Origin of the sequence: Actinomadura sp. NPDC049382 (assembly GCF_040677125.1) — a bacterium.
Classification (GTDB): Bacteria; Actinomycetota; Actinomycetes; order Streptosporangiales; family Streptosporangiaceae; genus Spirillospora; species Spirillospora geliboluensis.
Genome location: NZ_JBFARO010000002.1, coordinates 1 through 53,391 on the forward strand (window position 1 = coordinate 1; position 53,391 = coordinate 53,391).

General features: G+C 71.3%; 61 protein-coding genes and 1 pseudogene (1 of these 62 only partly in view). 27 read left to right on the forward strand and 35 right to left on the reverse strand.

The genetic code is table 11. The annotated features are described in order from the left end of the window. Positions 1-520 precede the first annotated feature (520 nt). The 4 genes from AB0K34_RS01320 to AB0K34_RS01335 are packed head-to-tail and all read left to right on the forward strand — an operon-like array spanning position 521 to position 4,457. On the forward strand, positions 521-1,768 hold the full coding sequence (locus AB0K34_RS01320; RefSeq protein WP_138641750.1) for an extracellular solute-binding protein: 1,248 nt from the start codon (positions 521-523) through the stop codon (positions 1,766-1,768). Next, positions 1,769-2,713, forward strand: a complete 945-nt coding sequence (locus tag AB0K34_RS01325; protein WP_301175471.1) for a sugar ABC transporter permease — start codon at positions 1,769-1,771, stop codon at positions 2,711-2,713. Continuing rightward, positions 2,710-3,564 carry a carbohydrate ABC transporter permease gene (locus AB0K34_RS01330; protein ID WP_138638210.1) on the forward strand — a complete coding sequence of 285 codons (855 nt, stop codon included), beginning with the start codon at positions 2,710-2,712 and terminating at the stop codon, positions 3,562-3,564. Before AB0K34_RS01325 ends, AB0K34_RS01330 begins: the two co-directional genes overlap by 4 nt. After that, the gene (locus tag AB0K34_RS01335; RefSeq protein ID WP_364544462.1) at positions 3,561-4,457 is read left to right on the forward strand and encodes an ROK family protein; all 897 of its coding nucleotides are present in this window, start codon (positions 3,561-3,563) and stop codon (positions 4,455-4,457) included. The genes AB0K34_RS01330 and AB0K34_RS01335 overlap by 4 nt, the downstream gene beginning before the upstream one ends. Positions 4,458-4,491: 34 nt before the next feature. On the opposite strand, the gene AB0K34_RS01340 is transcribed toward AB0K34_RS01335, so the two are convergent. Continuing rightward, positions 4,492-4,878, reverse strand: a complete 387-nt coding sequence (locus tag AB0K34_RS01340; RefSeq protein WP_171069153.1) for an ATP-binding protein — start codon at positions 4,876-4,878, stop codon at positions 4,492-4,494. A 134-nt stretch (positions 4,879-5,012) separates the two neighbouring features. On the opposite strand from AB0K34_RS01340, the gene AB0K34_RS01345 reads away from it, so the two are divergent. The 3 genes from AB0K34_RS01345 (at position 5,013) to AB0K34_RS01355 (ending at position 6,826) form a co-directional block, all read left to right on the forward strand. Then, entirely contained in the window at positions 5,013-5,792 is a 780-nt protein-coding gene (locus AB0K34_RS01345) for a helix-turn-helix transcriptional regulator (protein ID WP_364544465.1), read from the forward strand. Continuing rightward, entirely contained in the window at positions 5,789-5,959 is a 171-nt protein-coding gene (locus tag AB0K34_RS01350) for a DUF397 domain-containing protein (RefSeq protein ID WP_364544802.1), read from the forward strand. Before AB0K34_RS01345 ends, AB0K34_RS01350 begins: the two co-directional genes overlap by 4 nt. Before the next feature lie 150 nt (positions 5,960-6,109). Further along, the gene (locus tag AB0K34_RS01355) at positions 6,110-6,826 is read left to right on the forward strand and encodes a hypothetical protein (RefSeq protein ID WP_364544468.1); all 717 of its coding nucleotides are present in this window, start codon (positions 6,110-6,112) and stop codon (positions 6,824-6,826) included. A 50-nt stretch (positions 6,827-6,876) separates the two neighbouring features. Here AB0K34_RS01355 and AB0K34_RS01360 read toward each other — a convergent pair whose 3' ends face one another. Then, complete coding sequence (locus AB0K34_RS01360) at positions 6,877-7,302, reverse strand: hypothetical protein (protein ID WP_364544470.1); 426 nt, start codon at positions 7,300-7,302, stop codon at positions 6,877-6,879. 67 nt (positions 7,303-7,369) lie between these two features. Between AB0K34_RS01360 and AB0K34_RS01365 the strand changes: the two genes are divergently transcribed. Both AB0K34_RS01365 and AB0K34_RS01370 read left to right on the forward strand, forming a co-directional pair. Then, on the forward strand, positions 7,370-7,993 hold the full coding sequence (locus tag AB0K34_RS01365) for a TetR/AcrR family transcriptional regulator (RefSeq protein WP_364544473.1): 624 nt from the start codon (positions 7,370-7,372) through the stop codon (positions 7,991-7,993). Positions 7,994-8,108: 115 nt separating this feature from the next. Further along, positions 8,109-8,909 (forward strand): hypothetical protein, encoded by an 801-nt coding sequence (locus tag AB0K34_RS01370; protein WP_364544476.1) that lies wholly within the window; start codon positions 8,109-8,111, stop codon positions 8,907-8,909. Here the strand turns inward: AB0K34_RS01370 and AB0K34_RS01375 are convergent. Both AB0K34_RS01375 and AB0K34_RS01380 read right to left on the reverse strand, forming a co-directional pair. Then, positions 8,906-10,165, reverse strand: a complete 1,260-nt coding sequence (locus AB0K34_RS01375) for a cytochrome P450 (RefSeq protein ID WP_301175470.1) — start codon at positions 10,163-10,165, stop codon at positions 8,906-8,908. The two genes, AB0K34_RS01370 and AB0K34_RS01375, sit on opposite strands and share 4 nt — an antisense overlap. Positions 10,166-10,206: 41 nt before the next feature. Continuing rightward, the gene (locus AB0K34_RS01380; protein ID WP_364544479.1) at positions 10,207-11,127 is read right to left on the reverse strand and encodes an NADP-dependent oxidoreductase; all 921 of its coding nucleotides are present in this window, start codon (positions 11,125-11,127) and stop codon (positions 10,207-10,209) included. Positions 11,128-11,238: 111 nt separating this feature from the next. On the opposite strand from AB0K34_RS01380, the gene AB0K34_RS01385 reads away from it, so the two are divergent. From AB0K34_RS01385 to AB0K34_RS01405, 5 genes are read left to right on the forward strand one after another with little or no spacing between them, the layout of a single operon-like run. Continuing rightward, on the forward strand, positions 11,239-11,595 hold the full coding sequence (locus AB0K34_RS01385) for a VOC family protein (protein ID WP_138638201.1): 357 nt from the start codon (positions 11,239-11,241) through the stop codon (positions 11,593-11,595). Beyond that, positions 11,592-11,903 carry a metalloregulator ArsR/SmtB family transcription factor gene (locus AB0K34_RS01390; protein WP_138638200.1) on the forward strand — a complete coding sequence of 104 codons (312 nt, stop codon included), beginning with the start codon at positions 11,592-11,594 and terminating at the stop codon, positions 11,901-11,903. Before AB0K34_RS01385 ends, AB0K34_RS01390 begins: the two co-directional genes overlap by 4 nt. Continuing rightward, positions 11,900-12,904 (forward strand): ATP-binding cassette domain-containing protein, encoded by a 1,005-nt coding sequence (locus AB0K34_RS01395; RefSeq protein ID WP_364544482.1) that lies wholly within the window; start codon positions 11,900-11,902, stop codon positions 12,902-12,904. The genes AB0K34_RS01390 and AB0K34_RS01395 overlap by 4 nt, the downstream gene beginning before the upstream one ends. A gap of 16 nt (positions 12,905-12,920) precedes the next feature. Further along, a complete protein-coding gene (locus AB0K34_RS01400) occupies positions 12,921-13,721 on the forward strand; it encodes an ABC transporter permease (protein ID WP_364544485.1) in 801 nt (266 codons plus the stop codon). A 55-nt stretch (positions 13,722-13,776) separates the two neighbouring features. Next, positions 13,777-14,211 (forward strand): SRPBCC domain-containing protein, encoded by a 435-nt coding sequence (locus tag AB0K34_RS01405; RefSeq protein ID WP_364544488.1) that lies wholly within the window; start codon positions 13,777-13,779, stop codon positions 14,209-14,211. Positions 14,212-14,382: 171 nt separating this feature from the next. Here AB0K34_RS01405 and AB0K34_RS01410 read toward each other — a convergent pair whose 3' ends face one another. After that, on the reverse strand, positions 14,383-14,586 hold the full coding sequence (locus tag AB0K34_RS01410) for a hypothetical protein (RefSeq protein ID WP_364544491.1): 204 nt from the start codon (positions 14,584-14,586) through the stop codon (positions 14,383-14,385). Positions 14,587-14,600: 14 nt separating this feature from the next. Between AB0K34_RS01410 and AB0K34_RS01415 the strand changes: the two genes are divergently transcribed. Continuing rightward, the gene (locus AB0K34_RS01415) at positions 14,601-15,896 is read left to right on the forward strand and encodes a transposase (protein WP_364544493.1); all 1,296 of its coding nucleotides are present in this window, start codon (positions 14,601-14,603) and stop codon (positions 15,894-15,896) included. A 24-nt stretch (positions 15,897-15,920) separates the two neighbouring features. Here the strand turns inward: AB0K34_RS01415 and AB0K34_RS01420 are convergent, their stop codons facing one another. Both AB0K34_RS01420 and AB0K34_RS01425 read right to left on the reverse strand, forming a co-directional pair. Further along, complete coding sequence (locus AB0K34_RS01420; protein ID WP_364544496.1) at positions 15,921-16,112, reverse strand: VOC family protein; 192 nt, start codon at positions 16,110-16,112, stop codon at positions 15,921-15,923. Positions 16,113-16,398: 286 nt separating this feature from the next. Further along, on the reverse strand, positions 16,399-18,273 hold the full coding sequence (locus tag AB0K34_RS01425; RefSeq protein ID WP_364544805.1) for an ABC transporter ATP-binding protein: 1,875 nt from the start codon (positions 18,271-18,273) through the stop codon (positions 16,399-16,401). Between the two features lie 132 nt (positions 18,274-18,405). Here AB0K34_RS01425 and AB0K34_RS01430 point away from each other — a divergent pair, with 132 nt between their 5' ends. Continuing rightward, positions 18,406-19,563: an aminotransferase class V-fold PLP-dependent enzyme gene (locus AB0K34_RS01430; protein WP_364544498.1), complete on the forward strand. Its 1,158-nt coding sequence runs from the start codon at positions 18,406-18,408 to the stop codon at positions 19,561-19,563. Between the two features lie 81 nt (positions 19,564-19,644). Here the strand turns inward: AB0K34_RS01430 and AB0K34_RS01435 are convergent, their stop codons facing one another. The 4 genes from AB0K34_RS01435 to AB0K34_RS01450 all read right to left on the reverse strand — a co-directional run bounded on the left by AB0K34_RS01435 (position 19,645) and on the right by AB0K34_RS01450 (position 23,420). Next, complete coding sequence (locus tag AB0K34_RS01435) at positions 19,645-20,064, reverse strand: CBS domain-containing protein (protein WP_138638194.1); 420 nt, start codon at positions 20,062-20,064, stop codon at positions 19,645-19,647. A 77-nt stretch (positions 20,065-20,141) separates the two neighbouring features. Then, the gene (locus tag AB0K34_RS01440) at positions 20,142-21,146 is read right to left on the reverse strand and encodes an LCP family protein (RefSeq protein WP_138638193.1); all 1,005 of its coding nucleotides are present in this window, start codon (positions 21,144-21,146) and stop codon (positions 20,142-20,144) included. Positions 21,147-21,148: 2 nt separating this feature from the next. Then, entirely contained in the window at positions 21,149-21,730 is a 582-nt protein-coding gene (locus tag AB0K34_RS01445) for an RNA polymerase sigma factor (RefSeq protein ID WP_364544503.1), read from the reverse strand. Between the two features lie 1,558 nt (positions 21,731-23,288). Beyond that, positions 23,289-23,420, reverse strand: coding sequence for a hypothetical protein (locus tag AB0K34_RS01450; protein WP_364544506.1), 132 nt, complete (start codon positions 23,418-23,420; stop codon positions 23,289-23,291). Positions 23,421-23,822: 402 nt separating this feature from the next. Between AB0K34_RS01450 and AB0K34_RS01455 the strand changes: the two genes are divergently transcribed. Next, on the forward strand, positions 23,823-25,184 hold the full coding sequence (locus tag AB0K34_RS01455) for a D-alanyl-D-alanine carboxypeptidase (RefSeq protein WP_364544508.1): 1,362 nt from the start codon (positions 23,823-23,825) through the stop codon (positions 25,182-25,184). On the opposite strand, the gene AB0K34_RS01460 is transcribed toward AB0K34_RS01455, so the two are convergent. The 6 genes from AB0K34_RS01460 to AB0K34_RS01485 form a co-directional block, all read right to left on the reverse strand. Beyond that, the gene (locus AB0K34_RS01460) at positions 25,181-26,605 is read right to left on the reverse strand and encodes an aspartate aminotransferase family protein (RefSeq protein WP_364544511.1); all 1,425 of its coding nucleotides are present in this window, start codon (positions 26,603-26,605) and stop codon (positions 25,181-25,183) included. The genes AB0K34_RS01455 and AB0K34_RS01460 overlap by 4 nt on opposite strands. Beyond that, a complete protein-coding gene (locus AB0K34_RS01465) occupies positions 26,595-27,989 on the reverse strand; it encodes an MFS transporter (RefSeq protein ID WP_364544514.1) in 1,395 nt (464 codons plus the stop codon). Before AB0K34_RS01465 ends, AB0K34_RS01460 begins: the two co-directional genes overlap by 11 nt. After that, a complete protein-coding gene (locus AB0K34_RS01470; protein WP_301175461.1) occupies positions 27,986-28,594 on the reverse strand; it encodes a TetR family transcriptional regulator in 609 nt (202 codons plus the stop codon). The genes AB0K34_RS01465 and AB0K34_RS01470 overlap by 4 nt, the downstream gene beginning before the upstream one ends. A gap of 32 nt (positions 28,595-28,626) precedes the next feature. Beyond that, positions 28,627-29,847 (reverse strand): helix-turn-helix domain-containing protein, encoded by a 1,221-nt coding sequence (locus AB0K34_RS01475; protein WP_240807593.1) that lies wholly within the window; start codon positions 29,845-29,847, stop codon positions 28,627-28,629. A gap of 112 nt (positions 29,848-29,959) precedes the next feature. Beyond that, positions 29,960-30,589 (reverse strand): LysE family translocator, encoded by a 630-nt coding sequence (locus AB0K34_RS01480; RefSeq protein WP_205719241.1) that lies wholly within the window; start codon positions 30,587-30,589, stop codon positions 29,960-29,962. A 67-nt stretch (positions 30,590-30,656) separates the two neighbouring features. After that, positions 30,657-31,268, reverse strand: coding sequence for a TetR/AcrR family transcriptional regulator (locus AB0K34_RS01485; protein ID WP_138636644.1), 612 nt, complete (start codon positions 31,266-31,268; stop codon positions 30,657-30,659). A 221-nt stretch (positions 31,269-31,489) separates the two neighbouring features. Here AB0K34_RS01485 and AB0K34_RS01490 point away from each other — a divergent pair, with 221 nt between their 5' ends. Beyond that, positions 31,490-32,653 carry a cytochrome P450 gene (locus AB0K34_RS01490; RefSeq protein ID WP_138636645.1) on the forward strand — a complete coding sequence of 388 codons (1,164 nt, stop codon included), beginning with the start codon at positions 31,490-31,492 and terminating at the stop codon, positions 32,651-32,653. A 14-nt stretch (positions 32,654-32,667) separates the two neighbouring features. Here the strand turns inward: AB0K34_RS01490 and AB0K34_RS01495 are convergent, their stop codons facing one another. Continuing rightward, positions 32,668-33,726 carry a hypothetical protein gene (locus AB0K34_RS01495; protein ID WP_138636646.1) on the reverse strand — a complete coding sequence of 353 codons (1,059 nt, stop codon included), beginning with the start codon at positions 33,724-33,726 and terminating at the stop codon, positions 32,668-32,670. A 473-nt stretch (positions 33,727-34,199) separates the two neighbouring features. Here AB0K34_RS01495 and AB0K34_RS01500 point away from each other — a divergent pair, with 473 nt between their 5' ends. Then, entirely contained in the window at positions 34,200-35,132 is a 933-nt protein-coding gene (locus tag AB0K34_RS01500) for an NAD(P)-dependent oxidoreductase (protein WP_138636647.1), read from the forward strand. Here the strand turns inward: AB0K34_RS01500 and AB0K34_RS01505 are convergent. The 6 genes and pseudogenes from AB0K34_RS01505 to AB0K34_RS01530 form a co-directional block, all read right to left on the reverse strand. Further along, complete coding sequence (locus AB0K34_RS01505) at positions 35,129-35,692, reverse strand: hypothetical protein (protein ID WP_138636648.1); 564 nt, start codon at positions 35,690-35,692, stop codon at positions 35,129-35,131. The genes AB0K34_RS01500 and AB0K34_RS01505 overlap by 4 nt on opposite strands. Continuing rightward, complete coding sequence (locus tag AB0K34_RS01510) at positions 35,689-36,285, reverse strand: ATP-binding protein (protein WP_138636649.1); 597 nt, start codon at positions 36,283-36,285, stop codon at positions 35,689-35,691. Before AB0K34_RS01510 ends, AB0K34_RS01505 begins: the two co-directional genes overlap by 4 nt. 151 nt (positions 36,286-36,436) lie before the next feature. Continuing rightward, positions 36,437-37,102: pseudogene (locus tag AB0K34_RS01515) on the reverse strand (hypothetical protein); the annotation flags it as partial. 119 nt (positions 37,103-37,221) lie between these two features. After that, the gene (locus tag AB0K34_RS01520; RefSeq protein WP_138636650.1) at positions 37,222-37,803 is read right to left on the reverse strand and encodes a dienelactone hydrolase family protein; all 582 of its coding nucleotides are present in this window, start codon (positions 37,801-37,803) and stop codon (positions 37,222-37,224) included. A 103-nt stretch (positions 37,804-37,906) separates the two neighbouring features. Beyond that, positions 37,907-38,167, reverse strand: coding sequence for a hypothetical protein (locus tag AB0K34_RS01525; RefSeq protein WP_138636651.1), 261 nt, complete (start codon positions 38,165-38,167; stop codon positions 37,907-37,909). Positions 38,168-38,181: 14 nt separating this feature from the next. Continuing rightward, complete coding sequence (locus AB0K34_RS01530; RefSeq protein ID WP_138636652.1) at positions 38,182-39,666, reverse strand: NAD(P)/FAD-dependent oxidoreductase; 1,485 nt, start codon at positions 39,664-39,666, stop codon at positions 38,182-38,184. 133 nt (positions 39,667-39,799) lie between these two features. Between AB0K34_RS01530 and AB0K34_RS01535 the strand changes: the two genes are divergently transcribed. Continuing rightward, entirely contained in the window at positions 39,800-40,396 is a 597-nt protein-coding gene (locus AB0K34_RS01535) for a TetR/AcrR family transcriptional regulator (RefSeq protein WP_138636653.1), read from the forward strand. Position 40,397: 1 nt separating this feature from the next. On the opposite strand, the gene AB0K34_RS01540 is transcribed toward AB0K34_RS01535, so the two are convergent. After that, a complete protein-coding gene (locus tag AB0K34_RS01540; RefSeq protein ID WP_138636654.1) occupies positions 40,398-40,748 on the reverse strand; it encodes a MerR family transcriptional regulator in 351 nt (116 codons plus the stop codon). An 84-nt stretch (positions 40,749-40,832) separates the two neighbouring features. Between AB0K34_RS01540 and AB0K34_RS01545 the strand changes: the two genes are divergently transcribed. After that, positions 40,833-41,633 (forward strand): aminotransferase class IV family protein, encoded by an 801-nt coding sequence (locus AB0K34_RS01545; RefSeq protein ID WP_138636655.1) that lies wholly within the window; start codon positions 40,833-40,835, stop codon positions 41,631-41,633. 118 nt (positions 41,634-41,751) lie between these two features. On the opposite strand, the gene AB0K34_RS01550 is transcribed toward AB0K34_RS01545, so the two are convergent. Beyond that, a complete protein-coding gene (locus tag AB0K34_RS01550; RefSeq protein ID WP_205719242.1) occupies positions 41,752-42,006 on the reverse strand; it encodes a hypothetical protein in 255 nt (84 codons plus the stop codon). 141 nt (positions 42,007-42,147) lie between these two features. Between AB0K34_RS01550 and AB0K34_RS01555 the strand changes: the two genes are divergently transcribed. Further along, positions 42,148-42,657, forward strand: a complete 510-nt coding sequence (locus AB0K34_RS01555; protein WP_138636656.1) for a hypothetical protein — start codon at positions 42,148-42,150, stop codon at positions 42,655-42,657. 56 nt (positions 42,658-42,713) lie between these two features. Here AB0K34_RS01555 and AB0K34_RS01560 read toward each other — a convergent pair whose 3' ends face one another. The 4 genes from AB0K34_RS01560 to AB0K34_RS01575 form a co-directional block, all read right to left on the reverse strand. Next, positions 42,714-43,133: a DUF2809 domain-containing protein gene (locus tag AB0K34_RS01560; RefSeq protein WP_138636657.1), complete on the reverse strand. Its 420-nt coding sequence runs from the start codon at positions 43,131-43,133 to the stop codon at positions 42,714-42,716. 64 nt (positions 43,134-43,197) lie between these two features. Beyond that, complete coding sequence (locus AB0K34_RS01565) at positions 43,198-43,389, reverse strand: DUF397 domain-containing protein (RefSeq protein WP_138636658.1); 192 nt, start codon at positions 43,387-43,389, stop codon at positions 43,198-43,200. Positions 43,390-43,413: 24 nt separating this feature from the next. Then, positions 43,414-43,605, reverse strand: coding sequence for a DUF397 domain-containing protein (locus AB0K34_RS01570; protein WP_138636659.1), 192 nt, complete (start codon positions 43,603-43,605; stop codon positions 43,414-43,416). Next, positions 43,596-44,402, reverse strand: a complete 807-nt coding sequence (locus AB0K34_RS01575; RefSeq protein ID WP_138636660.1) for a helix-turn-helix transcriptional regulator — start codon at positions 44,400-44,402, stop codon at positions 43,596-43,598. The genes AB0K34_RS01570 and AB0K34_RS01575 overlap by 10 nt, the downstream gene beginning before the upstream one ends. A 213-nt stretch (positions 44,403-44,615) precedes the next feature. On the opposite strand from AB0K34_RS01575, the gene AB0K34_RS01580 reads away from it, so the two are divergent. Both AB0K34_RS01580 and AB0K34_RS01585 read left to right on the forward strand, forming a co-directional pair. Continuing rightward, on the forward strand, positions 44,616-45,002 hold the full coding sequence (locus tag AB0K34_RS01580; RefSeq protein ID WP_138636661.1) for an ATP-binding protein: 387 nt from the start codon (positions 44,616-44,618) through the stop codon (positions 45,000-45,002). Continuing rightward, entirely contained in the window at positions 44,981-45,358 is a 378-nt protein-coding gene (locus AB0K34_RS01585) for a hypothetical protein (protein WP_138636662.1), read from the forward strand. Before AB0K34_RS01580 ends, AB0K34_RS01585 begins: the two co-directional genes overlap by 22 nt. Before the next feature lie 6 nt (positions 45,359-45,364). Here AB0K34_RS01585 and AB0K34_RS01590 read toward each other — a convergent pair whose 3' ends face one another. Beyond that, positions 45,365-45,688: a hypothetical protein gene (locus tag AB0K34_RS01590; RefSeq protein ID WP_138636663.1), complete on the reverse strand. Its 324-nt coding sequence runs from the start codon at positions 45,686-45,688 to the stop codon at positions 45,365-45,367. Continuing rightward, complete coding sequence (locus tag AB0K34_RS01595) at positions 45,688-46,053, reverse strand: hypothetical protein (protein ID WP_138636664.1); 366 nt, start codon at positions 46,051-46,053, stop codon at positions 45,688-45,690. Before AB0K34_RS01595 ends, AB0K34_RS01590 begins: the two co-directional genes overlap by 1 nt. A 117-nt stretch (positions 46,054-46,170) precedes the next feature. Here AB0K34_RS01595 and AB0K34_RS01600 point away from each other — a divergent pair, with 117 nt between their 5' ends. Beyond that, positions 46,171-47,901 carry a serine/threonine-protein kinase gene (locus AB0K34_RS01600; RefSeq protein WP_364544529.1) on the forward strand — a complete coding sequence of 577 codons (1,731 nt, stop codon included), beginning with the start codon at positions 46,171-46,173 and terminating at the stop codon, positions 47,899-47,901. A 312-nt stretch (positions 47,902-48,213) separates the two neighbouring features. On the opposite strand, the gene AB0K34_RS01605 is transcribed toward AB0K34_RS01600, so the two are convergent. From AB0K34_RS01605 to galE, 3 genes are all read right to left on the reverse strand, one after another. After that, complete coding sequence (locus AB0K34_RS01605; RefSeq protein ID WP_138636666.1) at positions 48,214-48,933, reverse strand: hypothetical protein; 720 nt, start codon at positions 48,931-48,933, stop codon at positions 48,214-48,216. 135 nt (positions 48,934-49,068) lie between these two features. After that, complete coding sequence (locus AB0K34_RS01610; RefSeq protein ID WP_364544532.1) at positions 49,069-50,157, reverse strand: hypothetical protein; 1,089 nt, start codon at positions 50,155-50,157, stop codon at positions 49,069-49,071. Positions 50,158-50,367: 210 nt separating this feature from the next. Continuing rightward, entirely contained in the window at positions 50,368-51,372 is a 1,005-nt protein-coding gene (galE, locus tag AB0K34_RS01615; protein WP_138636668.1) for a UDP-glucose 4-epimerase GalE, read from the reverse strand. A gap of 225 nt (positions 51,373-51,597) precedes the next feature. Here galE and AB0K34_RS01620 point away from each other — a divergent pair, with 225 nt between their 5' ends. Beyond that, positions 51,598-52,251: a response regulator transcription factor gene (locus AB0K34_RS01620; RefSeq protein WP_171069013.1), complete on the forward strand. Its 654-nt coding sequence runs from the start codon at positions 51,598-51,600 to the stop codon at positions 52,249-52,251. A gap of 103 nt (positions 52,252-52,354) precedes the next feature. Next, on the forward strand, positions 52,355-53,391 hold the 5' portion of the coding sequence (locus tag AB0K34_RS01625; protein WP_301175441.1) for a hypothetical protein. It continues 382 nt past the right edge of the window; only the first 1,037 of its 1,419 coding nucleotides appear in the window; the start codon lies at positions 52,355-52,357; the stop codon falls past the right edge of the window.

Consider the following 53,391-nt stretch of genomic DNA (forward strand, 5'->3'; position numbering starts at 1 on the left):
TCGAAGGCGGCACGCCCCTGCGTGATCTGCCGGTAGAGGTCGCTGGTGGTGGAGTCCTGCCACGTCTTCAGGCCGGACGCCGCCGCGACGCCGACGGCGGCGCCGGTGCCCGCGCCGCTCCGGGTCTTCACGTCGTGTCCACCTCGCCTCCACCTCGGATAGGCGCCGGGTTACCCGGTCAATACCGGGCAAAACAGACCGCAGGCCACGGGCAAGGACGACGGCTCCGGCCGCCCCCGCCGGAGGGGTGCGCCGATGGCCGCATCAGGACGGGCGGCGCTCCGCTCAGAGTGAACATCCCCGACGCTCATGGCGGCCCGCACAGACCACCCCAGCGTGAACACCAGACCAGAACGGCCTTAACCCGGCGCCGCGTAACGGTTAAGACTCGTGAGTAATACGCCTCTTGAACTGGTACGGACCAGTGTTTATCTTCGACCCCACCACGCGCGATTGTGCTCGGTGGGCCATCCCATCGAGCACTATTTTGCACGCGCGAAAGCCGGAGAGGCGGGGACAGATGAAACGGCACCTCATGGGCGTCGTCGCGGCGGGCCTGACCGTGGCGCTCGGCGTCAGCGGATGCGGCAAGGGCAGTTCGTCGGGCGGAGACTCCGACGGCAAGACCATCAAGTTCGTCGCCGCGATCTACGACGACAACACCAAGCCCTACTGGGACGCACTGATCAAGGACTTCGAGGCCAAGAACTCGGGCTACAAGGTCAACCTGGAGATGGTCGACTGGACCCAGATGGACGCCAAGGTCAAGACCTACGTCCAGACGAAGCAGGTCCCCGACGTCCTGAACTACAACGCGTTCTCCGACTTCGCCCGCGACGGCCTCATCTACAAGGCGTCCGAGGTGCTGTCTCCGGCGACGCTGAGCGACTTCACGCCCACCTTCGTCGAGCAGGCCCAGTACAACGGCACCCAGTACGGCCTGCCGTTCATCTCCAGCGCGCGCCTCCTGTTCTACAACAAGGAGCTGTTCAAGAAGGCCGGCGTCACCGACCCGCCCGCCACCTGGGACGAGGTGAAGAGCGCCGCGCAGAAGGTGAAGAAGACGGGCGCGATCGGCTACGGGCTGCCGCTCGGCCCCGAGGAGTCGCAGGCCGAGTTCTACTCGTGGGCGATGAACAACGGCGGCGGCTGGGTCGACGCGTCCGGGAAGTGGGCCATCAACCAGCAGGCCAACATCGACACCCTCACCTTCCTCAAGGACCTCAACAAGTCCGGGCTGACCCAGCCGAACCCGGAGACCACCGACCGCAAGACGGTGTTCAACCAGTTCGCGCAGGGCAAGGTCGGCATGGCCATCGGCGGGCCGTTCACCAAGGCCGGATTCATCGACCCGGTGAACAAGGACCTGGACTTCGGCGTCGCGCCGCTGCCGAGCAAGAGCGGCACCGAGCACAACACGCTCGGCGTCATGGACGTCCTCGCCGCGTTCAAGAAGGACGACGGCAAGAACAAGGAGGCCATCAAGAAGTTCCTCGACTTCTTCTACCAGAAGGAGAACACCTCGAAGTTCCTCACCACCGAGGGCTTCCTCCCGGTGACGAAGTCGGCCGGTGACGCGCTCAGCGCCGACCCGTACATGAAGCAGTTCGTGGACGCGCTGCCCACCTCCAAGTTCGCCCCGACGACCAACCCGGCGTGGTCCGCGGTCGCCGGCGCGGTGAAGCAGGACCTCGGCACCGCCGCCGCGAACGAGGACCCGAAGAAGGTCCTGGACAAGATCCAGGAAACCGCCGAGAAGGCCGGCTGAGTGCAGGACCTCAAGGCCAAGGAGCGGGGGGCCGTCACCTCCCCGGCCCCCCGCCCCTCCCTCGTCCGCCGGGCCGGCCGCGCGCTGACCCCGCTGCTGTGGCTCGGCCCGGCGCTCGTCCTCATCACGGTCGTCGTGCTCTGGCCGGTGATCGAGATGGTCCGGACGTCGCTGCAGAAGATCAGCTCGTCCGGCGTCACGCTCGGCTACCGGGGCGGCGCCAACTACACCGACCTGTTCGGCGAGGACGACCTCGTCCCCGTCGTGCTGCGGACGCTGCTGTGGGTCGGCGGCATCGTGATCGTCACGATGGTGCTGTCCCTCGCGCTCGGCCAGCTGCTGAACGCCCGCTTCCCCGGCCGCCGCGTCGTCCGCTGGGCCGTCATCGTCCCGTGGGCGGCGTCGGTGCTGATGACGGCGCTGATCTGGAAGTGGATGCTGGACAACTACTCCGGCATCGTCAACCGCGTCCTGCTCGACCTGCACCTGATCGACGAGCCGGTGAACTGGCTGGCCCACCCCACCCAGGCGATGTTCTGGATGATGTGGGTCGCGGTGTTCGTGTCGCTGCCGTTCACGTCCTTCGTCATCCTCGCCGGCCTGCAGACGATCCCCGGCGACGTGTACGAGGCCGCCCGCGTCGACGGCGCCGGCCACGTCCGCACCTACTTCGGCATCACCCTCCCCCTCCTGCGCCCGGCCATCCTCATCGCCTCGATCATCAACGTGATCAACGTGTTCAACAGCTTCCCGATCATCTGGGCGATGACCGGCGGCGGGCCCGGCCACAAGACCGACACCACCACCACGTACATGTACAAACTCGCGTTCTACGACCAGAACGTCGGCGAGTCCGGCGCGATGGCGGTCGTCAACTTCGTCCTGATCCTGGTGATGGTGCTGCTGTACCTGCGGGCCGCCCGCTGGCGTGAGGAGGTCCGATGACCGGCCGCTCGGCACCCGAGGGGGCGACCCCCCGGCGAACGCGAAAGATCGTCCTCGCCGGGATCGGCTGGCTGGTGGCGCTGGCCTTCCTGCTGCCCTACCTGCAGATGTTCTTCACCGCGCTCAAGCCCGAGCGCGAGCTGACGGAATCCCCCGGCACCTACCTGCCGTCCCAGTGGACGTGGTCGAACTTCGTCGACGTCTGGTCGGCGGCCCCCGTCTGGACGTACCTGCGGGTCTCCCTCACCGTGGCGGCCGCCGCCACCCTGGTGACCCTGGCCTGCGCCCTGCCCGCCGCCTACTACACGGCCCGGAACCGCTTCCGGGGCCGCGGCGCGTTCCTGCTGCTCGTCCTGGTCACGCAGATGTTCGCGCCGACCGCACTCGTCATCGGCATCTACCGGGAAATGGTCGCGCTGAACCTGACCGACACCCTGATGTCGCTCATCCTGGTGAACGCGGCGTTCAACCTGCCGTTCTGCGTCTGGATCCTGCACGGCTACTTCTCCAGCATCCCGAAGGAACTGGAAGAGGCCGCCTTCCTGGACGGCGCGGGCCGCATGGGCGCCCTCACCCGCGTCACCCTCCCCATTTCCATGCCCGGCGTGGTCACCGCGATCGTCTACACGTTCATCGCGGCGTGGAACGAGTACATCGTCGCCCTGACCGTCACCGCGTCCCCGGACCGCCGCCCGCTCACGGTCGGCATCCCGTCCTTCGTCACCCAGTACCAGGCGCACTGGCAGTACCTTTTCGCCGCGTCCCTGATCGCGATCATCCCGGTCGTCATCCTGTTCATCTTCGTCGAGCGCTACCTGATCGGCGGCCTGACCGCGGGCTCCATCAAATGAGCCTGATCGGCTTGGACGTGGGCGGCACCTCGATGAAGGCCGCGGTGACGCACGACTCCGAAGTACTCCTGACCGAGTCATGTCCCACGGACCGCGAAGACCCGGTGGGCGGCATTCTCGACTTCGCCGCCCACCTCGCGTCCCGCGCGGCCGCATTGGGCTCCCCCGCCCAGGCCGCCGGGATCGCCCTGCCCGGCATCGTGGACGAATCCACGGGCACGGCCGTCCATTCCGCGAACCTCGGCTGGCGCGACGTCCCCATGCTCCACCTGGCCCGCGAGCGCCTCGGAATCCCCGTCGCCGTCGGCCACGACGTCCGCACGGGCGGCCTGGCGGAAGCGGTATTGGGCGCCGGCCGTGACGCCGGCGACTTCGTCTTCATGGCCATAGGCACCGGAATAGCCGCCGCCCTGATTCTGAACGGCAGCCCCTATCCCGGCACGATCGGCTGGAGCGGCGAGATAGGCCACGTGGTCGTCCGCCCGAACGGCGAGGACTGCGCCTGCGGCAACAAGGGCTGCCTGGAGAGATACTCCTCGGCCGCCGCCATCTCCCGCCGCCACGGCGCCTCCGTCCCCGCGGAGGAAGTGATAGCCCGCGCCGGGCGGAACGACGAGAAGGCCACGCAGGTCTGGTCCGAAGCACTCGATTGCCTGGCGGACGGCCTGGCCGCCACGACACTCCTCCTGGACCCGTCCCTCCTCGTCATCGGCGGCGGCCTGGCCAAGGCCGGTGAGTCACTCCGAGCCCCCTTGGCCACCCGCCTGGCGGACCGCCTGACCTTCCGGGAGGCACCCCGCCTGACCCTCTCCGAACTGGATGACCAGGCAGCCGTAAAAGGCGCAACAATCCTCGCCGCCCGCCTCCTGCCCCCTCACAAGCCGAAGAAGTAACGCACCGCTCGGCGGATGGGGCCGAGATGACCGCTCATGCGGGCACCGGCTCGATCTCGGCCCAGACCACCTTGCCGCCCTCGCTCAGCGGCCGAGTCCCCCAGCGCCGGACGAGCGACTCCATGAGCATCAGCCCGCGCCCGCTCTCGGCGGCATGGTCGACGGGCCGCACGACCGGCGCCGCGTCCGACCGGTCCCACGCCTCGACGACCGCGAACCCGTCGTCCCGCAGATAGGCGCGCACGATCACCAGATCCCCGTCCCGGGACCCGTGCGTGACCGCGTTGGTCGCCAGCTCGCTGACCACCGTCCGGGCGACGTAGTCCGCAAGCCCCCAGCTCCCGAAGACCATCCCGACGAACTCTCGGGCCTCCCTGACGGCCTCCGCCGCCGCCTTGATCACGATCACTGACGGCTCCATCCGCTCACCTCCGCGTGTCGTATGTGACTTAACGCAAAGGATTAACCACATGGAGTAATATCAAGAGCAAAGCGCGACAGCGCAACGAGCCCGCTTGCACCTGCTTGCAAGTGCTTTCGAGAGGTGGCCCGCCCATGCCGTCACGAAAGCCCACCCGGCAGACCATCGCCTTCGGCATCGCCCTGGCCGGCCTGCGCGAAGATGTCGGACTTTCCCGACTCGAACTGGCCAACCGCATACCGGTCACCCGCAGCTACATCGGCCAGGTCGAGACCGGAACCACCCGCTGCACGAGAGAGTTCGCGGCCGAGCTCGACAAGGCCCTCGAATCCCAGACCGAAATGCAGGACGCCTGGGACGACCTGCTCAAATCCAGCCGGTACCCGCCCTGGTTCGCCGACTACCCCCTGGCCGAAGGCACCGCCTGCTTACTGCGCGCCTTCGAGACGATGTTCGTCTACGGCCTCTTCCAGACCCCGGCCTACATCCGCGCCCTTCTGCAGGAAGAGACCGCCGTCGAAGGACGACTGCGCCGCCAAGAGGTCCTGCAACGCGAGCCCCCGCCCATGCTCAGCATCGTCCTGCTGGAAAACGTCCTCTGGACGTGCATGGGCAACGCGGAGATCATGCGCGAACAATGCGAACACCTGCTCACCGTCTCCGAGTGGAGCAACGTCACCCTCCAAATCGCCCCCACCGGCTACTACCGGGGACTGGAGGGCCCCTTCAACCTCGCCACTCAGTCGAAGGGCAGCGAGCTGCTCCATATGCCTGCCGCCAGGGGCGGTCTCACAACCGACGACCAAGAGGATATCTTGCACATAGTCGGCGCTTTCTCGGCGCTGCAAGCTCGCGCTCTGAGCGTCGACGACTCCCGCGAGTTCCTACGGAAGGCGGTTGTCCGGTGGACGTGATCACGTGGCGGAAGGCGGGGAAGAGCGACGGCCAAGGTGGGGCGTGCGTGGAAGTGGCACGCTTTCCCGAGGCCGTGGCCGTCCGCGACTCCAAGGACCCCGACGGACCCAAACTCCTCCTCACCCCCCGCACCTTCCAAACCATCCTCAACAGCCTCAAGCAGTAGCCCCCATGCCCGGCCCCTCCTTGGGGCCGGGCACCCTGTCGACCTCTGCTTTCCTCAATAACCAGGCGGACCAGGGTGACGCCTGCTTCGACACAATCCTCAACGACCTCAAGCAGTAGCCAGCACGCCGGGTAACTCTGAGAGGCCACCATGAACGCGAGCGAAGACGAGACCGCAGGGAAGGACCGGCCGGAGACCGCACAGGCGTTCATGGCGCTACCGGCGCGAACCGGGGACTCACGGGAGTTGTTCCTGGAGTGCCTGGCCGACCTCGTCCGAGCGGTCGGACTCGACGTCCCGGCCGAGCCGGATCCAGATGATCGGCGGGGCTGGCGATTGCGGGTACGGGCGGCGCTTCGCAACGCCGGCAGCGAGGGCCTGCCCGCGTCCGATGCCGCCTTCGGCGCCCTCATGAAAGCGGCCGTCCACGATCCGGACCCGAGCTTCAATCGCCAGTTCGTCGAGCCGGCTCTGCACGTATTCGGACGCAGGCGTGTCCGCTCTGCGCTTCTCGAGTATCTGCGGACGGGCACCGATCTGGAGCGGGCCGGTGCCGCGCGTGCGTGGTACTGGACGGCTCTGCCGCTGCGCCTCCCCAACACGCGAGCCGGGAACGACCTCGGGGAGAGCCGGACGGACTCCGAGGACAGGTCCGTCCTGGTGAGGGTGTGGAACGAGGCCGCGCTCCAAGAATTCGTCAGCAATGAAAACCTGGACGTTCGACGCTGCATTCTCCCTGGGCTGCCTCTGTGGCCGTCCGCGTATCCGCCGGAACTCCACGCTCTCGTGGTGACGGCGGTGGAGATCGCTCGCTCCCACCCGGATGAGTACATCCGCCACCGCGTGGAAATCCAAGTGAGCGGTTGATCGCCCTCGGCCCCTCCCCGGCCTCGTCAGGCGTCCGGGTGCCGTGTTCGTCAGTGGGCGGGGTCTGTTGCGCTGGGTTGTGAGGACGTCCGGGATGGGGCGGCGGTCAGCAGGAGGGCGGCGAAGACGAGGGGCGCGGCGATCTGGTAGCCGATCCATACCTCGCCCCCGGCACCGCTGCTCCCCCACACGGGAAGAAGGGCGGCGAGGGTCGCCAGCCCCCAGCCGGCGTCGTAGCCGACCATGAGGCGGACGTAGGTGCGCGCCGGGCGGCCGCGCAGGTGCTTGATCTCGATCGCGCCGCAGATCAGCAGGGCCGCGCCCGAGGCGGCCATGAGCCATGTCGATACGCCGAACAGGCGGCCGAGTGGGGCCGCGGCGATCAGGAAGCCGGCGCCCAGGAGCGCCTTGACGGCGCTGTCGGCGATGATCCCGGTCCTCTGGCGTGCGTCCGGCGGAGCGTTGTTCTGGGGCATGGGGTCCTCCCGAGCTCGTCCAGGCTTGGTTCCGTAATCAAATTATCGTAATAATGAGACTATGCGTATGACGAGAGCGGAGGCCAAGGAGCGCAACCGCCGTGCCCTGCTGGACGCCGCGTTCGAGGTCGTCGCCCGGGACGGGTACCGGGCCAGGCTCGACGAGATCGCCGAGCGGGCCGGCCTGACCACCGGCGCCGTCTACTCCCTGTTCGGCAGCAAGAACGGCCTGGTGCTCGCGCTCGTCACGGACTACCTGCGGCCGCACTACGAGGAGATCGAGCAGGCCGTCCCGGCCGGACTCGACCTGCTCGGCGCGGTCGAGGTCTTCGCGCGGTACTACCGGCGCAGCTTCGATTCGCCGGATGCGCTGTCCGTCCTGTCGCTGCAGATCACCCTGCTGGACATGGCCTTGCACGACCGGGAACTCGGCGCTCAGCTCGCCGCGTCGATCCGGCGGCAGGAGCAGCAGCTGATCGCGGTGTTCTCCGGAAGGCCGCACAACGGGGGCACCGTGACGTCCGGCCAGGCGGAGCGCCTGGTCACGGCACTGCGAGCGCTGTTCGTCGGCCTCAACCAGGGTGTCATCCTCGGCCTCGCCCCCGGCGCGGACGAGCAGTTCTTCGTCGATGCCGCTCGGTCGCTCGCCACGGGGATGTCCCTCGCCGGTCACGATGCGGACGGTTCGTGACGGACGTTTTCGAGGGCATTCGGACGTCCGCCCCAGGTTGACGAGTGGCCGGGGCCGGTGGTGGCCTGTCCGGGCAGACCGGCGAGTTGCATCGGTACATCGCGGAAAGGGCGGTATGGCGGAGCCTTCGGTTGCGGCCGACCAGGCCGGCGGCGCGGACGGTGGTGGACGCGGTCCGCTGCGGCGTGCGGCACTGCTCGGCGGCGGTTTCGCCGTGTCCTACGGGCTCGTCCTCACGGTTCTGAGCGACACTTTCTTCTGGTTCGCGATCCCCGGAATGCTCGGGCTCGTCACCGTCGTGCTGCTGGCCATGCACCTGCTGCTGTATCGCCCGTTCAGAGGCGCAGTACCGTTCGCCGCGGACGGCACCGATCGCGAAGGCCCGGTGAAATACCACTACAGGATCCTGGTGGGACGTTACCTGCTGCTCATCGCGGTGCCCGGCATCGCGATGATCGCTTTGCCGCTCGCGCTGGGTCTCCGCTATCTCGGCCCGTTCGTCGCCGTGGGCATGATGGCGCTTTTGCTGGGGACGCGGTTCTGGCTGCCGCAGATCGGCTGGGTGCGGAAATGCGCCCGCGTGCTGAAGGTGTACGACTTCGAGTTCCGCTCACCCGTGCAGAAGTCGAGCCTGCAGAGCCAGGGCAGGCGTTCCTTGACGCTGGGCGACGGCGACTCCCCGCGAATGTCGGCGCGCGAACCGCTCTACTCCGGCCAGTGGCCCGCAGAGATCGACCGCGGGGCCTGGTTCGCCGGTGACGACGTCTTCGGGGGCGTGCTGCTCGCTCCCGGCACTGGCGAGTTGATGTTCATGCAGCCGGAGAACTGGGCCGTCCACGAGAATGCACGGCAGCGGGCGGAAGCGGAGCGCCGGAGCAAGGCCGAGCAGGCCGGGCTCACGCGCAGGTCGGTCTAGAGTTCCGCCACCCTGGCGATGACGAAACGGCTCTTCGGTAGGGCCGGGGCGCGCCACGGATGGATGCTCAGGTCCTGTGGCGGTACCTGGTAGGACATCCACCGGGTGAGGGCGGTCACCGACGTTTTCATCACGTCCTTGGTGACCCATTCTCCGGCGCAGCGGTGGCCCTCGAAATGGTCGCCGCCGCCCTGTGGAATGAGGCTGTAGGCGTCCGGTGTGCGGCCGATGAACCGTTCCGGTTTGAATTGTTCGGGACGGTCCCAAAGGCGCGGGTCGTGATCCGTCCCGTGCAGGTCGAGCAGGACGCGCCGTCCCTTCGGGAAATAGTGACCGCGCCATTCGAAGTCGCGGGCGGCGCGCGCCGCGACGAGCGGGAAGAACGGGTAGAACCGGCGCACTTCCTGGACGAACGCTTCGAGGAGTTCCGGGTCGTCGTCCGTCGCGAGCCGGCGTTGCCATTCGGGATGGTCGTGCAGCGCCATGGCGGCGAACACCACGAACCGCGCCACCGCCACAGTGGGCCGCAGGACGTTGAGCAGCTCCACTCCGGCCACGTCCGGCGGCAGGAGGCTCCCGTCCGTGTCGCGGTAGGCGGCGATCTCGTCCAGCGCCGTGCCGTCGCCTGGCGCTGCTCCGCGAGCCGACGAGGCATCCCGCCCGTGCCGTTCACGGGCGCGCGTGACGTGGGCGGCGGCCCAGCGGTCGGCGAGCCTGCGAGCGGTGCGTCCACGCAGATAGCGGGGGCCGACCGCCGCCGGGGCCTCGATCAGCGCGACGAGCATCCGGGAGATCTGCGGGACCTGCCGGGCGGCGAGCGGCACCCCCGCCCACGCGCACACCGCACTGCACAGCAGCTCGCTGACCTCATCGAACAGGACGACGCGCGGCTCGTTCCGCCACGCGCCGATGCGCTCCCGCCACGCCCGCCCGGTGAGATCGCGCAGTTCGTCCCGCGCCTCGGGCGTCATCAGAGACATGAACATCCGCTTGCGCGCGGCGTGCCGCCGCCCGTCCAGGCCCTGCACACCGTTCTCGCCGAACAGCGTGACGCGGAGCCGCCGGGGCGCGGCGCCCTCCCGGACGAAACGGTCCGGGTCGTAGAACACGCGCGCGGCGTCCGCCCCGGTCATGCAGGTGGTCTTCCGCAAGAGCAGCCGCATGTCGTAGACGTCGGTGTCCAGGCGGCGGGCCCGTGCGGACAGCAGCCCGTAAGGCCGCGACAGCAGCGGCAATGTGTCGTCCAGGACGGGCATGACGCTCCTTCGTTGGGGACCGGCTCTCCGCGGCGAGTTCGTCAGGGGACGATGACGAGCTTGCCGCGCGTGTGCCCGCTGCGGCTGGCGTCGAACGCGGCACCCGTCTCCTCCAGCGGGAACGTGTCCACGACCTCGACGGCGAGCGCGCCGCGGTCGGCGAGGCGGGCCAGCTCGGCGAGCTTCGCGCCGTCCGGGCGGACCCAGATCCAGTGGCCGCCGTGCTCGTCCACGGTGTTGTCGGCGATGGACACGTGCCGCCCGCCGCTGGCCAGCAGGGCGAGCGTGGCGTCCAGCTGCCCGCCCACGAAGTCGGCGACGGCGGTCACCCCGCCGGGCGCCAGTTCGCGGACGCGCTCCACCAGCCCGTCCCCGTAGGAGACCGGTTCCGCGCCGAGTCCCCGCAGGTAGTCGTGGTTCTTCTCGGACGCCGTGCCGATCACCCGGGCACCGCGGTCGCGGGCGATCTGGACCGCGAGGCCCCCGACCCCGCCGGACGCCGCGTGGATGAGCAGCACGTCGTCCTTGCCGACCGCCAGCCGGTCCAGGGAGCGCTGCGCGGTCATCCCGGCGAGCGGCAGGCCGCCCGCCTGGTTCCAGTCGAGCGCCTGGGGCTTGTGCGCGACGTGGTCGGCCGCGACCGCGACGTACTGCGCGAACGTCCCGGCGCCGACGACGTCCTTGCGCGCGTACGCCATGACCTCGTCGCCGACGGCGAACTCCGGCGTGTCGGGGCCGAGGCCGCGGACGACCCCGGCGACGTCCCAGCCGGGGATGACCGGGAAGACCGCGTCCATCATCCCGTCGAGGCCGCCGGCCATGACCTTCCAGTCGACCGGGTTGACCCCGGCGGCGCGGACCTCGACCAGCACCTGGCCGGGGCCGACCTTCGGATCCGGCGCGTCCCCGACCTTCAGCTTCGCGTTGTCGGACGCATACGAGTCATAGGTGACGGCACGCATTCCTCCAACCTGCCTCCGCACCCGCCCACTAAACCCGTCCGCCCGGCGCGCGATGCGTAGGAGATTTCCTACGCTTGACACGTAGGCAACTCCCTACCTATCGTCGCCCGCATGACCATCACCCATGTGCGCCTGCTGACCGTTCCCGTCTCCGACCTGGACACGGCCAAGGACTTCTACGCCGGCAAGCTCGGCTTCGACGTCGTCGCGGACCAGCAGAACGGCCCGATCCGCTGGCTGCAGCTCGCCCCCAAGGGAGCCGAGACGAGCGTCGTCCTCGCCGACCACACCCCGGCCGCGCCCGGAAGCCTGCAAGGGCTGATCCTGGCGACGGCCGACCTCGACGGCGACTGCGCGGCGCTGCGCGAGGCCGGCGTGGCCGTCGACGGCCCGCAGGACCTCCCCTGGGGCCGGCAGGCCGTGATCACCGACCCCGACGGCAACGGCCTCGTCCTGGCCGAGCAGTGACCGCCGACGTGTTCGCGGCGCTGGCCAGCCCCGTCCGGCGGGAGCTCACCGCGCTCCTGCTGGACGGCCCGCGCCCGGTCAACGACCTCGCCGCGCACTTCACGATGAGCCGCCCGAGCGTCTCCGAGCACCTCAGGGTGCTCCGGGAGGCCGGGCTCGTCACCGAGCAGCGCGACGGCCGCCGGCGCGTCTACCGGCTGGAGCCCGGACCGCTGCGCGAACTGTCCGAATGGCTGACCCCGTACGAGCGGTTCTGGCGCGAGAAGCTCTCCAACCTGCGCGAACTGCTGGACGAGGAGGACCTGTGACGCCCATCGTCGAGGCCGCCGGGCTGGTCAAGCGGTTCGGCGACGTGGAGGCCCTCGCCGGCCTCGACCTCGCCGTGTCGCCCGGCCGGGTGACGGCCCTGCTCGGGCCGAACGGCGCCGGCAAGACCACCTTCGTGCGCTGCGTCGCGACCCTCGTCCGTCCCGACGGCGGCACGCTGCTCGTGGACGGGATCGACGCCGCCCGCGACCCCGCCCGCGTCCGCCGCACCATCGGCCTGGCCGGCCAGTACGCGGCCGTCGAGGGTGCGCTGACCGGCCGCGAGAACCTGGAGATGATCGCCCGCCTGTTCGGCCGGAGCCGCCGGGACGCCCGCGCCGGCGCGTCCGACGTGCTCGAACGCCTGTCCCTCGGCGATGTCGCCGACCGCCTCGTCCGCACCTACTCGGGCGGGATGCGCCGCCGCCTCGACCTCGGCGCCAGCCTCGTCGGCGCGCCCCGCCTCCTGCTGCTGGACGAGCCCACCACCGGGCTCGACCCCCGCAGCCGCATCGAACTGTGGGACGCTATCGGCGACCTTGTGGCCGGTGGCACGAACGTCCTGCTGACCACCCAGTACCTGGACGAGGCCGACCGCCTGGCCGACCGTATAGCGATCATTGACCACGGCCGCGTCGTCGCCGAGGGCACGCCCCGCGAGCTGAAGGCCCGCACGGGCGGCGACCTGATCGAAGTCCATGTCCATGACCACACCTCTCTGACCTCGGCCGCCGGAGCCCTGGACGCCCTCGGCACCGTCCGCACCGACCCGCGCACCCTCCTCGTCACCGCGACCGCAGAGAACGGCCCGGACGACCTCACGAGAGCCGTCCGGTCCCTGGCCGACCACCAGATCCCGATAGCTGACATCACCCTCCGCCGCCCGACCCTCGACGAGGTCTTCCTCTCCCTGACCACCACCCCGGAACGAGGCTCCCGCCGACGGGACGAGGCTCCGGCCGACGCGACGAGGTTTTCCCCGACGGGGACGGGACCATCATGAGAAGGAGTGAGGCCGCATGGCGGTAATGCAGGCGCCCGGCGGGGCCGGTGTCGGAGCGGCGAGCTGGGTCATCGCCCGGCGCGGGATGCGGCGGACGTTCCGGACGCCGCAGATCATCGTGATGGGGCTCGTCCAGAGCGTCGCGTTCCTGCTGATCTTCCGGTACGTGTTCGGCGGGGCGATCGGCACGGGACGCGTCGACTACGTCGACTACATGATCCCCGGGCTGCTGACCGTGAGCGGGCTGTTCGCCGGCATGAGCGCGGCGGTCGCGGTCGCCGAGGACGTCGCGTCCGGCTACCTCGACCGGCTGAAGTCGCTGCCGATGCCGCGCACCGCCGTCATCTCCGGCCAGGTCGCGGCGGACACGGCACGCGTCACGCTGATCCTCGCGGTGAGCGCGGCGCTGGCCTTCGCCGTCGGCTTCCGCGTGCACGCGGGCTGGCCGTCCGCGCTGGCCGGATTCGGGTTGTGCGTCCTGTTCGGGTTCGCGTTCGTGTGGGTGTTCGTGGCGCTGGGGCTGCTCAGTGCGAACCCGCAGGCGGCGCAGGGCGCGGGGTTCCTGGCGCTGCCGCTGAGCTTCGTCTCCAGCGCCTACGTCCCGGTGGAGACGATGCCCGGATGGCTGCAGGGCTTCGCCGAGAATCAGCCGGTCACGGTCATGATGGACGCCGTCCGGGTGCTCACGCAGGGCGACGCGGCCGCCGCGCTGCTCGGCCACGGCGCCGCCTACTACGTGACGCGCTCGCTGGCGTGGACGGCCGGGATCATCGTGGTCTCCGGCGTCATCGCCGTCGCCCGCGTCCGCCGGACATGACATGGCGGCGACCGGACACGGGCGTGCCCCGGGCACGCGCCGTAAGGTGGACGGCGTGAGCGGTGAGCGCGCGTCGATCGAGGTGGACGAGTTCCTGCCGCATCCGCCGCGCAAGGTGTGGCGGGCGCTCACCGAGCCGGACCTGCTGGCCCGCTGGATGATGCCGAACGACTTCGAACCCGCCGTCGGGCACCGCTTCACCTTCGCCGCCACCCCGATCCCCAACATCGGGTTCGACGGCACGATCCGATGCCGGGTCCTCGACATCGAGGACGAGCGGCTGCTGCGCATCAGCTGGAACGGCGGCGGCCTCGACACCACGGTGACCTGGCGGCTCGTCCCCGAAGGCCACGGCACCCGGCTGTTCATCGAGCACGCCGGCTTCGACCTGGACGACCCCGTCAACGCCTACGCCTTCCGCGGCATGGGCAGCGGCTGGCGCTCCGGCATCCTCCGCGCCCTCCAGAAGACCCTCACCGACATCGCCTGACCGTCCCCGTCAGCCCCCAGAGCGGGAGCACCCGCCCAGCCGGCCCCGAGCCACTCCCCAACGGCGAGAACGATCACCTGCCCCCAGCCAGTCCTCAAGATCGGCCGCCGTCCCTCTCAGCCCGCTCCCGGTGGGGGCCGGATCGGCTGGCTCGCTCCCCGTTGGCCCGAGTCAGCTTTCTGGGGTGGCTGGTGGGTCGGCGTAGACGCCGTGCAGCATGCCGGTGGCCTGGCCGACCTCGATCAGGTAGTCGTCCGGGTCGCGCATGTAGCAGCGGATCTCGGCCTTACGGTCGATGGGCTCGGTCAAGAACCGGGCGCCCCGCTCCTTGGCGTACTTGTAGAACGCGGCGGTGTCGGCGACACGCACGTTCATCGGATACTTGCAGCGTGGAGACCCCGTCCTTCAGGGCGGGGAGGAAGCGCGGCACGATGCGGTGCTGTGGTCTCCTGGTTTTGTCGGTGGTGGTCGGTAGGTTGCAGAGCGTGTCCCGGTACCGGTTGTGTCCGACCCCTGCCCAGGAGGCGGGGCTGCTGGAGCATTGCTCGCACGCCCGGTATGTCTGGAACCTGGCCCTTGAACAGCACTCCTGGTGGACGCCGCAGCGCGGCCCGGCGCCGGGATATGTCGCGCAGGCCCGGCAGCTGACCGAGGCCCGCGCCGCGAATTCGTGGCTGGCGGCGGGGTCGCAGACAGTGCAGCAGCAGGCGCTCAGAGACTTCGCGCAGGCGATGGCGAACTTCTTCGCCGGTACGCATCGGCGTCCCACTTGGCGCAGGGCCGGTACGCATGAGGGGTTCCGGGTCGTCGGGGTGCGGGGCCGGGCGTGGGAGGTGCGGCGGTTGTCGCGCCGCATGGGTGTGGTGCGGGTGCCGAAGGCGGGGTGGGTGCGGTTCCGCTGGTCCCGGCCCGTCCCGCCCGGCGTGAAGTCGTTCCGGGTGACCCGCGACCGCGCCGGACGTTGGCATGTCGCATTCGCCGCCATCCCCGACCCCGTTCCCGCACCGGGCAATGGTGCGGCGGTCGGTGTCGATCGGGGTGTGGCGGTGTCGGCTGCGCTGTCCACCGGCGAGACCAGCAGCGTGCCGGGTTTGACGCCGGGTGAGGCCGAGCGGTTGAAGCGGTTGCTGCGCCGCCTGGCCCGCGCGAAGGCGGGGTCGAACCGGCGTGCCCGTGTCAAGGCCGCCGTCGCGCGGCTCAGGGCGCGTGAGGCCGATCGCCGCAAGGACTGGGTGGAGAAGACCTCGACGGATCTGGCGCGCCGCTTCGACGTCATCGCCGTCGAGGACCTCGGCGTGGCCGCCATGACCCGGTCCGCCAAGGGCACCATCGACGCCCCCGGCGCGGGTGTGCGGCAGAAGGCCGGGCTGAACCGCTCGATCCTGGCCAGCGGGTGGGGCCGGCTCGTGACCCGGTTGGAGCACAAGGCACCAGGACGGGTCGTCAAGGTCGATCCGGCGTACACGTCGCAGACCTGCAACGCGTGCGGGCATCGCGCCCGGGACAATCGCGAGAGCCAAGCGGTGTTCCGATGCGTGGCCTGCGGGCACCGGGCCAACGCCGACGTCAACGCCGCCTGCAACATCCGAGACACCGCCGTGGGACGCACGGTGGCCGCGCGGGGAGGCACGCCGTCGGGCGGGCCGGTGAACCGCGAACCTCAGCCCACTCTCCTCTCCACATAGGGACGGGGTTGGAATCCCCCGCCATCAGGCGGGGGAGGACGTCAAGATGATCCAGGTGTTGGCGACCTTCACGATGGCGGGGTTCTCCGCCAGGACGACCTCACCGCCGAAGACGTCCGCGTAGAACGCGCGCGAGCGCGCCACGTCGCGGACGGTGAGGAAATGCGTCAGCACGAGCCCCTCCACGGGCGCGGGCAACCGATCCCGTTCCGCCATGTCTCTGCCTCCCGATCATCAGGGTCGTCCCGGTCTGCGGTCGTCTCCCAATACCCGGAGGACGCCTCCCGACCCTCGAAACGCCTCCTCAACCCCCTGGTCATCTCCCTGGTTCCGGCCCGTCTCCCCTTGCCGAAGAACCTCACGATCTTGAACGTCGATCTTCCCGCCGGCCCGAGATCGTCCCGGCTCGTCCCGTCCACCGAAAGGTCCCGCCCCTGGCTCACCCCGGGACATGCCGGCGCACCCCCGGCCAAAGGCGGGCCGGGGGTGCGCGTACGGCGGGTCAGCTGACGGTTTCCAGGGGTGGGTCGTTGGCGAACTGGGTGTTGTAGAGGTCGGCGTAGCGGCCGCCTGCGGCGAGGAGGTCGTCGTGGGTTCCGCGTTCGACGATGCGGCCCTGCTCGATGACCAGGATCTGGTCGGCGGAGCGGATCGTGCTCAACCGGTGCGCGATGACGACGGCGGTGCGGCCGTCGAGGGCCTCGGCGAGGGCCTCCTGGACGGCGGCCTCGGAGGTCGAGTCGAGGTGGGCTGTGGCCTCGTCCAGGATCACGACCCGCTGGCGGGCCAGCAGGAGGCGGGCGATGGTGAGGCGCTGGCGCTCGCCGCCGGACAGGCGGTAGCCGCGCTCGCCGACGATGGTGTCGAGGCCGTCGGGCAGGCCCTCGATGAGGGTGTCGAGGCGGGCGCGGCGCAGGACGTCCCACAGGTCGTCCTCGGTGGCCTCGGGACGGGCCAGGAGGAGGTTCTCGCGGATCGACTCGTGGAACAGGTGGCCGTCCTGCGTGACCATGCCGAGGGTGTCGCGGATGGCCTGGAAGGACAGGTCGCGGACGTCCACGCCGCCGAGGCGGACGGCGCCGGAGTCGACGTCGTAGAGGCGCGGCAGGAGCTGCGCGATCGTCGACTTGCCCGCGCCGGACGAGCCGACCAGCGCGACCGTCTGCCCGGGTTCGGCGCGGAACGAGATGCCGTGCAGGACCTCGACGCCGCCGCGGGTGTCGAGGGTCGCGACCTCTTCGAGGGAGGCGAGGGAGACCTTGTCGGCGGACGGGTAGCCGAAGCGGACGTCGTCGAACTCGACGGTGACCGGGCCGTCCGGGACGGTGCGGGGCTCGGGCTTCTCGGCGACGAGGGGCTCCAGGTCGAGGATCTCGAAGACCCGCTCGAAGCTGACGAGGGCGCTCATCACCTCGACGCGGGAGCTGGCGAGGGCGGTCAGCGGCGCGTACAGGCGGGTCAGCAGGAGCGCGAGCGCGACGACGGCGCCGGCGTCGAGGTGGTCGCGCAGGGACAGGAAGCCGCCGAGGCCGTAGACGAGGGCGAGGGCCAGGGCGGAGACCATGGTGAGCGCGGTGATGAAGACGTGCTGCACCATCGCGGTGCGGACGCCGATGTCGCGGACGCGGCGGGCGCGGGCGGCGAACTCGGCCGACTCGCGGGCGGGGCGTCCGAACAGCTTCACCAGGGTCGCGCCCGGGGCCGAGAAGCGCTCGGTCATCTGCGTGCTCATCGCGGCGTCGTGCGCCGCGGCCTCGCGTTCGAGCCGCGCCAGGCGGGTGCCCATGCGGCGGGCCGGGAGGACGAAGACGGGCAGCAGAACCAGGGCGAGCAGCGTGATCTGCCAGGAGATGCGGACCATCACGGCGAAGGTGAGCAGCACCGTGACCAGGTTGCTGACGACGCCGGAGAGGGTGTCGCTGAAGGCGCGCTGGGCGCCGATCACGTCGTTGTTGAGGCGGCTGACCAGGGCGCCGGTGCGGGTGCGGGTGAAGAACGCGACGGGCATCCGCTGGACGTGGTCGAACACGGCGGTGCGCAGGTCGAGGATCAGCCCCTCGCCGATGCGGGCCGACAGCCACCGGTTGGCGAGCCCGAGGCCGCCTTCGGCCACCGCGAGGACGGCGATGACCACGGCCAGCCCGATGACGGTGGACGTCGCGTCGCGGTCGACGATCGCGTTGACGACCCAGCCGGCGAGGACGGGCGTCGCGACCGCGATGACCGCCATCACCACGCTGAGGATGAGGAAGGCGGCGAGCTGCCGCCGATGCGGGCGGGCGAAGCCGCCGATGCGGCGCAGGGTGGCCTTGGAGAAGGGCCTGCCGTCCTGCGCGTGCATGGCGTGGTGCAGCGACATCCACGCCGTGACCTCCATGTCCACGGGTCCCCCTGGTGATCGTTAGCCTGGAACGGCAAGCATGGGACCTCAACAATGGTTGAGGTCAAGTCGTCGCCCGCGGCCAGCATGGCGCGGGGGTCCGACATTTCACGGAGGGACGCGCACCACGTGGACATCGAGAGTCTCCGGGCCGACACCCCCGGCTGCGCGAAGGTGGCCCATCTCAACAACGCGGGCGCGGCGCTGCCGCCCCGTCCGGTCATCGAGGCCGTCAACGGGCATTTCGCGCTGGAATCGGAGATCGGCGGATACGAGGCCGCCGAGCAGAACGCAGAGGCCGTCCAACACTTCTATGACGCCGTGGCAGGGCTCATCGGCGCGCGCGCAGACGAGATCGCCTACGTGGAGAACGCCACCCGGGCCTGGGACATGGCGTTCTACTCGATCCCCTTCGCGGACGGCGACCGCATCCTGACCACCACCTCCGAGTACTCCAGCAACGCCATCGCCTACCAGCAGGTGGCGGCGGCCAAGGGCGCGAAGGTGGAGGTCGTCCCCGACGAAGCCGACGGCACCCTCTCCCTGGACGCGCTGGAGGCCGAACTCGCCAAGGGTGACGTCCGCCTGGTGTCGCTCAACCACATCCCCACGCAGAACGGACTCGTCAACCCGGCTGCCGAGGTGGGGCGGCTGTGCCGTGAGCACGGCGTCCTCTACCTTCTGGACGCGTGCCAGTCGGTCGGCCACCTCGCCCTGGACGTGGGCGAGATCGGCTGCGACATGCTCTCGGCGACCGGCCGCAAGTACCTGCGCGGCCCCCGCGGCACGGGTTTCCTGTACGTGCGGCGCGACATCGTGCGGACGCTCGTCCCGCCCTTCCTCGACCTGCATGCCGCCGAGTGGAAGGCGCCGGACGGCTTCGAGATGCGCGGCGACGCCCAGCGCTTCGAGACATGGGAGCGGTACGTCGCCGGGCAGATCGGCCTGGGCGTCGCCGCCGACTATGCGGCCCGCGTGGGGATGGTGGAGATCGAGGCACGCGTGACCGCACTCGCCACCAGGCTTCGTGAGGAACTGGCCGACCGCCCTGGTGTCACCGTCCATGACAAGGGGGTGCGGCCGTCCGGGCTCGTCACGTTCAGCGTGGACGGCCACGACCCCGCCGCCATCAAGGCGGCCGCAAGGGCGCACGGCGTCAACATCAACGTCACGAACCCCATGTCGCACGGATACGACCCGCACGTCCTTCCTGCGGCCGTGCGGGCCTCCGTGCACTACTACAACACCGAGGAGGAACTGGACCGGCTACTGTCCGTCCTCCCCTAGCGGGGGCGTGAGCGTGCCCAGGGCCGGAGGATGGGCACCGGTAGCGGCCTCCGGGCACGCCCACTGGTCACATGTACGACGTCAGGTGTTGGACCGGGCGGCGCTGATGTCCGCCAGGGCCGACCGGGAGTCGTGCTCGATCGCCAGGTCGCCGATGGACACGATGCCCACGGGACGGCCGTCCTCCATGACGGGCAGCCGGCGCACCGACCGCTCCCGCATGATCTGCGCGGCCTTGTCCAGGGAGTCGTCGGGGCCGACGGTCGCCGTCACCCGGCTCGCGATGCCGCCGATCTTCGCCTGGGACGGGTCGCCGCCGGCGGCGAGGCCGCGGATGACGAGGTCCCGGTCGGTGACCACGCCCTGCAGGTCGTCGCCCTCCGCAACCAGCACCGCGCCGATGTCCTCGTCGCGCATCGCCCGCGCCACCGTCACGATGTCGAGTTCCGGGGACACCGACGTCGGCGAGCCCGTCATGATTTCGCGGATCTTCGTGGCCATCGATCACTCCTTGACCTCGTGATTCGTTCCTGGGGGCCCGGGGATGACTCGGGCCTACCCGGCAGAAACGGGATCACTCATGACGTCCGGAACGCGGCGAACATCCGGTCGGCCCCCGCCCGGTCCCACTCCAGCCGGTTCGGGTCCTGCCGCGCGGGACGCACCGGAACCGTGTCGAACGTGATCGAACCGCTCTCACCGAAGCTCTCGGCGAGCAGCCGCAACTCCCCCGCCCCCAGCCCCGGCGTCGTCTCGACCGCACCGGCGACCGCCGTGAGGAACCGCGCCAGCCGCACCGGATTCCCGGTCGCCCGCTCCCGCACCTCCCGCACCAGCGCCTCCAGGAACTGGTGCTGCCGCTCGATGCGCGCGAGATCGGAACCGTCCCCGACGCCGTACCTCGCCCGCACGTAGGCCAGGGCCGTCCGCCCGCTCACCCGGTGCCTGCCCGCCGACAGCTTCAGCCCCGCCTTCGGGTCGTCGACCGGCGCGGGCAGCGTCACCCGGACACCGCCGAGCGCGTCCACGATCGCCCGGAACCCGTCGAAGTCGATCAGCACCGTCCGGTCGATCCGGACGCTCGTCAGCGACTCCATCGTCTTCACCGCGCACCCCGCGCCGCCCTCCGGGAACACCGAGTTGATCAGCCCTCGGCGCGCCGGGAGGACCGCCCCGCCGGCGGTCTTGCACGCCGGAATCCGCACCAGGGAGTCGCGCGGGACGCTCACCGCGCGGACGCGCTTCCGGTCTGCCGGGACGTGCACCACCATGATCGTGTCCGAGCGCGCGTGCGCGCCGCCCCGCCCGTCCACGCCGAGGAGCAGCACGTTGAACGCGGCCCCCGGCGCGGCCGACTTCGCCGCCACCGGCTTCGCGTCCCGCCCGTGGAAGACCACCGCCGGGACGAGGATCGCCGCCGCCGTCACCGCCGCGACCATGCCGAGCAGCGTCCACCGGCCGGGGCCACGCCGCCGTCCCCGCCCGGCCGCGTCCAGCAGCCGGTTCCGCTGCCGGGCCAGCGAGGCGGGCGGCTCGTGCTCCAGCTCCCGGCCGAGGTCGCGGACCAGGTCCAGGTCGTCCATGCTCACGCCTCCTCACGCGTCGGGTCGCTGTCGCCCAGCGCGGCGCGCACCTTGCGCCGGGCGCGGTTGAGCCGGGAGCGGACCGTCCCGACCGGGATGCCGAGCGCCCGCGCCACCTCCTCGTAGGCCAGATCGCCCCACGCCACCAGCAGCAGGACGTCCAGGTCCCGCCGCGGCAGCCCGGACAGCGCCGCCGCCAGCGCGGGCCGCGTCGCCGACGCCGTCACCCCCGCCGCGACCCGCTCCGCGGGCCCCTCGACCGGACCGTCCACCGGGCTCCGCCGCAGCGCCCGGTAGCGCGCGCCCTCCGCCCGGTGGTGCCGCGCCACCAGCTTCGTCGCGATGCCGAACAGCCACGGCCGCGCGTCCCGCTGCGCCGGGTCGTAGCGCTCCCGCTTGCTGAACGCGACGAGGAACGTCTCTCCGACGACGTCCTCCGCGGCCTCGGGCCCCAGCCTGCGCGAGACGTACCGGTACAGCATCGCGGAGTACCGGTCGAAGAGCGCGGCGAACGCCTCCGGATCGGCGAGCGAACCCTCGATGAGGGCGGCATCGCTGTCCTGAGCCGTCGGGGGTACGGTCATCGCCACCACCATGGCATGCGCACCGGGCCTTCCCGTGCGGGGACGTTGTCGGAGATGTATCTCCGCGACGCCCCGTCCGGGTTCACGGACACGGCCGCCAAGGACGCGAACCACTCCGAACCTTCCCGGTAAACTGCGCGTCCTTCACTATGCGCGGCGTTGTCGGGGGGACGGCTCCGCCTGCCTGCCGGGGGTTCGAGTCGAGGAGGGCCAGGACGTGGAGAACGACGCCGAGCGGGAACCGGACGCATCCGGCACCGAGGACGAGCAGGACGCGTCCCGCACCGCCACGGCCGAGTTCCCCGCCCCCGCGAAGGTCAACCTGACCCGCCCGGACATCGCGCTCCGCCGCCCCGAGGACAAGCCGCCCGTCTGGTACGTCCAGTTCCCGTCCCCGCAGCCGACCGAGGACGCCCCTTCCACCGACGAGGACGAGCCGCCCGCCCCGAAAGAGCCCCGCGCCGACGAGGCACAAACCCAACCGTGGCCCGCCCCGCCCACCACTGAAGCACCCACGGACGAGGAGTCGGCTACAGAGGAGCAGCAGGCCGAACCAAGCGCTCCCAAAGCCGAGGCACGCCCGTCCCAGGACGAAGACCGTGCCGCCGAGGCCCAGCCACCAAAGCAAGAGACAAGCCCGCCCCAAGACAACGCGGGCCAGTCCGAGACGCAGCCGATCCAAGTCGACCGGCGCGTAGCACCAGAGCGACCGGCACGCCCCCAAGCCGAAGAACAAGCACCCGCCGCAGAGCCCCAGGCCGAAGCGCAGCCACCCCAAGACGACCCGCGCACGCCACAAGAGCAGCCTGCCCGTCCCCAGGCCGAGACACGGCCGACCGAAGACGACGCGCGCGCTTCACAGGAACGACCAGTACGGCCTCAAGGCGAAGCACGCACACCCAGCGCGGAATCACCGCCCACCCCCGGCGAACCGCCATCGGCACAACCGCCACAGGCCGAAACGCGCGCACCGCAGCGCGAACAACGCCGCCCCCAGGCACAGGCACAACCGCCCCAGGCCGAGGCTCAGCCACCCCAAGACGACGCACGCGCATCACAAGAGCGACCGGCACGGCCACGAGACGAGACACGCACACCCGGCGCAGAAGCACGCCCGACACACGGCGAACCGCCATCAGCACAGCCGCCACAGACCGAAGCGCGGCCTCCGCAAGCTGACACGCGCGCCTCACAAGAGCGAGCGGTACATCCTCAGCGCGAAGTGGGGCCACCCCAGGGGGAAGCGCGCTCAGCGCAAGGCCAACAAGCACCAGCGCGGCCATCCCAAGGCGAAGCACGCGCGCCGCAGCGCGAACAACAGCGCCCGCAGGGACAAGCACAACCGCCACAGACCGAGGCTTGGTCACCCCACGGCGACCCGCGCGCCTCAGGAGAGCGGCCAGTACGTCCGCAAGGCGAAGGACGGCCACCTCACCCGGACGCGCGCCCAGTCCACGGTGAGCCGCCGTCGGGGCGGCCGGGTGCGCCTAGGCCGCACGCGCCGCAACAGCACCGTTCGCAGGCTGAAGCGCGACCGCCTCAAAATGACCCGCGCGCGTCACAAGAGCGACCAGTACGTCCCCAGGGCGAAGCACGACCGCCGCAGCGCGAACAGCAACGCCCACAGGGAGAAGCACGGCCGCCGCAGGCTGAAGCGCGGCCGCCGCAGAACGACCCGCGTGCGTCGCAAGAGCGACCGGTACGGCCGCAGGGTGAAGGACGTCCGACCCACTCTGAGGCGCGGCCTCCCCATGGCGGGCCGGCGCCGGTGCAGCATGAGCGGCACCGGCCGCAGGGGCACGGGCGGCCGGGGCAGGGTGAGGCGCCGGCCGGTCGGCCGTTGCCTGGCGGGGCTTGGTGGACCGAAGGTGAAGGACGGCCCGGGCCTCAGGTTGAGGCTTGGCATGGTCAGGGGCGTCCGGCTCCTGCTGAGGGGTGGGACGAGGCTCTCCCGGCGGAAGGCGGGGGCTGGCCGCCTCAGGGTGATGCGCAGGCGACGCGGGTCGAGGCTCTGCCGTCGTGGGACGACCCGCGCGGGTCCGGTGAGTGGGCCGCGGGGGCGCCCGGTGAGGTCGGCTGGTCGGCGCACGGGGTGCGGGAGCGGCCCGGTGCGCTGGGCGAGCAGCAGTGGGCGCAGGAGGCTTCGGTCACCCGGGCCGAGCGGCTGCCGGTGCGGGAGTCCGGGGAGTATCCGGCGGCGCGGTCGTCGGGGCAGTGGGGCGAGCCGTGGGACGGGAGTCCGCCGGAGGAGCCGGAGAAGAAGCGGCGGGGGCGGCGCTGGCTCATCGTGCTCGTCGCGGCGATCGTGCTGGTCGCCGGGGGCGTCACCGGGCAGCTGGTGCGGCCGGTGCCGGAGCCGACGATCGAGCTGGCCATCGCGTCCAGCCACGCGTTCCCGGGGCAGGCGCCGCGGCTGCCGTGGCCTTCGGCGGGGCAGTCCGCCGTGTACGTGGACGGCCTCGGGTCGATGGGGGCGTCGGGCGGGTCCGCGCCGACGCCGACGGCGAGCGTCGCGAAGGTGATGACGGCGTACGTGTACCTGCGCGACCATCCGCTGAAGCCGGGTGAGCCGGGGCCGGTGCTGACGGTGTCGCCGGAGGCGGCGGCGCAGATCCCGATGCGCCGCAAGCGGGAGGAGTCGCTGCTCGGCGTCACCGCGTACCAGAAGCTGACGCAGCGCAAGGCCCTGGAGGCGCTGCTGATCATCTCGGCGAACGACGTCGCGCACGAGCTGGCGCGCTGGGACTCGGGCAGCGAGCAGGCGTTCGTGGCGAAGATGAACGCGGCGGCGGCGGAGCTCGGCATGACCGCGACGCGCTACACCGACCCGAGCGGCTACGACTCCGGCACCGTGAGCACGGCCGCGGACCAGGTCAAGCTGCTGAAGGCGGCGATGAGCCTGCCGGAGTTCGCGGAGATCGTGAACAACCGGTCGTACGTGCCGGACGGCGCCGGCCTGGCGCGGGAGGGCGGCAACTTCCTGCTCGGGCAGTACGGCGTCGTCGGCGGCAAGACCGGCTACACCGACGCCGCGGGCGGGAACTTCGTGTTCGTCGCGCGCAAGACCGTCCAGGGTGTGGAGACGCTGATCGTCGGCGCGGTGATGGGGCAGCGGTCGCCGAGCGCGGCGGGCGCGGTCAACGCGGCGGGACGGCTCGTCGCCGCGGCCGAGGGCGCGCTGACCGCGGTGACGCTGGCGCAGAAGGGCGCGCGGGTCGCGCTGGTCGACGACGGGCTCGGCGGGACGACGCCGCTGCGCGCCGCGGCGCCGGTCACGGTGGTCGGCTGGCCCGGGCTGACCGTGCGGGTCGGCGTGGAGGGCGAGCCGCCGCACCGGGGCGCCGCGGGCGAGCAGGTCGGCACCGTGACCGCCGGGGCGGGGACGGTTCCGCTGCGGCTCGGCCGTGCGCTGGACGAGCCGTCCTATCTGAAGCGCCTGACGAGGCTCGGCTAGGCGTACAGGGCCGACAGGAAGCGGATCAGCAGGGCCTCGCGGGTCTCGGGCGGCAGGGCGTCCAGGATGGCGTTGACCACGGCCATCTCGGGGTCGCCGCCGCCCGCGAGGTCGACGCCGACGGAGGCGAGGAGCCCGGCGAAGCCGGCGTCGTCGAGGCTGTCGAGGTCGAGCCCGGCGAGGGCGTCGACCAGTTCGGCCGGGACGTCCGGCGGTCCGGCGGCGCGGGCGGCGTCGGTGGCGGCGGTGAGCGCGCCGAGGAGCGCGTCGACGTCGCTGACGCCGGTGACCGTGAAGTGCAGGTTCGGCGGGATGCCCTGGTAGGAGAGCTGCGGCTGGAAGAACCAGCCGCGCCGGCGGGCCTCGTCGGCGATGACGAAGACGTCCAGGCGGGGGTCGGTCGAGGCGACCGCGACGAGCGGCGCGACCGGGTCGCCGAGGACGCGCAGCCCCGGGATGCCGGCGACGCCGGCGCTGAGGCGTTCCGCGGACTTCATGGCGTTCTCGGCGAGGTCGCGGTAGCCCTGCGCGCCGACCGCGTTGAGGGTGGCCCAGGCGGCGCCGAGCGGCCCGGCGCTTTTGCTGCTCTGGACGGTCGCGTTGATGACGGTGTATCCGGGCCATTCGGCGGACGCGAAGTAGGCGGCCCGGCGGTGCGACTCGTCCGCGAACAGGACGACCGAGGCGCCCTTCGGCGTGTACCCGTATTTGTGCAGGTCGCAGGAGAGGGACGTCACGCCGGGCACGGACAGGTCGAACGGCGGGACGTCGCGGCCCGCGTCCCGCAGCCACGGCAGCACCCAGCCGCCGACGCACGCGTCCACATGGCAGGGGACGCCGGCCCGCGCGGCGATCGCCGCGATCTCCGGGACGGGGTCCATGGTGCCGTGCGGGTAGGACGGCGCCGACGCGACGACGAGCGCGGTGCGGGGCGTCAGCGCGGCGGCGGTCGCAGCCGTGTCGGCCCGGTACTCGGCGTCCACCGGCACGTGCACGACCTCCATGCCGAGGTAGTGCGCGGCCTTGTGGAACGCGGGGTGCGCGGTCGTCGGCAGGACGATCTGCGGCCGTCCCTCGACCGGGTGCGCGTCCCGCGCCGCCTTCACCGCCAGCATGATCGACTCGGTGCCGCCGCTGGTGAAGATCCCGGAGCCGCCGCCGAGCTTGGCCGCGACGAACCCGACGACCTGCCGCTCCAGCGCGACGATGCTGGGGAACGCCGTCGGGTCGAGGCAGTTGACCTCCAGCATCTCCTGGTAGGCGGTGGCGGCGAGGTCGTGCACGGGCTCGCGGCCGGTGTCGTAGACGTAGGCGGTGACCTTGCCGCCGCGGACGGGCAGGTCCGCGTCCCGCAGCCGGGCGAGTTCGGCGAGCAGGTCGGCGGCGGGGCGGCCCGCCTCGGGGAGGTGCTCAGACGGCATGTTCGGGTGTTTCCTCTACGGGTCGGCGCCCGGTCGCCCGCCGGAACGCGAGCAGGGGCGGAACGCTGATCAGCAGGAGCAGGGCGGGGACGAGGGAGAACCCGGCGCTCAGCCCGGTGAGGGCCGAGTCCGGCTGGACGACCGGCGTGTCGAGGTCGGCGGAGCGGAACGACGTCGCGGCGAGGATCAGCGCGAAGACGCCGGGCCCGAGGGCGAGCGCGCCGGTCTCCGCCGCCGTGTAGAGGCCGGTGAACGCGCCGGACTGGGCGTGCCCGGTGCGTCCGGTGTCGGCGTGGACGGTCTCCGGCAGCAGCACCAGCGACAGCAGCTGCATGGCCGCGTAGCAGACGCCGACCAGGCAGGCGAAGGCGAGCACGCCCGCGGTGGAGCCGAGGACCGGGTACATCGCGGCGGCCGTCGCGGCGAACAGCAGCACGCCCGCGATGTAGCACTCGACGACGCCGTACTTGCGGGACAGCCAGCGCCACAGCGGCACCGCGAACGCGCTGGGCCCGACCATGCAGACGAACATCGCGGACGTCAGCCCGTAGTCGTCCAGCCGGTAGGTCGCGATGTACGGGGCGCCCGCCAGCATGATCCCGACGGCGAGGATCTGCGCGACGGACGCGCTGAGCAGCAGGAAGAACGGCCGGTTGCCGCGCGCGGTGCGCAGCGCGGCGGCCAGCCCGAGGGGGCGCGGCCCGGGCCGGGACGGGATCCACCGGTTCGCCAGCGTGCTCGCGATCATCGCGGCGCCCATGGCGAGGCCGACGACGGCGCCCATCAGCGCGTATCCGGCGCGCCCGCCGCCGGCGGCGTCGGTGAGGGCGGGGGCGAGGCCGCCCGCGACGAGGATGCCGAGCGTCAGGCAGACGACCCGCCACGCCATCGCGCGGCCCCGCTCGGACGGGTCGGCGGAGATCTCGGCGGGCAGCGCCACGTACGGGACCTGGAAGCAGGCGAACGCGGTCGCGGCCAGCAGGAACGCGACCCCGGCCCAGGCGGCGGCGAGGCCCGGGGAGTCGCCCGGCACGGCGAACATGGCGGCGAACAGGAGCGGCAGGGTGACGGCGCCGAGCAGCAGCAGCCGGGTGCGGCGGCCGGTGCGGACGGCCTCGCGGTCGCTCGCGGCGCCGATGATCGGGTTGAGCAGCACGTCCCACGCCTTGGGGACGACCAGCACGGCCCCGGCGATCGCGGCGGACACGCCGAGGACGTCGGTGAGGTAGTACAGGAGCAGCAGCCCGGGGACGGCGGAGAACACGCCGGTGCCGACCGAGCCGACGCCGTAGCCGAGCAGTCGTCGCCGGGTCAGCGTTGCCGAGGGGTCGCCGTGCGGGGGGTGCGCGGCCGGGGGGACGGCCGCCGGGGGGAGGTCCGTCATCCGCCGGCCCGGTCCGGGGCCCCGATCGCCAGGGCGACGGTGCGGCGCATGTGGCGGCGGAACCGGGCGACGGCCTGCGGGTCGTCGACGCCGTGCCGGTGGCCGTCGGTGTCCAGGACGCCGCCGTTGCCGAACCCGTGGGTGCACCAGACGACCGTCCACACGACGTAGTCGACGTCGACGTCGTCGGGGACGACCTTGCGGGCGGCCTCGGTGACCATCTGCATCAGCGGCCGGACGTACTGCTCCTCGAGGTGGACGACGTCGCTGGCGTCCGACAGCCAGCGGTGCATCCACAGCGCGGGGATCTCCGGCCGCTGCATGCAGAACTCGACGTAGGCGTCGACGAGGGAGAGCAGGCCCTCGGCATCCGGGGTGATCCGGCTCAGCGCCCCCTCCAGGGCCGTCCGTTCGACCTCGTGGGCACGTTCCATCACGGCGAGGTACAGGTCGCGCTTGCCGCCGACGTGGTAGGCGACGGTGGCGACGTTGAGCCCGGCCGCCTCGGCGATCATGCGGGTGGACGTCCCGTCGTAGCCGAGCGCCGCGAACAGCCGGGTGGCGGCTTCCAGGATCCGTTCTCGACCCGATTCGCTACTGGCCATAGCCTCAAGCTAGGTGCTGCCCCCGGCCCCGGTCAATCGTTTGATTGATCGCCGGGCGGCTCGCTGAGCCACACGGTGAGCACCATCTCCATCTCCAGCCGCGCCTCCGGGTCGTACAGTCTCTCGCCGAAGAGCTCCTCCAGTTGGTGCAGCCGGTACCGGACGGTCTGCGGGTGGACGTGCAGGCGGTGCGCGACCTCGGTGGCGTTGAACCCGTTCTGCAGGCAGGACAGCAGCGTCCGCATGAGCCGCTCCCGGTGCCGGGGCCGGACCTCGCGCAGCGGCGCGAGCCGTAGGCCGGCGACCGCCCGCACCAGTTCCTCGTCCTTGAACACCACCAGCGCCGGCATGTGGTCGGCGCAGCGGATCAGCCGGTCGGACGGCAGGATGCCGCGGCGCGCGAGCGGCAGCGCGTCCCGCGCCCAGCGCAGCGACTTCGCCGCGTCCTCGGTGCGGACGGTGGGCCCGAGCGCGGCGACCCAGTCGCGCAGCGCCGCCTCCAGCATCCGGCCCCGGCCGGGGCCCTCCGGGTCGGGGACGAGCAGGCACGGCTCGCGGCGGTCGACGTCGGCGAGCACGTCCGGCGGCAGCGACGGGTGCGAGAACGGCTGCCGGCCCCGCTCGTACAGGACGACCGCGGCGACGGTGCGGGGGACGCGCCACTGCGCGAGCCGGGCGAGGTCGGCGACGGCCCGCGCGGCGGCGGGCGGCTCGGCGAGCAGCAGGTCCAGCAGCCGGCGGCGGCGGTGCTCCAGTTCGCCGGCCTCCTGCGCGCGGGCCTTGGTGTAGCCCTCGGTCGCGGCGCGGGCGATCTCGTCCAGGAACGCGAAGATCGCCTCGGCGATGCTGGCGAGGGTGCGGCGGGAGATGTTGTACCGCTCGGACTCGGCGGCGAGCCGCCGCCAGGCGACGCGGGCGCCGAGCCGCAGCGAGGTCTGCAGGATGTCCAGGCTGCGGCCCTCCCGGGCCTCGGCCCAGCCGATCTCCCGGTAAACGGCGGCGACCGGCTCCCAGGAACTGTCCGGGTCCATGATCAGGTCGACGAACTGGCGGAGCGCGCCCTCGACGGCGAGCCGGACCAGCCGCGCGTACTCCTCGTCCTGCGGGCGGGAGTACTCGGGGATCCCGGCGAGGATCTCCTCGATCATCTCCTCGGCGAGCGCCTCCAGATGGGGCCGGAAGACGGTGGACAGCTCGCTCGGCACGCCGGCCCAGGGCTTCAGCGGGGAGCGGTCCTCAAGCGTCGTGGTCACCGTTCGCACCTCCCGACTCGGAAGCTACCGACGGCGGGCCGGAGTGGCTGCACGACCGGCTACGCATTGCGGGGCCGCGCTTGTCAGCGGATTGACAACCGGGCCTGACTGCTCAGGCGCGGCGGGCGGCCGGCCCGGCGAAGACCGCGCCGGCGCCGAGCCCGAGGTAGATCAGGCCGGTCGCGTACCGCTGCCGCCGCCGGAACGCGGGACGGGTCCGCAGCCAGCCGCCGATCGACCCGGCGGCGACCGCGTACCCGAGGTCGGCGACGAGGCCGATCAGCACGAGGACCAGCCCCATCACGGCGATCTGCAGCGGCACGGCGCCCGCGTCCCGGTCGACGAACTGGGGCAGGAACGCCAGGAAGAACAGCACGACCTTCGGGTTCAGGACGTTCACCAGCGCGCCGTCCAGGTAGACGCGGCCGATCGGGCGCGGCCGGAGCCGCGTCTCGGCCGGGTCGTCGCCGCCGCGGAACGTCCGGTAGGCGAGGTAGAGCAGGTAGGCGGCGCCCGCGTAGCGCAGGAACCCGAACGCGGTCGCGGAGGCGGCGACGACGGCGGACAGCCCGGCCGCGGCGGCGGCGATGTGGACGAGCGTGCCGGTCTCGACGCCGAGCGCGGACGCGACCCCGGCGCGGCGGCCCTCGCCGATGCTGCGCGCGGTGATGTAGAGGTGGTTCGGGCCGGGGACGGCGACCAGCGCCAGCGCGGCCAGCATGAACAGCGGCAGATTCGTCACGGCAGCACGTTAGGAGCCGTGGTGGTCCTGCTTCCAGGGCCAATCAGCCCGCGAGAATGTGGACCAATCAGCTGGGCGCGGCGGCGGAGAGCGCGCCGGCCAGCACCAGGCGCCCGGCCGTCCGGACCATGGTGGCGACGTCCTCGACGGGCTGCCGCAGCGACGCGAGGCTGATCAGCCCGGCGAGCAGGATGTGCCCGAGGACGAGCTCGACGTCCTCCCGCTCGGGCACCGGGTCGCCGATCGCCGCCGACAGCCGGTCGCGCAGGTACTGGAACAGGATGGTGCGGGCGTCGTCGACGCTGGAGTCGTCCGAGGTCACCGCCTGGATGATGGCGGACGTGAGGGTCGGCTCCTGCGCCGCGACGTAGACGATGCGCTCCAGCAGCGCGGTGAGCCGCTCCAGCTGGGTGTCGCCGACCGCGAGCGCGTCGATGTCGTCGGTGACATGGTGCGCCCAGGCCGCGGCGACCTCGGTGAGCAGGTGGTCCTTGGTGGCGAAATAGCGGTAGACGGTGGCGCGGGCGACCCCGGCCCGGTCCGCCACGTCGTGCATGGTGACGGCGGGGTAGCCGCCCTCGAGCGCCAGCTCCCTCGCCGAGTCGATCAGCCGCTCGCGCCGTGCCTGCTGGTCCTTGCTCAGCGTCCGCGTCACGGTGAACCGAACGTCGCCGCTCAAAACGCCTCCTCGCTGTGGCCGCCCCCATTGTTCCGCACATTGGTCCTGAACGCGTGCACCAAGGTCCTTCGTTCCCTTTACCGCCCGCGTCCGCCGGGTCACCATAGACCTAGCACTTGCTTGGGTGAGACGTTAGTCTCGACTCGCGTCTTTCCGGCTGCCGGGCGCATGCCGCACTCCCCACGAGCCCCCTGTCCGCAGCGTTTTCCGAGGAGTGAGCCATGGACATCGACCTTCTCGACGGCGAGATGTACGCCACCGACCCCTGGTCCGTCTACGCGCGCCTGCGCGCCGAGTCCCCGGTCTACCACGACGCGGAGAACGGCCTCTGGGGCGTGTCCCGGCACGCCGACGTGTTCGCCGTCGAGCGCAACCCCCGCGTCTGGACGAACTCCGGCGGGTACCGCCCGCAACTGCCGTCCGACCCGTCCATGATCGGGCAGGACGACCCGGAGCACGCGCACCGCCGCCGCATGGTCTACCAGCGCTTCACGCCGCGCGGCGTCGCCCGCTACGAGGAGCGGATCCGCGCCACCGCCGTCGACTGCATCACCGCGGCGCTGGACGCGGGCACCGTGGACGCCGTCCCGGCACTGGCCGCTCCCCTGCCCGCCCGCGTCATCGGCTGGCTCCTCGGCTTCCCCGAGGACGCGTGGCCGCAGCTCGTCCACTGGTCGGCGACGGCCGTCTACGCGGGCGGCGGGCAGCGCTACATCACCGACGACGCGACGATCGCCGCCGGGGAGTACGCCCTCGCCGTCCTCGACATGGCCAAGGACCGCCGCGCCCGCCCCACCGACGACCTGCTGTCCATCTGGTCGAACGCGGGCCCCGACCAGCCCGCCTACGACGACGAGCACCTCGCCCACGAGGCGCTGCTCCTGCTGGTCGGCGGCGCCGAGACGACCCGCACCGTCATCGCGACCGCGCTGGACGCGCTGATCCGGCACCCGGACCAGTGGCGGCGGCTGCGGGACGACCCGTCCCTCATCCCGAACGCCGTCGAGGAGTTCGTCCGCTGGACGACCCCGATCCTCAACATGTGCCGGGTCGCCGCGACCGACGCCGAGATCGCCGGAGTGACGATCCCGGCGGGCGAGCAGATCCTGCTCATGTACGGCTCCGCGAACCGCGACGAGGCCGTCTTCGACGACCCGGACGTCTTCGACGTGGCGCGCCGCCCCGGCGACCACATCGCCTTCGGCCTCGGCCCCCATTTCTGCCTCGGCGCGTCCCTGGCCCGGCTCGAACTGCAGATCTTCTTCGAGGAGTTCGTCGCCCGCGTCGCCACCGCCGAATGGGCCGACGACGAGGGCCCCCGGATCCTCCGGAACGCCTTCGTCCGCGGCGTCACCGAATTCCCCATCACCCTCACCCCGCGCTGACCCCGGCGGGCGGGTCAGCGGCGGCGGGCGAAGCGGTCGCGGACCTCCCAGGAGAAGACGATCGAGCTGAGCGCCGTGCCGAGGAGGCCGGAGGCGGTGAGGAGCCGCCCCGCACCGCCGGACGGGAGGAACAGGCCGGCGGCGGTCACCGTCAGGCAGACCAGGATCGTCGCGGACGCGTACTTGGCGATCGCGGTGACGCGGCGCCGGAAGCTCCAGTCCGGCAGGGAGATCTGCGCCAGCGACCGCGGCCGGTAGCGCTGCAGGTAGGCCGCGAGCGCCCGGCAAGCCAGGGCCGTGTAGTACGCCTGGGCCTGCTGAGCGCCGTTGTAAAGGGGCTGCTCGGTGGGCCAGCTCCCGGTGCGGGTGATCTGCCGGGACATCAGCCAGCGCACCGCGCCGTGCACGACCGGCCGCAGCTCCGGGTCGCTGCTGAGCACGTCCGACCGCGAGCAGTTCAGGACGAAGTAGCTCGTCTCGGCCACCGAGCCGTTGAGGTGGTGGCAGCCGTTGTTCTCGCGGAGGGACCGGGCGACCTTCTCGCGGTCCAGCATCGCCGGGTCGGCGGCGCCGGCCCGCTCCAGCGCGGCGAACGCCCACACCGCCGGGGTGACGTCGACGTCCCCCATGGCCAGCAGGTCGCGGACCTGGTCGACGTACCGCTCGTCGCCGTCCGTGCCCTGGCCGAGGTTGGCCAGGCAGTCCAGCAGGAACGCGGGGTAGTTGAGGCGGCGGTCCAGCCGCACGCCGTCGTCGATCGCCGTCCGGACGGCCCGGAGATCGTGCTCGATCAGGGCTTCGGGGACCCCGGAACGGTAGAGCTCCGAAAGGGGGCCGAGCCGCCAGAAGTAATGGCTGCTGCCCGCCGCGAGTTCCGGCCGCATGAGCCAGGCCATGGCGCGCCGGACCGCGGTGTGGTCGCCCTCGAAACCGCAGGCCGCGAACGCGCGCACCCCGTGGGCGGTGGCCGAGAGGCGGGAAAGGCCCTCGGCGTCCGACCAGTGCCCGTCCTGTTCTTGATCGCGTTCGAGCCAGAGCAGTCCGCGCCTTATCGCCGACGCCACCTCGTCCATGGGTCTCCAGAACCTGTCCGTTCCTGCGGCGGAAAGCCACAAGGCTAGCGGGGCGCAGGGCACGCGTTCGATTAATCGGGACTTCGGGCGGATGGGCGCGTTCGCGCGTCCGGAAAGTGCCGCCGGGCCTGCTGGAATCCGGTTGCGAAGACACGCGGGAGAGACAAACCACAAAAGCGAAATATGCCGACCAAATACTCATTTCTTTGGCCAGAATCGGACCTGATCAGGTCAGCGGGCGGGCCTCTCACGCAGCCGACGATGGCGAATTGCCGTCGAGGAAGCCCGTTTCTCCGACCTCCGCGCGCGATGCCGAAGGACGCGGCGACACCAGCCCCAAGGGCGACCGCCCGGCTTCGTGCACGAGGGCCACTGACCTGGGGCGCCGGGCGTCCGGAGAGGTTCTGTCACAAACGGACCGGGCATCTCGTCACTCTTCGTGGAACCGGAACCCGATGAGGAGAGTGATGGTCATGCGCGTGTTCGTGGCAGGTGGAACGGGGGTCCTGGGCCGGCGGCTGGTGCCGCGGCTGCTGGAACGCGGCCACCAGGTGACGGCCACGGCGACGAGCGCCGCCAAGCTGGACCTGCTGGCGGAGATGGGGGCCGAGGGCGTCGTGATGGACGGCCTCGACGCCGGATCCGTCAACGCGGCGGTGGCCGGCGCGCGGCCGGACGTGATCGTCCACCAGATGACCGCGATCTCCGTGGCGCACGCCGGCAAGGCCGACATGAAGCACATGGACCGGTGGTTCGCCGGGACGAACCGGCTCCGCACCGTGGGCACCGACAACCTGCTGGCCGCCGCCGAGGCGGCCGGCGTCTCCCATGTCGTCGCGCAGAGCTACGGCGCCTGGAACGGCGTCCACGAAGGCGGCTGGGTGAAGACCGAGGACGACCCGCTGGACCCGATGACCGGGACGCCCGCGGAGCCGGGCATGGCGGCGATCCGCCACGTCGAGGAGGCGGTCGGCAAGGTCGGCGGCGCCGTCCTGCGCTACGGCTGGTTCTACGGGCCGGGGGCCATGGACGACCTGGTCGAGCCGGTCCGCAAGCGGCAGTTCCCGGTCGTCGGCGGCGGGCGCGGGCACTGCTCCTGGCTGCATCTGGACGACGCGGCGAGCGCGACCGTGCTCGCCGTCGAGCAGCAGGCCCGCGGCGTGTTCGCCATCGTGGACGACGAACCGGCCCCGGCCGCCGAATGGCTCCCCCACCTCGCCGAGTGCGCGGGGGCGAAGCGGCCGATGCGCGTCCCCGCCTGGCTGGCCCGTCCGCTCGCGGGCGACGTGGCGGTCATGGTGATGACCGAGGGCCGCGGCTTCTCCAACGCCAAGGCCAAGCGGGAACTCGGCTGGGAACTGCGCTACCCGTCCTGGCGCCAGGGCTTCAAAGAGGAACTCGCCTAGGACTCCGGACGCAGGTCGCGGAAATCGGCGCACCGGACGACGCGGCCCGGGCGGCCGTCGAAGATGTTCAGCTCCGCCTGTTCGATGCCGGGGATCGCCTGGGCGGTGCAGGCGATCTGCGCCTGCCATAGGCGTGGCCAATCCCGGGGCCGGATCGTCGTCTGCAGCGCCACCGTGACGGTGCCGGACCCGCCTGTTCCGCCGGTGTCCGGCCGGACCCCGCGCGCATCGGTCCCGCGCAGGGCCGGGTCGGACAGGTCCGCGACCATCCCGATACCGGGCAGTGTGCTGCTGAGTCCCGCCTTGCGTTCGCCGTCGGTGACGCCGTGGCCGAGCTGCCAGAGCGGCATCAGCGGCGCTCCCGGCAAGCCGGGCCGGGCCACCGGCACGAGCTTCCCGTCCCCGATGACGTAGATGGTGTTGTTGACGACCGGGCCCTGCGCGGTGGGGAGCGGTCCGACCCTCGTGGTGCCGGTCGGCTGGACGCCGCAGCCGCACAGCATGGCCAGCGCCGCGAGGAGCGTGAGGTTGAGCAGCGTGAGCGCGGTCCTTCCGCTCATGGCCTTCCTTCCATGGGCAGCCAGAGGGTGAACACCGCGCCCCCATCAGGTCCGGCGGACGCCTCCAGCGTCCCGCCGTGGAGCAGTGCGTTCTCCTGAGCGATCGCGAGGCCCAGCCCGCTGCCCTCGCTCCGCGAGCGAGCCGCTTCGGCCTTGACGAACCGGTCGAAGATCAGCGGCAGCAGCTCGCCGGGGATGCCCGGCCCCGCGTCCGCGACCGACATCCGGAACCCGGCCACGCCGTCGCGCCGCGCTCGGCCGGCCTCCAGGCGCACCGGCGGCCGCCCGTGCCGGAAGGCGTTGCCGACGAGGTTGGCCACGATGACGTCGAACCGGCGCGGGTCCACCCGCACGACCAGGTCGCCGGGGACCGCGACCTCGACCCGGCCGGACCAGCCGCGCGCATCGAGGGTGGCCGCGACGGCGTCGGCCACGACCACGTCGTCCGGTGCGAGCGCGGCGGCGCCCGCGTCGAACCGGCTGATCTCGATCAGGTGCTCCACCAGCGTGCCGAGCCGCCGCGTCTCGGCCACCACCAGCCGCGCCGCCGTCGGGTCCGGGTCGGTCTCCAGCACGTCGGTGAGCGCGGTCATCGTGGTGAGGGGGGGTGCGCAGTTCGTGCGAGACGTCCGCCACGAACCGGCGCGCCGCCGCTTCGACGGCGCGAAGCTCGGTCACCGTGGTCTCCAGGGCGACCGCCGCGTGGTTGAACGTGCGGGCCAGATCGGCCAGCTCGTCCCGCCCCCGGACCTGTACCCGCGTCGCCAGTTCGCCCGCGGCGAGCGCCCGCGCCCCCGCGCCGAGGCGTCGCAGCGGGCGCAGCAGCCCGTGCGCGGCCGCCAGCGCGAGGCCCAGCCCGAACAGCAGCGCGGCGGCGTCCGCCGTGACCATCGCCCGGGTGAACGACCGCAGGTCGGCGGCCTCCCGGTCCAGGCTGACGCTGACCAGGACGAGCGGCGGTGCGGCGCGCCCCGCGTCGGACTTGCGGTATTCGGCCACCGACGTCCCGACCAGGAGGTACAGCGCTCCCGCGTGCCGCACGCGCCGGACGACCATGGCCCGTTCGGCGCGCGAGGCGAACGACGCCGGCACCGGCACGTGCAGGCAGCCGTGCGGGGGCGAGGACGCCGGCCGGTTCAGCGGGGGCGACACCACGCAGGCGCGCTGGCGACCGTCGGCGCTGCGCAGCGCCGACTGGAGGTTCGTCGCCAGCGCCCGGTCCGCGCCCACCGGTATCCGCATCGGCACCAGCTGCGCGACGGTCTGCCGGACCTGCGTCGTCACGGCGTTCTCGGTGCGTTCGAGCATCGCGTCGCGCATCAGCGCGTACCCGACGCCGGACGCCAGGGCCGAGGCCAGCAGCGCGACGGCGGCGAACGCGGCCACCGTCCGCATCCGCAGGCTCGTCATGCCGGCGGACCGCCCGCCGCGTAGAGATCACTCAGCACCTGGGCAGTATGCAGCGGACCATGATCGTGCAGCGGCAATGTCTCGAAATCCGGACATCCGGGGGGCGACGGCTTAGGCGGCTATTCGACTCGGTCGAGGAAGGCCAGGACGCGTTCGGTGAGCAGGGCGGCGGAAGGCGCGTCATAGGACGGGAGGCCGTTGTCGGCGAAAATGTGCTCCGTACCGGGATAGAGGAAGAGTTCGGCGTCGTCGGCCGCCTCCACGAGCGCGCGGGCGGCGTCCAGGTCGCCGTCCTCGACGAAGATCTCGTCGGCCTCCATCGCGTGGACCTGCACCGGGACGCCCGCCGGCCACGAGCCGCCGAACTCGGAGACCGGCACGCACGAATGGAACAGCAGCGCGCCCTTGGCCCCCGGACGCGTCTGCGCCAGCAGTTGCGCCGGCAGGACGCCGAGCGAGAAGCCCGCGTGGACGAGTTCACCGGGAAGGCCGTCGGCGATGGCGTTCGCGCGGTCGGCGAACGTGTCGAAGAACCCGGCGTCCTGCGCGTACGCCATGCCGTCCGCGAGGCCCTCGAAGACCCGTCCCTCGTAGAGGTCGGGGACGTGGACGGTGTGCCCGGCCTGCCGGAGAACGTCGGCGAACGCCTCGACACCGTCCGTCAGCCCGTGCGCGTGATGGAACAACAAAACCTCGGCCATCCGCCGCATCATGCCATTGACGGCGCGTCGTCACTACGGCGGAGCGGCCTTTCCTCGGTTCGGCTCGAACGGCGGCCGCCGTCCAAGCCGAACCGGGCTCCGGTCAGGCGGAACGGCTCTTGGACACCGTGCGCGCCCCCAGCCAGGCGGCGTAGACGGCGGTGCCGACGAGGCCGGCCTTGCGCGTCTTGTCGACGGCCAGGGCCACGCCCAGGGCGAGTTCGGTGGCGCCGTTCCGCTTGATCCACGCCTGGGTGTCCTGGGGGAACGGCAGCCGGGAGATCGGCTCGAACGCCTTGGGCGCGGCGAAATGCGCGGCTCCGGTGGCGGCGAGGACGATGCCGGCGGCGCGGAGAAGGGCCATGAGGGGATTTCCTTTCAACCGGTGAATTCGTAGTCGTCGAGGTCGAACGTCCGGCTGCGGCGCAGCACGTGGAACCCGGACTGCGGACGGACGTAAGGTGCGTCGCCGTGCCGGTCGAAGTAATAGGAATTGGCCCGCGCGCAGCTCGGCTGGGCGAGGATGGTGCCCTTCATGCGGTCCCGCATCCGGGCGGTGAATTCGTCGTGCGGGCGGCGCCTGACCACCATGCGGGCCGCCCGGCGCCGGCGCGCCTCCGCGACGCAGCGCACGATGTGGGTGCTGCCCGCCTCGATGATCGAGAACCAGGACGCGCCGGTCACCGTGTACGGGCCGTTCATGAGCCAGAAGTTGGGGGCGAGGGGCGAGGCGACGCCCTCGTAGGTCTGGTAGCGGTGCTCGTCCCAGTGGGCGCCCAGCTCGGTGCCGCCCAGGCCGACGACCGGGAACGCGGGCATCGCACCGATCTGCAGGGTCTTGAAGCCCGTGGCCAGGACCAGGGTGTCGATCGGCCGCTCGCGTCCGTCCCGTGTCACGATCCCGTGCTCGGTGACGCGCTCGATCGGGTCGGTGACCAGCTCGACGTCGTCGCGCATGAACGTGGGGAAGTAGCGGTTGGAGAACGAGGGCCGCTTGCACCCGAAGCCGTAGCGTGGCGTCAGGGCGCGCCGGAGCCGGCGGTCGGGCACCTGGCGGCGCAGGTGCGCGCGGCAGATCAGCTCGGTGCCGCGCACCAGGAACGGCACCTTGCCGTAGTGCACGATGCCCAGCACCATGATCACTTCGGACCCGACCGTGGTGACCAGCCGGGCGAGCGACTGGACCGGCGGCACCGCCCGGAACAGCGCGCGCACCCCGCGCGGGACCGTGAAGTCGATCTTCGGGAACACCCAGATCGGCGTGCGCTGGTAGACGTCCAGATGCGCGGCGACGGGCGCGATCTCGGGGATGACCTGGAGCCCGGACGCACCGGTGCCGATCACCGCGACCCGCTTCCCGCGCAGGTCGTGGCCGTGGTCCCAGCGGGCGGTGTGGACGATCTTCCCGGCGAACGTCTCGATGCCGGGGATGTCCGGGTTCTTGGGCTGGTCGAGCGGCCCGACGGCGCCGATCAGGAACCGCGCGACGATCTCGCCGCGATCGGTGTGGACGCGCCACACGTCGGCGTCCTCGTCGAAGACCGCCCGCTCGACCTTGGTACCGAGTCGCAGATGCGGCCGCAGCCGGTACTTGTCGGCGCAGTGCTCGGCATAGGCGCGCACTTCCGCGCCGGGCGCGAACGCCCGCGTCCAGGACGGGTTCGGCTCGAACGAATAGCAGTACGTGGTGGACGGAATGTCGACGGCGACACCCGGATAGGTGTTGTGCCGCCACACGCCGCCGACGCTGTCCGCCGCGTCCAGGATGACGAAGTCGCGCACGCCCTTCTGCCGCAGCCGGATGCCGACGCACAGCCCGGAGAAACCGGCGCCGACGATGACCACCTCGTGGTCGGGCTCCATCCGGCGCCACCTCCCCAGCCGAGATACCGACGGTATTTAGAAGTTGGACGAGGTGTCAATACACTCGTGCAGAACCGCCGTCGCCGCGCAGATACCGTCGGTATCCGAGCGCTCACGCCCCTACGATGGCGGAATGGCACGACTGACCAGGGCGGAGAGCCAGGCGCGCACCCGCGAACTGCTGATCGCCACGGCCCGGCGGCTGTTCCTGCGTGACGGGTATCACGCGACCACGCTGGAGAAGGTCGCCGAGGCCGCGTCCTTTTCCAAGGGCGCCGTCTACTCCAACTTCGGCACCAAGGACGAGCTGTGCCGGACGGTCATCGACGCCATCAGGGCCGAGCAGGTGCAGGCCATCACGGACGCCTTCCTCGGCGAGGGCTCCGACGAGGACCGCCTCGCCGTCTTCGAGGCGTGGGCCGAACGCACGATCGGCGACCCCGGCTGGACGCTGCTGGAGGCCGAGTTCGCCATCCACGCCACCCGCCGCGACCCGGAGCTGCGCGCCGAGGTCGCGGCCGGCGGCCGCAGCTGGGCCGGGGCCCTCCGCCTCCTGCTGGAAGAGGAGGCCGGGCGGCGCGATCGCCCGCTCCCCCTGCCCGCCGACGAACTGGCCGACGCCCTCCTCAGCCTCGGCATCGGCCTCGGCCTGCGCCGCGCGGTCGACCCGGCCCTCTCCCCGCACGCCCTGACGAACATGATCCGCCTGCTGCTCGCCCACCCGACCTGATCTAGCGGCCGTCGTCGGGGAGGAAGGACGCGAGGGCCCGGCGATTGCGCTGGAGGCCGTCGATGCGTCCGTCCAGGGCGGCGAGCTCCCGGTCGAGGAGGTCGCGGATGTCCGCGCACCAGTCGAACTCCGGCCCGTCGCCCCGGGTGCAGGGGAGCACCTGCCGGATGATGTCGGTGGACAGGCCCGCGTCCAGCAGGACGCGGATCTTCCGCACGGTGGTCACGGAGTCCTCGCCGTAGTGCCGGTACCCGTTCGCGCCGCGCGCGGCGTCGAGGAGGCCCTGCTCCTCGTAGTAGCGCAGCAGCCGCGCACTGACACCGGTACGCCGGGCCAACTCCCCGATCAGCATGTCACCGTCCCAGGTTGACCTTCTCACCGATGTGAAGCCCTAACGTCGTCCCGCGAAAGCTCATTCCGCCTGATGGAGGCACTCATGGCCTTTTACACCGTCCAGCGCAATGGCCTCGCGGCCACCGCCGATGATCTGGCGCCGCTGGCCTTCGCGGGTCACGCCCACTTCACCGCCATGCAGGTACGCGGCGGCGAGGTCCGCGGCCTCGACCTCCACTTGGAACGGCTGCGGTCCGCCTCGGCGGAACTGTACGGCCGCGCATTGCCCGACGACCGGATCCGTTCCCTTCTGCGGACGGCACTGGCAGCGAGCCCCGCAGACGTCTCGCTGACCGCCACCGTCTACTCGGCGCCCGGCGAATTCACCGCGGACGACACGACGGAACTCGACGTCCTGGTCCGAACCGGCCCGCCCGCGTCCGGCCCGGCAGGACCGCTCGCACTGACAACGGTCGAGTACGAACGGCCCGTGCCCGCCGTGAAGCACGTCGGCGAGGTGGCCAAGACGTACTACATGCGCAGGGCCGTCCGGGACGGCTTCGACGACGCCGCGTTCATCGACCGCCGGGGCCGGTTCAGCGAGGCGACGATCTGGAACCTGGCCTTCTGGGACGGAGACTCGGTCGTATGGCCCGACGCCGAGATGCTGACCGGAACGACGATGGGAATCGTCCGCCGCCAACTGACCCGATTGGACGTCCCTCAGCGCACGCAGGAAATCACCCTCGCCGACCTGCCCGCCCTCGCCGGCGCCGTCGTCATGAACTCATGGACGCCAGGCGTGGCCGTCCACCGGATCGACGCCCTTCCCATACCGGAAGCACCGCGCTTCCTGGAACTACTCCACCGGGCATACGACGCGGAACCATTCACGAAGCCCTGAAACTGCTGGGCGCCGCCGTCGTCTACCTCGGCCTGGTGGTACCACCGGTAATCGATTCGCTGAACAGCCGGTGAGCTACGGCTGGAGTGCCAGATCGCGCTGATACCAGGTGCCCGGCTTACCGCCGAGGTCGGCCGGGTCTGCCGGGCCCACCGCGACGAACCCGGCGTTGGCCAGCACCCTCGACGAGCACATGGAAGGCACCGCTCCCGGCCTCCCGCTCGGCCAGCAGTGCCCTGTGTTGCTCAGCGAACCGATCGAAGTACTCGTCACCACGGTCGGAGATCGAGGCGGCGAAGTAGGCGCGGTTCTCCACCTCGAAGGCCAGGACCGCCGAGGCATGGTCAGCGTGCAGCCGCTGCATCTCGGGCACCCGCCCGACTGTACCCAGCCGAAACATTGAGGGCACCTGATTACCCGACCGACAGTCAGGGCCCACAACAACCTACAACTGGGCCACTGGGTCGATAGGCCATGATTGGCGCTGAGGCGATCGGCTGTCGGAGGAGTGCCGTTGAGCAAGACAGTTCCGGTGATCTCCGGTGACGCGATGTTCTGGGCTTATGACGTGGCCGTCGGGGTTCTCTTCATTGAAGCGGCGCGCGTCGGGGCGGAGGCACCGGCGGACGAACGGCCGGCATGGTGGCCGGAGCTGGAGCAGGATCTCCGTACGCACGCGGTGGTGGGCAGCAGTTTCGCAGTCCTGCTGGACGACTTCGGCGAGGACCGCCGACAGATGTTCCTGCACTGCGTGGTGGAGGCAGCTCGCCGGATCGAGGCCCGCGGCGGCATAGACAGAGCCGAGGTCTCGACCTGGCCCGAGTTGGAGGAGAGCGCGGCCAGTTTTCTGCGCGGTGCAGAGCACATCGACGCAGCGCCGCTAGTCGAGCTGGCAGCGGCGCTGGTCGATCTGGCCGCCGGTACTCTCCCACCCGCTCCGGCTGGGCGAACCTGGTACTACGGAACCCCAGAAGGCCGGATCACACTAAGCGCCGCCCCACCTGAAGACCCTAATAAGCATTAGCGAGGCCGCAGGAGTCACCAAATCGCGACTACAAGCACGCCATGGCCGTTCCCAGATCATGATGCGAGAGCGGGCGCCGGGTCTTTTTGGGAACGTGTGCGGGCTCGGACGAGCCAATGCGCGACGACCAGGAGGATAGCGCCGACCGGATACCAGATGACATCGGTGAGGTCGAACTGGGCTCCCAGCAACTGGCGTGCGAACCAACTGCGTTCGGACACAGCCCCGGGTATTGGGGTGAGCTGCGAGAACTCGATGAACCAGCAGTATGCGACCACGACGCCACCGGCGGTCAGCGGGAGGATCGACGGCCTGACGAAGATCACTATCGTATAGACGATGGCGGCGGAGAAGGCGGCACCGGAGTACTGCTCGATGGGCCCGTCCATCAGGGCGCGGATCAGGTAGGCCGCGCCTGCAAGGCCGACCGCCGACACAACCATCAGCAGCCGAGTCCAGCGCGCTGTCAGCGACATCGCGCAATCATAACGCCGACGCAGAGCACATCAACGCGCCTCAGGTAGAACTGCCCTGATGCACTCAAGATTTCTTGAGAGCCTCAGCAAGGCCCCGAAAGTCGCCACGACTTACCACGATCTTGGGGCCGGCAGTGTCTCTGCTGTCGCGGATTGCAACCATGTCCCCGTTGGCCGCCACCTCGATACAAGCATCTCCAGACTCGTTGCTGCGAGAAGCCTTGCGCCACACCGTGCCGGTCGAAGACGTCCTCATAGGTTCTCCCCAGTAGAGAGACCGCTAGAAGTTCAAGCCCTTGATCGCCTCGGCCAGGAGCCGGAAATCAGCGCTGCTCACGAAGATTTTGGGGCCACTCGGGTCCTTGCTGTCTCGGACAACTACAACGCCCGAGGCGGATGCCAGTTCAATGCATTGGTCTCCGTCATCGTGACTGCGGGAGGCCTTGCGCCAGGTTGCTCCACTCAGGTCCATCTTTCTTCAATCACCTTCCTGATCAGTGCCCGCGAGTCCTCGGTGTTAAGTGACTGCGCATTCAACGTGTGCATCACTTCGCTGATCTTCGCAAGTTCTGACGGATCACGCGTCGTTTCACCTCCTGTAGCTTTGACGATGTAGGCGATCTCACTTCTGTCGCCCTGGGTCGCGATGGTGAATGAGGCTCGCACGCCTCGGTAATAGCGTGTCCTGGCGATCTGCAGGAAGATGCCTTCCCGAAGAGACAGCTCGATCAGGTACTCGAGTTGCTCGCGCATGACCTCCTTGGAACCGACCTGACGGGACAAGACGCTCTCCTCCATCACCACGCTGATCATGGGGCGGGGCGTTCTAGCCAAAAGCGCCTGACGCTTCATCCGGGTAGCTACCGCGTCCTCGCTGACCAGTAGGACACGAGCATACGCCTCAGTCTGAAACAGCCCATAGACCAGATAGTTCTCATACACCCGCAACTGGTCAGCTGACGCCTCGGCCTTCGGGAACGCCACGAAGTGGGACGGGTACCTGACCTGCTTGATCTGCTCCAGAAGGTCGTCCCAGGCCTGGACGATCTCGCCTCCGGCGTTGAGGACCTCGTCGACGCGTTCGGCGAAGTCTCGGCGGCACTTCGTCCGGCCGCACTCGACATGGCTGATGTAGGACCGCGCGACGCTGACGAGGTCCGCCAGTTGGCCCTGCTTCAGGCCGGCAGCCTCGCGAGCCCGCTTGACCACCATCCCGAAGCCCGCCAGCTCGGAGTCGATCTTCGGCCGGGCGCCACCGGATGCGGACATGGCTGCTCTCCTCACAGATGCTAGTAGCGAGCTAATAGCTGCTACTCGAATGTGGGCACTGAACGACTCTCCTGAATTTTACGGCGCCACATGACTGGATGGTGGTTGTTCGATTACTCAGGGTGATAGTGGCGGGTTCTTCCGGTTTGAGGGATTGGCCCGTTCGCGATCGGCCTTCGTCCAGGCTGGAGGGGATTACCGGTGCCAGCGGTCATGCTTGTGCCAGAGACACCGCCGCTCATTCTGGAGCCGTGCGACGAGGCGCCCGCGAAAGCGCGGCGCTACCTCATCGACCGGTTCCGCGAACTCGGGCACGCCGACGACTTCGTCGGGCGGCTCGTGGTTACCGAGTTGGTTACCAACAGCTACAGGCACGTCGGGACGGGGCACATCGTCGTCCGCGTCTTCGCGGACGTGCGCGAGCCGCTCACCGTCATCGAGGTCTGGGACCAGAGCCGGTCCCTCCCGGTCGTCCAGGGCGAGGACCACTACGCCGAAGGCGGGCGCGGCCTGCTGCTGATGGCCGAACTCGTCCACGACTGGGGCGTCCGGCCGCTCAACGAGGAGGGCAAGGTCGTATGGGCCCGCTGCGCCCGCTGAACACCCCGGCGGGCCGCCACCTGCTGCGGTGGCGGACCCGTCTGGGACGCTCCACCGCCATCCGCGACCTCGACCTGCTCGCCGTCGCCCTCCAGGCCAGGAGCTACCGGTTCGTCAAGCTCTACCAGGCCGACGAGTTCCCCGGCCGTCCGCCGCTGCTGTGGGTCTTCGCGTTCGGGTTGGACGATCACGTGCGCGTGGCGGTGGGCGTCCAGGCCGTGCGCGGGGGCGGTTGGGCCTACTACGAGGCCGGACGCGGCGGGCGCGGGTACCTCTCGCCCTGCGGTGACACCGAGCGCGCCGCCGATCAGGTCGACGGCCTGCTCAAGCACCGCATGTTCCCGTCCACCTGGTGACCGCCGTCAGGGCGTGGGCGGCGATGTCATCTTGCGTAGGCGGATCGTGGCGAGGAGCAGGAGGCCCCAGCCGACTGCTTCGCACAGCAACTGGACGGCCATGTGAATGCTGAAGGCACCCGCGAAGGATGTCCCAGTCCCTTGCAGGACGTTCAGGAATAGGGTCGTCAGGGAGCCGGTGAGGGTTCCGGCGGCGAGGACGATGTACGCGGCGCCGGGCATCCTGCCCTCGCCCCGGCGAGCGGTCAGCAGCACGATTCCGCCTGCGAGGATCGCGATGCCGCAGGCGACGCCCACGAGTGTGTCGGCCAGGAGGAAGATGCCTTCCATCAGTGTGCTCCCGTCAGGTCGGTGGCGCGGGGTGCCGGGCGGAGGCGGCGGAGCCGGCCGAGGAGGCCGGCGAAGATCAGAGCGAGGCCGGCGACTCCCGCGACGTTGCTGAGGATGTCGACTGCGCCGGTCACGGCAACGGCCGTGGACGTGTCGTCCGTGTCGAGGGTCAGCCAGCCGGCCATCGGGGCGCAGACGGAGAGGGCCGCCGCCGCGATCTTGCAGCCGAAGCCGGACGCCAGCAGGGCCCCGGTGCGCGGGGCGGTGCGGCGCAGCTTCAGCGCCACCACCAGGCCGGCGACTGCCAATACGACGTGGACGAATATCCAGACAAGCCCCAATGCCCCGAGGACTGCCGCTTCCATGATCGCCTCCTGTTCCCGCCCGGTTCCGGAACGTGCTCGAACCCCCTATGACGATCATGAGTCGGGCGGGGTTCGGACGTCCGTGCCGTCGCTGTGGGCCGCCCGGAATGCGGCACTATGCTGATCTTCCTCATGTGGAACGCCATCGCGCAGAGCGGCATGGAGCTGGGCGGCCGGTACCTGCTGGAGAGGCTCATCGGCCGGGGCGGCATGGGCGAGGTCTGGCAGGGGACCGACCGGCGCCTGCGCCGCCCGGTGGCCGTGAAGGTCCTCTCCCCGGACGCGGCGACGGGCGACACGGCGGTAGCGCGGCTGCGCCGCGAGGCGGAGGCCGCGGGAGCGCTGCAGCATCCGGCCATCACCGTCGTGTTCGACGTCGGCGAGGAACCGCTCCCGGACGTCCCCGGCGGCCGCCTGGTCTACCTGGTGATGGAGCTCCTGGACGGCCGGGACCTGCGCACCGTCCTCGGCGTCGCGCCCGGCGGGCTGCCCGTCCCGCAGGCGGTGTCGCTGGCCGCGCAGGTCGCCGAAGGGCTCGCCGCCGCGCACGCGCGCGGGGTGGTGCACCGCGACGTCAAGCCCGCCAACCTCTTCGTGCTGCCCGACGGCCGGGTCAAGATCTGCGACTTCGGCATCGCCCGGCTGGTCGACGGCACGCGGCTGACCATGGACGGCAGCACGATCGGGACGCCCCATTACATGGCGCCCGAGCAGTTCGGCGGTGAGGCCGGCCATCGCGCCGACCTGTACTCGCTGGGCTGCGTCCTGTACGAGCTCCTGACCGGCACACCGCCGTTCAGCGCCGAGGGCGGCATGGCCAGGCTGATGTACCAGCACCTCAACACGGCGCCCGCACCCCTGCCCGATTCGGTGCCCGCAGACGTGCGCGCCCTGGTCGCCGAACTGCTCGCCAAGGACGCGGCGGACCGTCCGGCCGACGCCGCGACCGTGGCCCGGAGACTGCGCGGCGGGGAGCCGGAGGCGTCGTCTCAACGGCTCCCAGCACCGCAGCACACGCCGACGGCATGGCAGGTTCCGGCCCGGCCGGCCGGCGGGGCGACTCGGGTCGACGCCCGCGGTGGACGGCGCGGTGGGCGCGGCCTGAAGATCGCGGTCGCCGCCGGGGCCGCCGTGCTGGTCGCGGCGGCGGGCGTCGCGTTCGCCCTCTCGGTGAACGGCGCGGAAGCGGGAGGAGACGGGAAGCCCTCATCGCCCCCTGCCGTGGCCGACCGGGGCGCCGCCGTGCCGACCGTCGACGGCTGGCACGTGATCACCTCCGCCGAGCGCGGGGTGGCCTACGACGTGCCTCCCACCTGGACGCCGGGCGCCGCCGGCTACGAGATGGCCTACTTCGACGACGCGACCGAGAAACCGATCATCGGGGCGGCGAGCGTCGCCTACATCAAGCAGGAGACCGGGGACGGCAACGGCTGCTACCTCGCCCTCGCCGGCGTCCGCGGCGGCAGCGGCGGGATCGTCGACGCCGCGCCGGGGCAGGCCGGCGCGCTGGCCGCGGAGGCGGGCAGGCAGGCGCGGCAGTGGGCCGTGGGCGCGTTCAGTGTGGGGGGCGTCCCTCCCGTGCTGGACGCGGGGACGTCCCGCACCCTGACCCTGACCGGCGGCGTCCGGGCGCAGGTCCACTCGTTCACGGTCCGGTCGGTGGCGGGCGCCGACTCGTGCAACGCGACCAGGCCCGGGGCGCGCGTCCATGTCCTGACGGCCGCCTCGCGGGTTCCGGGACGCGACGGCGGGCCGTTCGCGTTCTCCGTCCTCACCGGGCCGGACATCCGGTTCGCCGAGCAGGACGTGGTCGAGAAGATCCTCCGGAGCGTCCGCTCCACGAAGTGAGGCCGGCAGACACCAGGGTTCGGGTACAGCCCGTCCGGGCTTCCGGCGGAAGGGTGGAAGGCCGGACGGGCTGATATTCGGACGTGCCGCCCATGACGGGCTGCGCGCCGCGATCAGATTAGGCCACGTCATCGGGGACGGTTCTCGCGGGTCCGGGCCGACCGGTGCGGGGCCCTGTCGCGGCGAAAAGCCATGCCCCGCTGATGGCGATCAGCGGGGCATGACCTTGGCTCTGGTGTTCGTCGCCGCCGTGTCGGCGAGATGGGCCGATCGGGCGGCTCCTGCGGCCTTAGGACGGCCTCGTGAACCGGGTTACGGCTGGATCTGCGGAGCGGCCTGGTCCTGCGGGGCCATCTGTCCCTGGTCCTGCGGGGCCGCCTGGTCCTGCGGGGCGGCCTGGTCCTGCGGAGCCATCTGGCCCTGGTCCTGCGGAGCGGCCTGGTCCTGCGGGGCCGCCTGGTCCTGCTGCGGGGCGGCCTCCGGGGCCTCCGGGGCAGCGCTCAGCTGCTCGGGCGCGGCCTGCTCCTGCGCCTCGCCCTGGTCCTGCGGCTGGGCGGCCTCCGGCTGGGCGGCGGCGCCCTCCTGGGGCGCGGCCTCCTCCTGCGGCGCGGCCTCGCCCTGCTGCGGCGCGGCCTCCTCAGCCTGCTCCGCGGCCTCCGGCTGGGCGGCCTCCGGCTGGGCGGCGGCGTCCTGCGCCTCGGCCTTCTCGCCGCCCTTGCCGTCCACCTTCACGGAGTCCTGCTCCGCGCCCTCGACCTCGATGACGACGGGGCCGGTCTTCTTGCCGTGGACGTGCGGCTTGATGTCGCCGGTCTTGACGGGCTTGTTCCCGAGCTTCGGCGACGCGTGGGGCGACTTCTCGATCTCGGCGTAGTTCAGGTCGCCGGGACCGTTCTCCACGATGTAGCGAGGCTTGATGTAGATGTGGACCTCCTGCGGCGGCCCGGCTTCCGCCGAGGCCGCGGGAACGGCCAGGAGGCTGCCCCCGACGGCCAGTGCGACGACTGCCGCCGCACGAGCTATGCGTTTCATTCCATTTCCCCCTTTTTTGTGAACCTGGTTCGCGTACCGCGAACGCTTGTTGATCATAACAAGACGATTACGCGGAACTGAATACGGGGGGTCGATAATTCTCGGAGACCCGCCACCCGCAAAACCGACTTGCCGTCAGTTTGCAGATCGACAGTAATGCCGGATTTCCAGGTCACCGGGTTCGATGTCCGGGCCGTGTGAGGCCGCGCGCCGGCATCCGGCGGGGTCCCGGCCCTCCGGCGCGACGGAAGAAGGACCCTTGCGCGGGCCTGTCCGCGGTGGCGTCGCCGATGCCCGCAGGCACCTGATGCGGGTTCTCCGATCTCCTGCCGATACCGCGCGGCCGTGGCCTGCCCCCTGTCCGGCGAGCATCGCCTGCGCCCTGACCTTCCGCAGGTCAACGCCCCGGGAGGGCCTGACCGCGGCGCGGTTCGGCACTCCCAGGTAGCCGAGGAGCTCCGGCGGCTGCGCGGGCGGGGCCCGGCCCGGGACGGTGCCGAACACCCCCGTCCACAGGCTGAGGAGACCGCCCCAGGGGACCGTCACGGTGTAGCCGGCGGCGACCTTGAACTCGGTGCCGAGACTCCAGGACCTCCGGGTCACCGGCGCCGCGGCATGCGCCTCGACGCGTCCCCCGGTCAGCGATATCGGCCTGGATCTGAACCGGGTACGGAAATTGCCCGTCTTGGCGTCCATATAGCCCCGCATCACGCCATTCCGGGAAAGCGTCAGGCCGAAGTCGGGCGGCCTGAGGACGTGCAGTCTCCCGCTCATGGAGGCCCGCGCCTCGAAAGCCAGACCCGCGTCGGGCCGGCCCACTGCCGAGCCCACGGAAAAGGAGCCTCCCACACCGGCGCCGCCTTCGAAAGTGAAAGCAATACCGTCCCGGGTGAATGAACTCGCCACGCCGCCGCCAAGGCCACGGTAAAGGCTCACCTTGAAAACGAAGCCGTCCCCGTCCAAGGGTATGGAAAAGGCGTGCCGGGGGACGTGGTCGCGATCGCCGGCGTGCCGGCCGTGCGGCGCGGGCCGTCTGCCGAAGAACGGGGCCCGCGGCGGCCCGGGGCCGTCCGTCATCCAGGAGCAGGACGGGTCGGCGGCGCAGCCGCAGGCGCTACCGGGGGCCGTGCGCGACCCGAGGACGATCGCCATCGCCGCGGCGGCCAGGACCACCGCGGACACCGTGACGATCCGGACATGCCCGCTCCGCCATGCCTGCTCCATGATTCCTCAGCCCGCACACCTGATTCACCCGCACAGAACAGCAGCATCATAACGGCGTGTAGGCAAATGAATACATAAAGTGACTATCGCCGTCTTTAAGCAGCCATGGCGGCGTCCACCGGGACATACCGGCGGACGCCGCCATGGGCGCCGGCCCGCCGGCCGGGCCCTCCGGCGGAAGGAGGAGGGCCCGGCGAGCGGGGCCGCGGATCAGGCCACGTCGAGTTCGCGGCGCCGCTCGGCCCACTGGAGCGAGTGCCGGATGGCGTCCTCGACGGTGTAGTCGGGCTTCCAGGAGAGGACGTCCCACGCCTTGGCCGGGTCGACGTAGGCGCCGACGACGTCGCCGGGGCGGGCCGGGGCGTCCTCGGCGGCGAAGCCGTCGCCGACGACCTCGCGGAAGGCGGCGACCAGCTCGCGGACGGTGGTGCCGTCGCCCGTCCCGAGGTTGATCACCTCGTAGCGGGAGTGGTCCCCGACCGGCGGGACGATCGCGTCGAACCGGGTCGCGGCCTCGCAGAAGGCGCGGGCGATGTCCCAGACGTGGATGTAGTCGCGGATCGCGGTGCCGTCCCGGGTCTCCCAGTCCACCCCGGTGATCTTGAACGGGACGCCCTGCGCGTAGCACTCGATCATCTTGCCGAGGGCGTGCGTCGGCTTGCTGTTCTGCAGGCCGGTGCGCAGCCGCGGGTCGGCGCCGATCGGGTTGAGGTAGCGCAGCGAGATGACGCGGAAGTCGTAGGCCCTGCAGAAGTCCTGCAGGAGGAGCTCCGCCATCATCTTCGAGCGGGTGTAGGGGTTCTGCGGGTCGAGGACCGAGGTCTCGGTGACCGACAGGTCGGGCTCAGGACGGTACATCCCGGCGGTGGACGCGAAGATCATCCGGTCCCGGCCGTTGCGCACGAGATGGCCGGCGAGGTCGAGGGTCTTGGACAGGTTGACCCGGTAGTAGCGCAGCGGGTCGGCCATCGAGTCGGGCACCACGATCAGCGCGGCGCAGTGGACGGTCGCGATGATGTCGGGGTGGTCGCGGAAGATCCGGTCGACCAGGTCCCCGTCGCCGATGTCCCCCTGGTAGAAGATCTTCCCGGCGGTGAACTCCGAGCGGCCGGTGACGAGGCTGTCGAGCACGACGGGCGTGATGCCGCGCTCGGCGAAGGCGGAGGCGATCGTGCTGCCGATGAACCCGGCTCCCCCAGTGATCAGCACTTTCATGTGGCGTCCCCTGCGGCCAGTGCGTCCCCTGAAATGTCACGCACAGGATCCGCAGGCGGTCGCGGACGGTCAATGTCCCGCACGCAAGGTGACCGGGTCCGGACGCGGGTGAACCGGGCGGCCGGACGTGGCGTCCGCGCGCGGTCCCTCCGGCGGCGGTCCCGCCCGCCGCGAGTACAGCGTTTGCAGGATCCGCCGGGCGCGCGCAGCGGTCATCGTCGGTGGATGGAACCGATCCGCGTCCTCATCGTGGACGATCACGCGCTGTTCGCCGAGGCCCTCGCGGCCCGGCTGGGGCGCGAACCCGACCTGGTGATCCTGCCGATCGCCGACGACGTGCGGCGCGCGCTCGCGCTGACCGCCACCGAGCGCCCCCGGGTGCTCGTCCTCGACCTGATGCTCGGCCACGAGAGCGGGCTGGACGTGCTGGACCGGCTCCGCGCGGACCACCCGGACGTGCGGGTCGTGGTGCTGACCGCGGTGAGCGACCTGGACGCGATGGTGCGGGCCGTCCGGCTCGGCGCGGTGGGATGGCTGGAGAAGACCGAGAGCGCCGAGCTGGTCGCGCGGGTGATCCGGTCGGCGGCGCGGCGCGGCGGGTGGATCCCGCCGGACCTGCTCGGCGACCTGCTGCGCGTGCTCGTCCGGGACGGCGGGGAGCCGGGCGGGGAGCCGCTGGCGGAGCTGACGCCGCGCGAGCGCGAGGTCCTGCAGTGCATGGTGGACGGGCTCGGCCGCGGCGAGATCGCCGAGCGGCTCGGGCTGTCGGCCAACACCGTCCGGACGCACACGCAGAACCTGCTGGCCAAGCTCGGGCTGCACTCGGCGCTGGAGGCGATCACGCTGGCGATGCGCGCCGGCATGCGTCCCGGCGGCTGACCGCGCCCGGCCTCCGCGCCACCGGTCGCCACTGGTGCAAAAGGCGTAGTCCGGGGTCGTCTTTTGCGCGATTGCCCCGCCGTGCCCCCTTCCTACGCTCGCCGTGACGAAGCCGGAGGGGAAGATCGTGGAGATCGATGAGGTCGCGGCGCGGGTCATGCGCAGCTACTGGGCGCTGCTGCTGGTCATGACGGTCGTCCCGCTGGTGCTGGTGGGCCTGGTGATGAGCGGGCAGGAGCCGCCGTCGGTCGCGAAGTCGCGGCTGCAGGCGAGCAGCCGCGCCACCGACGCGGCGCCCGGCGACGCGGGCGTGTCGATCGTGGTCAGCCAGGTGAAGGCGTTCGCGACCACGGAGAACCTGCTGAGCGAGGTGCTGCGGAGCCGGCGGGTGGACCGGTCGACCGCGAAGACCGCCAAGGCGATCGAGGTGACCGGGCTCGGCACGTCCACGATCGTCGAGCTGTCGGTGAAGGACCGGGACCCGGACGTCGCGCGGCGGCTCGCGGACGCGATCGGCGCCGCCGTCGTCAAGGAGATCAACGAGTCCAACCAGGGCTCGATCCAGGGCCAGATGGACACGATCGACAAGCGCGTCCGGGAGCTGGAGCGGCGGCTCGGGCCGCTGTCGCGGCGGGCGAACGCGCAGCCGAACCCCGACATCGACGCGATGAACGAGCGGGAGCGGGTGCAGGCGGAGCTGACCGACCTGCGGGCGAACCGCTCGGACCTGCAGACGCAGCTGTCGACGGCGGGCACGGCGTCGGTGGTGCAGCCGGCGGTGCTGGCGCCGCGCACGAACCCGGTGGTCATGATGGCGTCGATCGCCGGCCTGGTCGGGCTGATCGGCGGGATCCTGATCGCGGTGGTGACGGAGATGGCCCGTCCCACGATCCCGGGGCAGCGGCGGGTGGCGCGGCGGCTCGGAGTGCCGCTGCTCGGATGGGCCGACCGGGGGCCGGGCGGGCTCGCCGACCTCGGGCGGCGGATCCGGCTGGCGGCGCGCAAGGAGGGGGTCGGGCGGGTCGCGCTGGTCGGCGCGCCCGGCCCCCTGCCTGCGGACCTGGTGTCGGCGGTGGCGTCCGCGGTGTACGGGGACGACACGAAACTCGTCAAGGCCCGGGCCGACGACGACGGCGAAAC

What these genes read in the sequence shown, in the direction of transcription:
- AB0K34_RS01445 (WP_364544503.1), bottom strand. Translation starts at nt 21,730, where the DNA reads ATGACCGTACCCCCGACGGCTCAGGACAGCGATGCCGCCCTCATCGAG.
- AB0K34_RS01520 (WP_138636650.1), bottom strand. Translation starts at nt 37,803, where the DNA reads ATGGCCGAGGTTTTGTTGTTCCATCACGCGCACGGGCTGACGGACGGT.
- AB0K34_RS01375 (WP_301175470.1), bottom strand. Translation starts at nt 10,165, where the DNA reads ATGCCCGTCCTGGACGACACATTGCCGCTGCTGTCGCGGCCTTACGGG.
- AB0K34_RS01580 (WP_138636661.1), top strand. Translation starts at nt 44,616, where the DNA reads ATGCTTGTGCCAGAGACACCGCCGCTCATTCTGGAGCCGTGCGACGAG.
- AB0K34_RS01410 (WP_364544491.1), bottom strand. Translation starts at nt 14,586, where the DNA reads ATGAACGTGCGTGTCGCCGACACCGCCGCGTTCTACAAGTACGCCAAG.
- AB0K34_RS01560 (WP_138636657.1), bottom strand. Translation starts at nt 43,133, where the DNA reads ATGTCGCTGACAGCGCGCTGGACTCGGCTGCTGATGGTTGTGTCGGCG.
- AB0K34_RS01570 (WP_138636659.1), bottom strand. Translation starts at nt 43,605, where the DNA reads ATGGACCTGAGTGGAGCAACCTGGCGCAAGGCCTCCCGCAGTCACGAT.
- AB0K34_RS01470 (WP_301175461.1), bottom strand. Translation starts at nt 28,594, where the DNA reads ATGGCCAGTAGCGAATCGGGTCGAGAACGGATCCTGGAAGCCGCCACC.
- AB0K34_RS01605 (WP_138636666.1), bottom strand. Translation starts at nt 48,933, where the DNA reads ATGAAACGCATAGCTCGTGCGGCGGCAGTCGTCGCACTGGCCGTCGGG.
- AB0K34_RS01490 (WP_138636645.1), top strand. Translation starts at nt 31,490, where the DNA reads ATGGACATCGACCTTCTCGACGGCGAGATGTACGCCACCGACCCCTGG.
- AB0K34_RS01355 (WP_364544468.1), top strand. Translation starts at nt 6,110, where the DNA reads ATGAACGCGAGCGAAGACGAGACCGCAGGGAAGGACCGGCCGGAGACC.
- AB0K34_RS01590 (WP_138636663.1), bottom strand. Translation starts at nt 45,688, where the DNA reads ATGGAAGGCATCTTCCTCCTGGCCGACACACTCGTGGGCGTCGCCTGC.
- AB0K34_RS01620 (WP_171069013.1), top strand. Translation starts at nt 51,598, where the DNA reads ATGGAACCGATCCGCGTCCTCATCGTGGACGATCACGCGCTGTTCGCC.
- AB0K34_RS01420 (WP_364544496.1), bottom strand. Translation starts at nt 16,112, where the DNA reads ATGGCGGAACGGGATCGGTTGCCCGCGCCCGTGGAGGGGCTCGTGCTG.
- AB0K34_RS01340 (WP_171069153.1), bottom strand. Translation starts at nt 4,878, where the DNA reads ATGGAGCCGTCAGTGATCGTGATCAAGGCGGCGGCGGAGGCCGTCAGG.
- AB0K34_RS01320 (WP_138641750.1), top strand. Translation starts at nt 521, where the DNA reads ATGAAACGGCACCTCATGGGCGTCGTCGCGGCGGGCCTGACCGTGGCG.
- AB0K34_RS01385 (WP_138638201.1), top strand. Translation starts at nt 11,239, where the DNA reads ATGACCATCACCCATGTGCGCCTGCTGACCGTTCCCGTCTCCGACCTG.
- AB0K34_RS01565 (WP_138636658.1), bottom strand. Translation starts at nt 43,389, where the DNA reads ATGAGGACGTCTTCGACCGGCACGGTGTGGCGCAAGGCTTCTCGCAGC.
- AB0K34_RS01585 (WP_138636662.1), top strand. Translation starts at nt 44,981, where the DNA reads ATGGGCCCGCTGCGCCCGCTGAACACCCCGGCGGGCCGCCACCTGCTG.
- AB0K34_RS01400 (WP_364544485.1), top strand. Translation starts at nt 12,921, where the DNA reads ATGGCGGTAATGCAGGCGCCCGGCGGGGCCGGTGTCGGAGCGGCGAGC.
- AB0K34_RS01505 (WP_138636648.1), bottom strand. Translation starts at nt 35,692, where the DNA reads ATGAGCGGAAGGACCGCGCTCACGCTGCTCAACCTCACGCTCCTCGCG.
- AB0K34_RS01495 (WP_138636646.1), bottom strand. Translation starts at nt 33,726, where the DNA reads ATGGACGAGGTGGCGTCGGCGATAAGGCGCGGACTGCTCTGGCTCGAA.
- AB0K34_RS01545 (WP_138636655.1), top strand. Translation starts at nt 40,833, where the DNA reads ATGGCCTTTTACACCGTCCAGCGCAATGGCCTCGCGGCCACCGCCGAT.
- AB0K34_RS01610 (WP_364544532.1), bottom strand. Translation starts at nt 50,157, where the DNA reads ATGGAGCAGGCATGGCGGAGCGGGCATGTCCGGATCGTCACGGTGTCC.
- AB0K34_RS01535 (WP_138636653.1), top strand. Translation starts at nt 39,800, where the DNA reads ATGGCACGACTGACCAGGGCGGAGAGCCAGGCGCGCACCCGCGAACTG.
- AB0K34_RS01345 (WP_364544465.1), top strand. Translation starts at nt 5,013, where the DNA reads ATGCCGTCACGAAAGCCCACCCGGCAGACCATCGCCTTCGGCATCGCC.
- AB0K34_RS01330 (WP_138638210.1), top strand. Translation starts at nt 2,710, where the DNA reads ATGACCGGCCGCTCGGCACCCGAGGGGGCGACCCCCCGGCGAACGCGA.
- galE (WP_138636668.1), bottom strand. Translation starts at nt 51,372, where the DNA reads ATGAAAGTGCTGATCACTGGGGGAGCCGGGTTCATCGGCAGCACGATC.
- AB0K34_RS01465 (WP_364544514.1), bottom strand. Translation starts at nt 27,989, where the DNA reads ATGACGGACCTCCCCCCGGCGGCCGTCCCCCCGGCCGCGCACCCCCCG.
- AB0K34_RS01530 (WP_138636652.1), bottom strand. Translation starts at nt 39,666, where the DNA reads ATGGAGCCCGACCACGAGGTGGTCATCGTCGGCGCCGGTTTCTCCGGG.
- AB0K34_RS01595 (WP_138636664.1), bottom strand. Translation starts at nt 46,053, where the DNA reads ATGGAAGCGGCAGTCCTCGGGGCATTGGGGCTTGTCTGGATATTCGTC.
- AB0K34_RS01540 (WP_138636654.1), bottom strand. Translation starts at nt 40,748, where the DNA reads ATGCTGATCGGGGAGTTGGCCCGGCGTACCGGTGTCAGTGCGCGGCTG.
- AB0K34_RS01510 (WP_138636649.1), bottom strand. Translation starts at nt 36,285, where the DNA reads ATGACCGCGCTCACCGACGTGCTGGAGACCGACCCGGACCCGACGGCG.
- AB0K34_RS01365 (WP_364544473.1), top strand. Translation starts at nt 7,370, where the DNA reads ATGACGAGAGCGGAGGCCAAGGAGCGCAACCGCCGTGCCCTGCTGGAC.
- AB0K34_RS01370 (WP_364544476.1), top strand. Translation starts at nt 8,109, where the DNA reads ATGGCGGAGCCTTCGGTTGCGGCCGACCAGGCCGGCGGCGCGGACGGT.
- AB0K34_RS01600 (WP_364544529.1), top strand. Translation starts at nt 46,171, where the DNA reads ATGCTGATCTTCCTCATGTGGAACGCCATCGCGCAGAGCGGCATGGAG.
- AB0K34_RS01435 (WP_138638194.1), bottom strand. Translation starts at nt 20,064, where the DNA reads ATGGCCACGAAGATCCGCGAAATCATGACGGGCTCGCCGACGTCGGTG.
- AB0K34_RS01500 (WP_138636647.1), top strand. Translation starts at nt 34,200, where the DNA reads ATGCGCGTGTTCGTGGCAGGTGGAACGGGGGTCCTGGGCCGGCGGCTG.
- AB0K34_RS01360 (WP_364544470.1), bottom strand. Translation starts at nt 7,302, where the DNA reads ATGCCCCAGAACAACGCTCCGCCGGACGCACGCCAGAGGACCGGGATC.
- AB0K34_RS01335 (WP_364544462.1), top strand. Translation starts at nt 3,561, where the DNA reads ATGAGCCTGATCGGCTTGGACGTGGGCGGCACCTCGATGAAGGCCGCG.
- AB0K34_RS01380 (WP_364544479.1), bottom strand. Translation starts at nt 11,127, where the DNA reads ATGCGTGCCGTCACCTATGACTCGTATGCGTCCGACAACGCGAAGCTG.
- AB0K34_RS01440 (WP_138638193.1), bottom strand. Translation starts at nt 21,146, where the DNA reads ATGGACGACCTGGACCTGGTCCGCGACCTCGGCCGGGAGCTGGAGCAC.
- AB0K34_RS01525 (WP_138636651.1), bottom strand. Translation starts at nt 38,167, where the DNA reads ATGGCCCTTCTCCGCGCCGCCGGCATCGTCCTCGCCGCCACCGGAGCC.
- AB0K34_RS01425 (WP_364544805.1), bottom strand. Translation starts at nt 18,273, where the DNA reads ATGGAGGTCACGGCGTGGATGTCGCTGCACCACGCCATGCACGCGCAG.
- AB0K34_RS01575 (WP_138636660.1), bottom strand. Translation starts at nt 44,402, where the DNA reads ATGTCCGCATCCGGTGGCGCCCGGCCGAAGATCGACTCCGAGCTGGCG.
- AB0K34_RS01460 (WP_364544511.1), bottom strand. Translation starts at nt 26,605, where the DNA reads ATGCCGTCTGAGCACCTCCCCGAGGCGGGCCGCCCCGCCGCCGACCTG.